We start from the raw sequence: 55,411 nt of genomic DNA, 5'->3' as shown, positions 1-55,411 counted from the left end.
GGTCGGCACGAAGGGCCGCAGCGCCATCGCCTGGGCGATCTCCGGGCTGATGTAGCGCTGCCCGGTGCTCACCACCTTGATCGCGCGCACCATCTCTTCCAGGTCGGCGCCCTTGCTCAGGTAGCCGGCGGCGCCGGCGTGCAGCAGCCGCGACGGGAACGGCTCGTCCTCGCAGACGGTCACGGCGATCACGCGCAGGCCGTCGTCCTGGCGCAGCATCCGCCGGGTCGCTTCGAGGCCACCTATGCCGGGCATTTTAATGTCCATCAGCACCACGTCCGGGCTCAGCTCGCGGGCCAGGCGTACCGCTTCTTCCCCACAGTCGGCCTGGCCAACCACACGAATCCCTTCCTGATCGCCGAGCATGCGGGTGATGCCGGTTCTAACCAGATCGTGGTCGTCGACCACCAGTACTTTTATCATTTTATCCTCCCCACTTAGCGTCCTTGATAGTGGATGTGTTTTGAACCCATCAAGCCTAGCGCGCCGGGGCCTGGATGCCTAGTGGCCGGCGTCACGATTCGACCAGGGTCGCATTGACGCGCCAGGGTGTGACGGGTAATTCTGAAACCCGGCCAATCTCACAACAAGGACAAGACCGATGAGCGCGATTCTGCTTTTGGTTCTGGGCCTCGGCGGCATGGCCGCCGGCTACTTTGTCTACTCCCGCTTTATCGCGGAGAAAATTTACAAGCTTGATCCGGATTTCCGCACCCCGGCCCACGAGTTCGAGGACGGGGTCGACTTCGTGCCCACCAATCGCTTTGTGCTCTGGGGCCACCATTTCACCTCGGTGGCCGGCGCGGCGCCCATCGTCGGGCCCGCCATCGCGGTGATCTGGGGCTGGCTGCCCGCCTTTCTCTGGGTGGTGCTGGGGACCATCTTCTTCGCCGGCGTCCACGACAGCGGCGCGATCTGGGCCAGCGTGCGCAACCGGGCCAAGTCGGTGGGCGCGCTCACCGGCGAGGTGGTCGGCGGACGCGCCCGCAGCGTATTCATGATCGTCATCTTCCTGGTGCTGCTGATGGTCAACGCGGTGTTCGGGGTGGTGATCGCCAAGCTGCTGATCAACAACCCCGGCGCCGTGGTGCCGGTATGGGGCGCCATCGCCGTGGCCCTGGTGATCGGGCAACTGATCTACCGCCGCAAGATCGGCCTGGGCCTGGTCTCGGTGGTCGGCGTGGCGGCGCTCTACGCGCTGATCTACATCGGCCCCTCGGTGCCGGTGACGCTGCCGGAAAGCACCGCCGGCCTGTCGCCCAACGCGCTCTGGATTCTGATTCTGTTCGGTTACGCGGCGATCGCGTCGCTGCTGCCGGTGTGGGTGCTGCTGCAGCCCCGGGACTACATCAACGGCCTGCAATTGTTTGTCGGCCTGATCCTGCTGTACGGCGCGGTGATCATCGCCAGCCCCACGGTTGTCGCGCCGATGATCAACTTCGGCGTGCCCGAAGGCACCCCCTCGATGCTGCCGCTGCTGTTCGTGACCATCGCCTGCGGCGCGATTTCCGGCTTCCACGGCCTGGTGGCCTCGGGCACCACCTCCAAGCAGCTGAACAAGGAAACCGACGCCCGCTTCGTCGGCTACTTCGGCGCCGTGGGTGAAGGCGCCCTGGCGCTGGCCGCGATCATCGCCGCCACCGCCGGCTTCGCCTCGCTGGCCGACTGGCAGGCGGTCTACACCTCGTTCGGCCAGGGCAGCCTGACCGCCTTCGTGGACGGCGGCGCCTTTATTCTCGCCGCCGGCACCGGCATGGAAGTGACCGTGGCGGCCACCCTGCTCACGGTGATGGCGGCGCTGTTCGCCGGCACCACCATGGACACCGGCCTGCGTCTGCAGCGCTACATTTTCCAGGAATGGGGCGAGATCTATAACATCGGCTGGATGCGCAAGGCGCTGCCCGCCACCCTGCTCTCCGTGGCCAGCTGCCTGATTCTGGCGTTCGGCGCCGGCGGCGCGGACGGCTCCGGCGGGCTGCTGATCTGGCCGCTGTTCGGCACCACCAACCAGCTGCTGGCCGGCCTCACCCTGCTGGTGATCACCGTGATGCTGGTGCGCCGCGGCCGGCCCACCTTCTACACCCTGGGCCCGCTGGTGTTCCTGCTGGTGATGACCCTGGCCGCGCTGCTGATGCAGCTGCGCGACTTCTTCGAGAAGGAGAACTGGTTCCTGCTGGGTCTGGATCTGGTGGTGCTGGTGGCGGCGGTGCTGGTGACCCTGGAGTGCGTGGCCGCGCTGCGCCGCGCCAAGGGCGCCGCCAACGACGAGAGCGCCTCTTGAGCGGCACGCAACAGGCGGCGCGTCTGATCGGCCGGCTGCGCCGCTGGTCCCGGCGCGCCGGCGATCTGGGGGCGAGCTACTACAACGCCCCCTACCGGGCCGCGATCGCCCGGGCCCGGCGGGACGAGGAGGATCTGTTCATGCTGATGGTGTTCTCCGAAACCCTCGGCATCCCCAACCCGGCCACCTGGTACACCCTGGAGCTGCAGCCGCTGCTGCTGGACCGCTTCCACGACTGGCACAAACGCATGGGCATGCCCCATTCGCCCCTCGACCACTTCCGCTGCTGCTGATTCATGCCCGACCCGAACCGCCACACCGCTCTGGATATCGATACCCTGCTGCGCCGGCGCCGCCTGTTAATGGTGGGCGGCAAGGGCGGCGTGGGGAAAACCACGGTGGCCTCGGCCCTGGCATTGCGCGCCGCCAGCCTGGAACGCCGCGTACTGCTGGTGTCCACCGACCCGGCGCACAGCCTGGCGGACGCCTTCGACCGGGAGATCGGCGACCGGGAAACCGACCTGGCGGCCAACCTCACCGGCCTGGAAATCGATCCGGACAGCGAGGTGGACGCCCATCTGGAACGCGTGCGGGCGCAGATGGCCCGCTTCACCGGCGCCGACCAGCGCCCGGAACTGGAGCGCCAGCTGCGCCTCAGCCGCCAATCACCGGGGGCCCAGGAAGCGGCCCTGCTGGAGCGCATTACGACGATCATTGATCAGCAGGACCGCTTCGATCTGATTGTGTTCGACACCGCCCCCACCGGCCACACCCTGCGGCTGCTCAGCCTGCCGGAACTGATGGCGGCCTGGAGCGAAGGCCTGTTAAAGCAGAACCGGCGCACCGAACAGCTGGGCAAGGTGCTGGGCCATCTGACGCCGGGGCGGGACCTGGAGAGCCCGCTGGGGGAACCGGAGGACCGGGAACTGGAAGGGCTGGACCAGCGCGCCCGGGCGCTGGCGGCGCCACTGCTCGAGCGGCAGCGACGCTTCCACCGCGCGCGGCGGCGGCTGCAGGACACCGACCACACCGGCTTTGTGTTCGTGCTGACCCCGGAGCGGCTGCCGATCCTGGAAACCGAACGGGCCGTGGCCAGCCTCGGCGAGGCCCGGATCCCGGTGGCCGGAATGATCATCAACCGGGTGTTGCCGGACGAGGCGGAGGGCGCCTTCTTCCGCGCCCGCCGGGAGCGGGAGCAACGGCTGATGGCGGACATCGACCAGCGCCTGGGCGCCCTGCCCCGCCTCACTCTGCCGCTGCTGGCCGACGATATTCAGGGGGGCGACGCGCTGGAGGCGTTCGCCGGGCGCTTCAGCCAGCCACGTTGAACAATTTCACGTCGGGCCGGCCGGCCAGCAGGTCTTTCAAACCACCACCCAGGCCTTTCATGTTCTCGCGGTGGGCGTCCAGCGCCGCCTGATCGTTGTACTGCTCATAAATCATCACGGTGTCGCCGTCGTCCACGGACTGGTGGACGGTGTAACCGTGATTGCCCTCTTCCTTGCGGACTTCCACGGCGATGCGGCTCATCTCAGCGGCGAGCGCGTCGCCCTTGCCGGGTTGGGCGGTGAGGATAGCTACGATACCGAGCATGGTGATTCCTTTTTTGTTTGTGGAATAACTCTTTTGGAATGAGATTCCGAAATGGAGCAAGCATGCTGGCACAGCGGTGTGGGCGCGGCCATGGGGTTTTGCGTCGTGGATTGGGGTGGAAAGGACTTGGGAAAGGCAGGCAATCAGATATTCGCGTACAAAAATATTATAAACTGAATAATTCTAGTTTCGCCGTGAAACACAGGGCATGGATTCTCTTGTCATCAGGAGCCTTGCAGTTACTTGTTGTTCTGATTCTGCCCTTCAATACCAATAGCCTTTCTAATTTCCACCATTTCTTTGCCTCTTGTTCGGTAGCCTGGGCTAACCTGTCCCGCCGAGTACAAATGACCGATAAGTCGCTGGAAATAATCTCGAGTCTTAGCGTCAGATTTTTGGCTTTCATCTGAAAAATAGGAAAGACGTCTCAGCATAGAATCTATTTTTTGTCGATGCTTGTTTTTTACGTCAATGCCGCCTTGCTTTAATATTACCCCAGTAACTTCCTTTTCAGTAGTAGCGTGATATGTTCTATTCTTATGTACCTTGTACCCGCGATTTTTCTCTAAGTAACCGCTAATATATCGTAAGAAATTCTTTGGAATTTTTTGTCCAGAGAATGTGAGATCATCGACATAAAGAGTGAAACGAAGCCCTCTTGAGGAAGCGTACTGATTTATATGCTCAAAAACGCCGAAGTTGACGAAGAAGGCGAGGCTTTGGCTAATTGGAGAGCCGGTGGGGATATGGCCTTTAACCGTGCAGAGATCGGCAAGTGTCTGAGCTATATCGCTGGAGCAATGCAGCCGCTTTCTTAGACCGCGATAAACAATGTCCCTGGTCGTACTTTGGTAAAATCTTTGTATATCCTGTTTGGCAACAGCACGTTCACCGCGATGCTTAGCAGCATTGTCGACATAAGAGCGGCCCTTCACCCCGGACATTAGATAATCCGGAGGAGAGATTCTACATAGCAGTTTATTTATACGATTATGGTAGCGCAGAACTTGAGATTTAGGTATTTCTATCGCCCGGCCACTTTCAGTGGTACCAAATTTATAATTTTTATCGGCGCGCCTAACCACTGTTTTTAACGTCTTCGGCTTAGTGCCTAACACAGCGGCCAATTTACTATGGCTACGGAGTTTAAAAAGAGGACTCTGATGTACAGGGTATTGCTTTACCCTTTTATTATTATTTGCCAAAAGACTCCATCCATATCGCCAAAGTCAAGTAGGAATTAACAGACTTCTTCACTCCCGACCTCACCCCATCAAAAAACGGTACTTTTCGCGGAGTTCCGAGTAGAAAAATCTCAAAGATATGCTTATTGATACTCAAAGTATTCGCATAGAAATCAGACAAAGAACGAGAAGGTGAGAGACCACCCTCTTCCATTTTCTGAATAATCTTTTGGTCAAGGTGTGTAGCTTGAGCCACATCCTCAAGCGAAAAATCAAAAACCAATCTGAGATTTGCTACTAATGTTCTCATAGTCAACCCTTTAAAAGGTTGTTATGCCCGCGGGTGATGCCGGACAATAAAATAATCATCCTACGGGCAATGCCATACCTGCTGTGGAAAGCAGAGCAATGACCAAGAGCTTCAGCACCCACACCACGAACCAAGCCGCAATGCTAATGAGAACCCTGACCACGACCGGGTGCCCTAAAAGACCCCCAATCTTGCCTACACATCGTCTTCCAAATGTCTTCAAACGCTTACTTAGTGACATAGTACGTCTCCAATGGTGGTTACACCTAGCCGGATGACTAGGCTCACAGAGTAACCAGACCATAGCGTCGGGGAATATTCGGAAGACTTTACCCGCGAACCAACCTGCTCGTCTCACAGACGAGCGATCCGGGCGACGGAGTGCCTTTCAGCGCGAGCGCCTCACCGGAACGGGCAGAGCACCAATCGCTCCTCGAAGATTTCTCTTCTGATGTCAGTCCTAAAGCAGACTTATCTGTGATGTTTCCCCATAGAAGACCCGTGAAACGTATCACAGTTTTTTTCGATGTCCAATAGCGAGACAAGCCAACAACATGGCTCATCCCAGCGTCGGCAGAGCCACCTCAATTCGATAGTCAGAGTGCCTAACCATGAGCATGGGACGGGCGGCTTGGATCGACAGAGCAAACCAAGTTGGGTGGTAACTGAGAGGCTTGGGCGCGCTTTGCGCGCGCCGAGAGGGTGGGATGGGCTCGCTTCGCTCGGGGCTGCGCCCCGTCGCCTTTGGCGACGCCCCTTCGCGGCGCTTTGCGCCGCTCGGTCGAACCGGTGGGTTCGAATGAGACCGCCCTGTCCGCCAAAAAAAAGGGGCTGCCTTTTGGCAGCCCCTTTTGTTTGGCGGAGAGGGTGGGATTCGAACCCACGGAGGACGCAAATCCTCGGCGGTTTTCAAGACCGCTGCATTCGACCACTCTGCCACCTCTCCGATGGGCGCCAATCATACCTGAGACGCTTTCGCAGTCAACGGTCCCGGGTCAATAAGGCTGCCATAACCGTGTGATTCAAGAGGGAAATCTTGATTTTGGCGCGAGTGTCCCTATTATCCATGGGACACCCTCAAGCAATGAGTCCGAGTATGAGCAACCACCCGAACCCGTACACCGCCCCCCACCGTCAGCACACGGCAACGGCGGTCACCGGCGAGCGCGCCGCTCAGGTCCTGAAAAACACCTATATGCTGCTGGGGCTTTCCCTGATGGTCGCCACCGGCGCCGCGGTGTTCGCCATGGCATTGGGCATCGGCTACGTCAATGTGTTCGTGACACTGGGCGTCTACTTCGGCCTGCTGTTCGCCACCAATAAGCTGCGCAACAGTTCCTGGGGCATTCTCGCCGTGTTCGGCCTGACCGGCTGGCTGGGTTTCACCACCGGACCGATCATCAACATGTACGCCCAGATCAACGGCGGCATGGAAATCGTGTCCCTGGCCCTGGGCGGCACCGCCAGTATCTTCGTGGCCATGTCGGGTATCGCGCTGGTGACCCGCAAGGACTTCAGCTTCATGACCAACTTCATCATGGTTGGCATTCTGGTGGCCTTCCTGGCCGGCCTGGCGGCGGTGTTCTTCAACATCCCGGCGCTGTCACTGGCCGTGTCCGCCGCCTTCGTGCTGCTCTCGTCCCTGCTGATTCTGTGGCAGACCAGCGCCATCATTCACGGCGGCGAGACCAACTACATCATGGCCACGGTCACGCTGTTCGTGTCGATCTACAACCTGTTCCTGTCCCTGCTGCATATTCTCACCGCCCTCAGCGGGAATGATTAAAGTCAGTCTGCTCGTGACCGCCGGGCCGCAACGGCCCGGCGCCATCACCGCCCTTCACACCGCCCAGGCGGTGGCCCGTTCCTCCCACCAGCTCTATCGCATCTTCTTCTACGGCGACGGTGTCCATCTGGCCAACCGGCTCGCCCGCCGTGGCGATCTGGCCTGTGACGCCCAGCGCGGCTGGCAGACGCTGGTGGCCGAGCACGGCTGGCCGGCCTCGGTGTGCGTGGGCGCCGCGCTCAAGCGCGGTATCAGCGACAGCGAGGAGGCCCGCCGCGCCGGCCTGAACGACGTCAGCGGCACCCTGGCGGACGGCTTCACGCTGGTGGGGCTGGGCGACTGGGTGGACGCCCTGACGCAGAGCGACCGGGTGGTGCATTTTGGCTGATTCAGTGCTTTATCTGGTGCGCCATGCGCCGGGCCGCGGCGGCGGTTGGCGCGAAAGCGTGGACATGGCACTTACCGGCGCCGCCTTCGGCGTCGCCACCCTGGTCTGGTTCGAGGCGGCGCCCTTGAAAGTGCTGGCGCGGCGCGCCGACCATGGGGACCTGCTCGCCGAGCTCACCGGCTTCGGCGTGCGCTGCGTGGCCCGGCGCGACGATCTGCCCGCCGGGCTGGACGGCATCGAGGGGTTGGACGACAGCGCGCTTCACGGGCTGCGGCACAGCGCCGCGCAACTGGTCATCTTATAATGTTGCACCTGATCGGCTTTGACGACCTGGACAGCGAAACCGGCCGCGACTGCCTGGCGGTCTACGAAAGCGGCGATCTGTGCGTGTTCGTCGACCAGGGCCATCTGGTGGCCGCCGACTTTCCACTGCAAGGGCCGGGCTTTCTGCTCGCCGAGGGCCCGCCGGCGGCACGCCCGGCGGATCTGGAAACCATTGACTACGACCGGCTGGTGGCCCTGATCGCCGAACAGGGCCCGGTCACCGGCTGGTACGACACCGAGAGCTCATGAGCGAACATCCTTTCGCGCCCTATGTGCGCACCCTGGGCCGTGGCAAACGGGCACGGCGCAGCCTCACCCGGGAAGAAGCCGCCGACGCCATGGCGATGATCCTGCGCGGCGAAGCGGAACCGGCCCAGGTCGGCGCCTTCCTGATGCTGCTGCGCGTCAAGGAGGAAACCGCCGAGGAGCTGGCCGGCTTCCTGGACGCCTGCCGGCCGGTGTGCCGGGAGCATCTCGCCGCCCTGCCCGCCGTCGACGTGGACTGGCCCAGCTACGCGGGCAAGAAGAAACACCACCCCTGGTACCTGCTGGCCGCCCGCCTGCTGGCCGACAACGGCCTGCGCATTCTGATGCACGGCGGCCCGGCGCATACCCCCAACCGCCGCTACAGCGACGACATGCTGGCGGAGCTGGGCCTGGCGTTGCCGGCCTCGGTGGCCGAGGCCGGCGAGCAGCTGGACAGCGACGGCTTGACCTATCTGGATCTGGGACACTTCTGCCCCGCCCTGCCGGAGCTGCTGATGATGCGCTTCCAGCTGGGCCTGCGCTCGCCGATCAACACGCTGGCGCGCAGCCTCAACCCGGCGGCGGCGCCGCTGAGCATGCAGAGTGTGTTCCACCCCGCCTATCTGGAGCTGCATCTGGGCGCGGCGAGCGCCTGCGGCGACCGCAACCTGCTGCTGTTCAAGGGCGAAGGCGGCGAGCTGGAGATCCGCCCGGATGCACGCACCGCCCTCACCGGGCTGCGCCACGGCGAGCCGGCGGACGGCGTACTGAGCGCCGCCATGGGCCGCCAGACGCCGCCGGGCGAAGTGTCCGTGGCGCCCCTGCAGGCGCTGTGGCGCGGCCAGGCGGACGACGCCTATGGCCAGGCCGCGGTGATCAAAACCGTGGCGGCGGTGCTGTGGGGCCTGGAAAAAGTCACCAGCCTGGAGGAAGGCGAGAAGGCGGCCGCCGCCCTGTGGGAGGCGCGCCACCGGGACCGGCTCTAGGCGCCGTCGGCGGCACCGAACCAGCGGTAACGCGGATGCAGGCTGACCACGCTGCCGACGATGATCAGGGTGGGCGCGTGGATTTCACGGCCTTCGATGCGGTCGGCCAGGTCGGCCAGCGTGCCGGTGATCACTTCCTGGGCGTCGGTGGTACCGCGTGAGACCAGCGCCACCGGTGTGTCCGCCGCGCGCCCGTGCTCGATCAGCCGGGCGCAGATTTCGCGCAGCCCCACCAGCCCCATGTAGAACACCAGGGTTTCCTGCTCCGCCACCAGGCTGGCCCAGTTCAGGTCCACACTGCCGTCCTTGCGGTGGCCGGTGACAAAGCGCACCGACTGAGCGTGGTCCCGATGGGTCAGCGGAATACCGGCGTAGGCGGCGCAGCCGCTGGCGGCGGTGATGCCGGGGACCACCTGGAACGGGATGCCGGCGGCCACCACCTCTTCCAGCTCCTCGCCGCCACGGCCGAAAATAAAGGGATCCCCGCCTTTCAGCCGGCACACCTTCTTGCCCTCGCGGGCGTAATGCACCAGCAGATCGTTGATGTTGTCCTGCGGCAAGGTGTGCCGGTCGCGGGCCTTGCCCACGTAGATCAGCTCCGCGTCCTCGCGGGCCAGGGCGAGAATCTCCGGTGCCACCAGCCGGTCGTACAGCACCGTATCCGCCTTGCGCAGCAGATGCAGGCCACGGAAGGTGAGCAGGTCCGGGTCGCCGGGGCCGGCGCCCACCAGATAGACCTCACCGTCCACCGGCGGCGGACGCTCCTGGTCGGCGTGGGCCACGGCGGCGCGCAGCGCCGCCTCCGCTTCGGATTCATGCCCGGAGAGCACCTGCTCCACCAGCGGGCCGTCCAGCTGCCGCTCCCAGAAGGCTTCGCGGGCCTTGCGGTCCGGCAACGCCCGCGCCAGCGGCGCCCGGAAACGGCCCAGAATGCCGGCCAGGCGCCCCCAACGGCTGGGCAGCCAGGCTTCCAGCCGGGCCCGCAGCCGCCGGGTCAGCACCGGCGAGACGCCGGAAGAACTGATGGTGATGAACAAGGGATCGCGGTCGATCAGCGCGGGGAACACGAAACTGCTGATGTCCGGCCGGTCGACCACGTTGACCGGCACGCCCCGGGCGGCGCAGAGGGCCGCGACACGCTCGTTGAGCGCCCCGTCGTCGGTAGCCAGCACCACCAGCCGGGCACCGTCCAGGTCGTCGTCCTGGAAGGCGCGGCGGTGACACTCACCGCCGGCCCCTTCCCGCCCCACCAGGGCCTGAAGTTCGGCGCGCCATTGCGGCGCCACCAGACGCAGGCGGGCCCCGGCGCGGTGCAGCAAGCGCGCCTTGCGCAGCGCGGTGTCGCCGCCGCCCACCACAACCACGGTGTGGCCGGCGAGCTTGAGCCCCAGGGGCAGAAAATCCATGGCGTTGCGTCCTCCCGGCGTGCCTTCAGCTCAGCCGTTCCAGGCCTCTCATGTAGGGCCGCAGGGCCTCGGGCACGGTCACGGAACCGTCCTCGTTCTGGTAGTTCTCCAGGATCGCCACCAGGGTGCGGCCCACGGCCAGACCGGAACCATTCAAGGTATGTACCAATTCCGGCTTGCCGGTCTCCGGGTTGCGCCAGCGCGCCTGCATGCGGCGGGCCTGGTAATCCCGGAAGCTGGAGCACGAGGAGATTTCCCGGTAGCGGCCCTGGCTGGGCAACCACACTTCAATATCGTAGGTCTTGGCGGCGGAGAAGCCCAGGTCACCGCCGCACAGGATCACCACCCGGTAAGGCAGGCCCAGCTTCTGGAGAATCGCCTCGGCGTGACCGGTGAGGTCTTCCAGGGCCTGGTCGGACTGGTCGGCGGGCACCAGCTGCACCAGCTCCACTTTCTCGAACTGGTGCTGGCGAATCATGCCGCGGGTGTCCTTGCCGTGGCTGCCCGCTTCCGACCGGAAACAGGGCGTGTGGCAGACGTAACGGCGCGGCATGCTGTCCGCCTCGAGGATTTCATCGGCGGCCAGGTTGGTGACCGGCACCTCGGCGGTGGGGATCAGATAGAGCTCCCGCTCGCCTTCCATCTTGAACAGGTCTTCCTCGAATTTGGGCAGCTGGCCGGTGCCGCGCAGGGCCTCCGGGCCCACCAGATAGGGCACGTACAGTTCCTGGTAGCCGTGCTCCACGGCGTGGGTGTCGAGCATGAAATCGATCAACGCCCGGTGCAGGCGCGCGAGCTGGCCGCTCATCACCGCGAAACGGGCGCCGGACAGCTTGCTGGCGCGCTCGAAATCCAGATGGCCCTGGCTGAACGCCTCGCCCAGATCCACATGATCCTTGGCGGTGAACGACAGCTCGGTGGGGGTGCCCCACTGCCGCACTTCCACGTTGTCGTCTTCGTCGTTGCCGGCGGGCACTTCGTCCACCGGCACGTTGGGCACGCCCATGAGAAAGTCGCGAATCTCTTCCTGGACCGCCTTGGCGCGGGCCACTTCCTGGTCCAGCTCCGCGTCCAGGGTCTTCAGGGTTTCCGCCACCTTGGCCTTGGCGGCGTCCACGTCCATGCCGGACTTGATCAGCTCGCCGACTTCTTTGGAGGCTTTCTTGCGCTGCGCCTGAAGGTCCTGGGAGCGCATGTCCGCCTCTTTGCGCCGGGCGTCGAGGCTTTCGAAGCCGGCCAGGTCCAGGTCATAGCCCCGTTTTTTCAGCGCTTCACGGATGGCGTCGCCGTCCTGGCGCAGCGCACGGATATCAAGCATGGTCGGTCCCCTTGGGAATAAATCGTCGTTCGTCTCGCTGGCCAGCGGCCAGGGCCGCGAAGTTTAGCAAAATCGTAAGCCGCAAGCTTGTGGGAGACGGCGCCAACCAGGTCTCTGGTATCCCGCCGGGTGGCCGAGGCCACCCTTTCGCGGGCTGGGCCCGCTCCCACAAGGCCGTTCCTTAGCAGGCTAGCGGCTAATCGCCGTAGCGCTTCCAGTCGCTGTCCGCGTTTTTGCGGCGCAGGGTGCGCAGCTTGTCGGCGATGCGGATTTCCAGCCCCCGCTCCACCGGTTCGTAGAGGCGGGTGTCGCGCAGCTCCACGGGAAAATAGTTCTCGCCGTCGACGAAGGCGTCGGGGAAATCGTGGGCGTAGTGGTATTCGGCGCCGTAGCCTTCGTTCTTCATCAGCTTGGTGGGCGCATTACGCAGGTGCAGCGGCACGTCGTTGCTGGGGTTGGCGGCCACCAGGGCGCGCGCCGCGTTGTAGGCGTTGTAGACCGCGTTGCTCTTCGGCGCCACCGCCACATAGGCGATCGCCTGGGCCACCGCCAGCTCGCCTTCGGGGCTGCCGAGGCGCTCCTGAACGTCCCAGGCATTGAGGCACAGGGTGAGCGCGCGCGGGTCGGCGTTGCCGATCTCCTCGCTGGCCATGCGCACCACCCGCCGGGCGATGTAGAGCGGGTCGCAGCCGCCGTCGAGCATGCGCGCGAACCAGTACAGCGCGGCGTCCGGGTCGGAGCCGCGCACCGCCTTGTGCAGCGCGCTGATCTGGTCGTAGAAAACGTCGCCGCCCTTGTCGAAGCGCCGCACCGCGTCGCGCAGCACCTCTTCCATCAGCGGCCGGTCGATGCGCGGTTGCTCCCCGTCGGTGAGGTCCAGGGCGATCTCCAGCATATTCAGCAGCCGGCGGGCGTCACCGTCGGCGTAGCCGAGCAGCAGGTCGCGGGCGTCGTCCTCGATCACCGTGTCCGCCAGTTCCGGCTCCGCCAGGGCGCGGTTGAGCAGGCCGTCCAGGTCGGCCCGTTCCAGGCCGCGCAACCGGTACACCCGGGCCCGGGACAGCAGCGCGTTGTTCAATTCGAAGGAGGGGTTTTCCGTGGTGGCGCCGATGAAGATCACCGTGCCCTCCTCCACGTGCGGCAGGAAGGCGTCCTGCTGGGCCTTGTTGAAACGGTGCACCTCGTCGACGAACAGCACCGTGCGCCGGCCCTGCCCCAGCCGCGCCTTGGCCTGATCGACGGCGGCGCGGATGTCCTTGACCCCGGACAGCACCGCCGACAGCGTGATGAACTCGGCGTCCACGGAGCGGGCGAGAATCAACGCCAGGGTGGTCTTGCCGGTGCCCGGCGGGCCCCACAGGATCATCGAGTGCAGCTGACCGCGCTCGCTGGCCTGGCGCAGGGGTTTGCCGGGGCCCACCAGGTGTTTCTGGCCGACGTATTCGTCCAGATCGGCGGGACGCAACCGCGCCGCCAGCGGCTGGGCGGCGGCGCGGTTGTCGGTTTCGAACAGATCGTTCATTGCTGGTTGATGATGTCGGTGCCTTCCGGCGGCTGGAAGTCGAAGCGGTCCGCGGCGGGCGCCTTGTTGAGGGTGAGATCGCGGAAATCGATCACCGTTTTCTGGCCCAGGGCGTCTTCCAGGCGCATGGATACCGGGCGCTGCCCGTCGAAGGTCACGTCCAGGGTTTCAAACAGCGGGTCGCTGCCGCGCGGCTTCAGGCGGTAGGTGATGTTGTCGCCGTTGCGGTCCTGCTCTTCAACGCGGAACGCCTTGCCCACCGCCGACGGGTCGCCGCCGAACAGCAGCGCCGGGGTCTCGCTGAGGTTTTCGTTGAGCGGCCGCACCACCACCTGCTCAAGATCGGCGTCGTAGACCCAGACGGTTTCGCCGTCGGACACCGCCAGCTGCTCATAGGGCCGCTCGGTGTGCCAGTAAAAACGGTTGCCGCGCGCCACTTCCATGGTGCCGGAGGCTTCCTGGGCGCGGCGCCCGTCCTGGTCGAGCACGGTCTGCTCGAAGCCGCCGCGCAGGCTCTCCAGCCCCTGCAGCTTGGCGACCAGATCCTCGGCGGCGTTCGCCAGGGCCAGGGAGGGCAGCAGTGTTACCAACATCAAAAGCTTGTACATAGGGGTTCCTTGTCAGACCGGCGGCGGCGCGATCACTTCGCGCTGGCCATTGTGTCCGGCTTCGGACACCACACCGGCCATTTCCATGGCTTCCACCAGGCGGGCCGCCCGGTTGTAGCCGATCTTGAGTTTACGTTGCACCGAAGAGATGGAGGCGCGGCGGGACTGGGTGACATAGGCCACCGCCTCGTCGTAGAGCGGGTCGTCTTCCTCGCCGCCGTCGGCGCTTTCCATGCCCGGCAGGGGCGCCGACAAATCCGAGCCCCCTTCGAGAATCTCCTCGAGATAATCCGGCTCGCCGCGCTTGCGCCAGTCGTCGCAAACCCGGTGCACCTCTTCATCTGAGACAAAGGCGCCGTGCACCCGTTCCGGCATGCTGGTGCCGGCGGGCAAATAGAGCATGTCGCCGTGGCCGAGCAGCTGCTCCGCCCCGCCCTGGTCGAGCACCGTGCGCGAGTCGATCTTGGACGACACCTGGAAGCCGATCCGCGACGGCACATTGGCCTTGATCAGGCCGGTGATCACATCCACCGACGGGCGCTGGGTGGCGAGAATCAGGTGGATGCCGGCGGCCCGGGCCTTCTGGGCGATACGGGCGATCAGCTCTTCCACCTTCTTGCCGACGATCATCATCATGTCGGCGAACTCGTCGATCACGATCACGATGTACGGCAGCTTCACCGCCAGCGGCGCCTCTTCGTTCAGGTCCATGGGGTCGTTGGGCTTCCACAGAGGGTCCTTGAGCGGCTCGCCCTTCTTCTCCGCCTCGGCCAGCTTGCGGTTGTAGCCGGCGATATTACGCACGCCCACCGAGGCCATCAGCCGGTAGCGGCGCTCCATTTCACCCACGCCCCAGCGCAGCGCGCTGGCCGCCTCCTTCATGTCGGTGACCACCGGCGTGAGCAGATGGGGGATGCCGTCGTAGACCGCCAGTTCCAGCATCTTGGGGTCGATCAGGATCATCCGCACGTCTTCCGGATTGGCCTTGAACATCAGCGACAGCAGCATCGCGTTCAGGCCCACGGATTTACCGGAACCGGTGGTACCGGCCACCAGCAGGTGCGGCATCTTGCCGAGATCCGCCATCACCGGGTTGCCGGAAATGTCCTTGCCCAGCGCCAGGGTCAGCGGCGAAGCGGCGTCGTCGAACATCCGCGAGCCGACCACCTCGGTGAGGCGGATCATTTCGCGCTGCTCGTTGGGAATCTCGATGCCCACCGTGGTCTTGCCGGGGATCACTTCCACCACCCGCACACTGATCACCGCCAGGGAGCGGGCCAGGTCCTTGGCCAGGTTGCTGATCTTGGACACCTTGATGCCCGCCGCCGGCTGAATCTCGAAGCGGGTGATCACCGGGCCGGGCTGCACCGCCACCACTTCGGCGTCGACGTTGAAGTCCTTGAGCTTGATCTCCAGCAGCCGGGACATGGCGTCCAGCGCTTCCTCGGAGTAACCGCCCTTGCTGTGGTCGTCCACCGCGTCGAGCAGCTCCAGCGGCGGCAGATCGCCGCTCACCTGGGCGGTGAACAGGGCGCGCTGCTTCTCTTTCTGGACGCGCTCGCTCTTTTCCACCGGCTTGGCGGGCTGGGCGATCTTGGGCGGGGTGCGGTTTTCCTGTTTTTTCTTCGCTTCGGTGACCACCTGGGCGCGCTTGTGGCGCGCCTCGCGGGCGGCCTGACGCTCGGCGCGCTGCTCGCGGCGCTGGGCGAACCAGGCCGGCACTTTCTGGCCGATGCCCAGCACCAGCGCGCCCAGGCGTTCGGCGAGGACGATCCAGGACAGGTCGGTGAACACGGTGACGCCGATCAGGAACAGCGCCACCATCACCAGGGTGCCGCCCAGGGCGTTGAACGCCGCCAGCGACGCCTGCCCGACCACCTGCCCGAGGATGCCGCCGGCGTCCTCGGGCAGCGCCAGGCCGGCGCCGGAGAAATGCATGTAGGCCAGCGCGGTGCCGCTCATCATGGTCAGCACGAAGCCCACCAGCCGCAGGCTGAACAGCGGCCAGCTGCCGGCCAGCCCGGCGTGGCGCTCGCGCAGCACCTTGAAGGCCCAGAACGCCACCAGCACCGGGAATACGTAGGCCATGTAGCCGAACAGGCCGAGCAACAGATCGGCGCAGAAGGCGCCGGCGCGTCCGCCGGCGTTGCTCACCTGGCCGGCGTCGCCCACGTAGGACCAGCCCGGATCACCGCTGTCGTAGGTGATCAGAGCCAGCAGCAGATACAGCGACAGGGCGATCAGGGCGATCACCATGCCTTCCATCAGGCCTTTCTTGAGATGGCGGGAAAACCCGGACGGTTTCGCGCCGGCGGCTGCCTTGGTCACTCGAGGCCTCTTACGTTGGTCAAACCCATTTCTTAGGAATCCTTCCTAAAGAGCTGAAATTACAAGGATTGTAGTCAATCCGGGCGCCATGAACCAGCGGCGGCGCCACGCTTCGCGCGGCCCGCGGTCCGACCTTGGCGTTCCCTATCGAAGTCATAGAGTGTACGCCCTTCACGGCCGATAGGATTTATTGTAGTTTGCTTGCGCCTTGAAAGGTGGCGTGCATGCCACAACTATTGCCCAATCAGCCGGACGGGTCACGCGGCCCGCGGCAACAATTCTGAATTCGTGGTGGAGGAATCAATGAGCGACGCGCAGCACCATCGACTGATCATCCTGGGTTCCGGCCCGGCGGGCTACACCGCGGCGGTGTACGCCGCCCGCGCCAACCTGAAACCCGTGGTGATCACCGGCATCGAGCCTGGCGGCCAGCTCACCACCACCACCGAGGTGGATAACTGGCCCGGTGACGTGGAGGGTCTCCAGGGTCCGGACCTGATGGTGCGCATGCAGCAGCACGCCGAGCGGTTCGAGACCGAGATTGTCTACGACCACATCCACACCGTAAATATCAAGGACCGCCCCTTCGTGCTGGAAGGCGACTCCGGCACCTACACCTGTGACGCGCTTATCATCGCCACCGGCGCCTCCGCCATGTATCTGGGGCTGGAGTCCGAGCAGGCGTTCATGGGCAAGGGCGTGTCCGCCTGCGCCACCTGCGACGGCTTTTTCTATCGCGGCCAGAAAGTGGCGGTGATCGGCGGCGGCAACACCGCCGTGGAAGAAGCGCTGTATCTGTCCAACATCGCCGAGGAAGTGGTGCTGGTGCACCGCCGCGACAAGCTGCGCGCCGAGAAGATTTTGCAGGACAAGCTGCTCGCCAAGGACAACATCAAGGTGATGTGGGACCACACCCTGGACGAAGTGCTGGGCGACGACTCCGGCGTCACCGGCATGCGGGTCAAGTCCACCAAGGACGACACCACCGAGAACGTGGAGCTGCAGGGCGTGTTCATCGCCATCGGCCATAAGCCCAACACGGACATCTTCCAGGGCCAGCTGGACATGAACAACGGCTACATCAAGATCAAGAGCGGTCTGGAAGGCAACGCCACCGCCACCAGCGTGCCCGGTGTGTTCGCCGCCGGCGACGTGGCCGACCACGTCTACCGTCAGGCGGTCACCTCCGCGGGTGCCGGCTGCATGTCGGCCCTGGACGCGGAGAAGTACCTGGAAAGCCTGGAAGAGTGACCGGAGAGTGATTCCCTGGCTGCCGCCGGGAAGTGACTTCCCGCCGCTCGAGGAGGCCCTGGACGATCCCAACGGCCTGCTCGCCGCCGGCAATGATCTGGCGCCGGACACGCTGATCAGCGCGTACACCAGGGGTATCTTCCCCTGGTACGACCCCAGCCAGCCGGTCCTGTGGTGGACCCCCAATCCCCGGTGCGTTTTTCGCCCCGGGGATTTTCATATCAGCCGCCGGCTCGGCCGGCACCTTCGGAATGCCGACCTGACCTTCTACCTGGACCGTGATTTCGAGCGGGTGATCGACGTCTGCGCGGCGCCCCGCGATGACGACGGCGGCACCTGGATCACACCGGAAATGCGCGCCGCCTACCTGCGGCTGCACGCACTCGGCCACGCCCACTGCGTCACCGTGTTCGAGGACGGCGAGCTGGCCGGCGGGCTGTACGGCGTGCAGCTGGGCGGCGTGCTGTTCGGCGAATCCATGTTTTCGACCCGCACCAACGGCTCGAAAAGCGTGCTGGCGCTGCTGTGGCGGCTGGCGCCACGGCTCGGCATCCGCCTGCTGGACGCCCAGGTGGAGAGCGAGCATCTGATGCGCCTGGGCGCCTTCCTGATGCCGCGGGTGGATTTCCAGCGGCAACTGGACGCCCTGATCACCGACATTACTCCCCTGCCCTGGCCGAAGGCGCCGATCCGCTGGAACGACGCCACGCCCTGAGCCGGTTACCCGGCGGTGCCGCGCTGCTCCGCGTAATCCTGGTAGGTCCGGATACTCTCCGGGTTGGCCATGGCGTCCGGGTTGGCGACTTTCTCCAGACTCTGCCCGAGCAGCAGCTTCTTGATCGGCAGCTCCATTTTCTTACCGGTCAGGGTGCGTGGCACGTCCGGCACGGCAACGATGTCGTTGGGCACATGGCGGGCGGAGAGGTTGTCGCGAATGCCGGCCTTGATCCGCCCTTTCAGGTCCTCGTCCAGGGACACGCCCTCGCGCAGCACCACGAACAGCGGCATGAACGACTCCCGCCCCAGGTATTCCAGGTCCACCACCAGGCTGTCGAGCACCTCCGGCAGCTCCTCCACCACGCGGTAGATCTCGCTGGTGCCCATGCGAATGCCGTGGCGGTTGATGGTGGTGTCGGAACGGCCGTAGATCACCGCCCCGCCGCGCGGCGTGATGCGGATCCAGTCGCCGTGGCGCCAGATGCCGGGGAACACGTCGAAGTAGCTGTCGTGGTAGCGGTGGCCGCCCTCGTCGTTCCAGAAATACAGCGGCATGGAAGGCATCGGTTTGGTGACCACCAGTTCGCCCACTTCGTCGTCGAGAATGCGGCCGTCGTCGTCCATGGCGTAGACCGCCGTGCCCAGGTAGCGGCACTGCATCTCACCGGCGTACACCGGCTGGATCGGACAGGCGCCCACGTAAGAGGCGGCCACGTCGGTGCCACCGCTGATGGCGGCGATCAGCACATCGCCGAGCTGATCCATGATCCAGCGGTAGCCCTCCTCCGGCAGCGGTGACCCGGTGGAACCCACGGTGCGGATGCGTCCGGTATCCACCCATTGCGACGGCTCGATCTCCGCCTTCTTGCAGTTCAGGAAATAGGCGGCGCCGGCGCCGAACACGGTGATGCCGGTCTCCTCGGCGAAACGCCACAGGGTGCCCAGGTCCGGATAGCCCGGGTTGCCGTCGTAAAGACAGATGGTGGCACCGGTGAGCAGCCCGGACATCTGCGAATTCCACATGATCCAGCCGGTGGTGGTGAACCACATGAAGCGATCGTCCGGGCCCAGGTCCAGATGCAGGGCATGATTGAGCAGCCCGTTGATCAGGGCGCCGCCGTGGCCGTGCACGATCGGCTTGGGCATGCCGGTGGTGCCGGAGGAATAGACCACCCAGATCGGGTGGTCGAACGGCAGCTGCTCGAACGCCATGGGCGCGTCGCGCTGGATCATCGAGGCCCAGGAACGGGCGCCCGGCAGCTCCGCGCCGTCATCCAGATACGGCAGCAGCACCAGGTGCTCCAGGGTGGGCAGGTCGTCGCGCAAGCCGGCGACCACGTCCAGACGGTCGAAGTCCTTGCCGCCGTAGCGGTAGCCGTCCACCGCGATCATCACCTTCGGATCAATCTGCTGAAAGCGGTCGAGCACGCTGCGGGTGCCCATGTCCGGCGAACAGCTGGACCAGACCGCGCCGATGCTGGCGCAGGCCAGGAACGCCACCACCGTTTCCGGAATATTGGGCAGGTAGGCCACCACCCGGTCGCCGGGGCCCACACCCAGGCCGCGCAGGCTGGCGGCGGTGGCGGCGATCTGCCGGTGCAACTCGCCCCAGGTGAGGGTCTGGCGGCCGCGCAGCTCGGAGCGGGACTCAATGGCCGGGCGCCCCGGGTCGCCGATATGAAAGCGGAACACCTGTTCGGCCAGGTTCAGGCGGGCGCCCTCGAACCATTTGGCGCCGGGCATGGCGTGGCCGTCCAGCACCCGGGTATAGGGCTGCGAATGGCGGATATCGAAGTATTCCCAGAGCGACGCGTAGAAGCTCTCCAGCTGGTCCACCGACCAGTCCCAGAGTTGCGGGTAATCGCTGAAGCTCAGGCCTTTTTCGGCCTTCAGCCAGTCCATGTAATGGGTCAGGCGGCTGTTGGCCACGCGGTCGGCGTCCGGCGTCCAGAGCGGCGCCGGCGGGTTGGTATTGCTGTTCATGGGCTCTCCCGTGCCGGTGCCCGGCGGAGGCCAACACAGCCCCTAAACCGCCACCGACGTTGTTTTGATTGTCATTATGTGGATACAAACCGGCTACAGACTAGCCAAGGCGTGGCCGCGAGGAAAGCACCGAAGCGGTATTCCCGGAGGCCGCCGCTGAGCTAGAATGAAGCCATGAGCGATTTGTCCGAACTGCGTTTTTTCCGCACCCCCGCCCACCCCTGCAGTTATCTGGAGGGCCGGCAGGCGGCCACGCTTTTCGTCGACCCGCAAACGCCGCTGGACGCGCGCCTGTACAGCGAATTGTCGCGCCTCGGGTTCCGCCGCAGCGGTGACTATCTCTACCGGCCCCACTGCGAGGGCTGCCAGGCCTGCATTCCCGCCCGGGTGCGGGTGGCGGATTTCCGGCCCCGCCGCCGCCACCGCCGGCTGATCAAGCGCAACAGCGATCTTTCGGTCAGCGAGGAACCGGCGCGCTATACCCGGGAAATCTACCGCCTCTACGCCCGCTATATCGACCAGCGCCACGGCGACGGCGATATGTTCCCGCCCTCCGAGGAGCAGTTCACCGGCTTTCTCACCTGTGATTGGGCCGACACCCGCTTCCATTGTTTCCGTGACGCGGACGACACGCTGCTGGCGGTGGCGGTCACCGACCACCTGGACGACGGCCTGTCGGCGGTCTATACCTTCTTCGACCCGGACCAGGAAGCCCGCGGCCTGGGTGTCAACGCCCTGCTCTGGCAGATTCAGGCCAGCCACCGTCTGGGGCTGCCCTATCTCTATCTCGGCTACTGGATCCGGCAGTGCCAGAAGATGAGCTACAAGAGCCAGTACCAGCCGCTGGAGCTGCTGCGCGACGGACGCTGGCGGCTGCACACCTCGGACGGCGCGGGCGAGCGTCAATAGGCTTTGCACGATAAGTCCATTTACGGCACAATTGCGCTCCCTCTGAAGCCGAAGATCGGAATTTTACTGGATGGCGAAAGAAGAGCAGATTGAATTGGAAGGGGTGGTTCTGGAAACCCTTCCGAACACCATGTTCCGCGTGAAGCTGGACAATGACCACATTATCACCGCCCACATTTCCGGGAAGATGCGCAAGTTCTATATCCGCATCCTGACCGGTGACCGGGTCAAGGTGGAGATGTCGCCCTACGACCTGAGCAAGGGCCGCATCACGTTCCGGATGAAATAATCCGCCGCCGGCGCCAGCGACGCGCCCGCAAAAAAAAACCGGCCGAAGCCGGGTTTTTTACGTTCAGGGGCGACCTCAGCAGGTCGCCTCCGCCTCGGAAGCATCCACCGTCAGCACCAGTCCATCGTCGCCGGCGGTAATGCGTACCTGGCCGCCACGGTCCGCCAACTCGCCGAACAGCAGCTTCTCCGCCAGGGGCTTCTTGATCTGCTCCTGGATCAGGCGGGCCATGGGTCGGGCCCCCATATCCTTGTCGTAGCCCTTCTCCGCCAACCAGCGGCGCGCGCCGTCGTCCACGTCGAGCACCACCGCTTTCTCGTCCAGCTGCGCCTGCAGCTCCACCAGGAACTTGTCGACCACGCCCAGGATCACTTCCGGGGTGAGCGCGCTGAACTGGATGATGCCGTCCAGGCGGTTGCGGAACTCCGGCGAGAACACCTTCTTGAGCATTTCCATGCCGTCCGTGGACTGGTCCTGCTCGGTGAAGCCGATGGTGCGCTTGTTGAGCACCTCGGCGCCGGCGTTGGTGGTCATGATCACGATCACATTGCGGAAGTCCGCCTTGCGGCCGTTGTTGTCGGTGAGGCTGGCGTTATCCATCACCTGCAACAGGATGTTGAACACCTCCGGGTGCGCCTTCTCGATCTCATCCAGCAGCAACACGCAGTGCGGCGTCTTGGTGACCGCCTCGGTGAGCAGCCCGCCCTGATCGAACCCGACATAGCCCGGGGGCGCGCCGATCAGCCGGCTGACGGTGTGCCGCTCCATGTACTCGGACATGTCGAAGCGCACCAGTTCCACGCCCAGGGCGCGGGCCAGCTGACGGCTGACCTCGGTCTTGCCCACCCCGGTGGGGCCGGCGAACATAAAGGACCCGATCGGTTTGTGGTCGGCCTTGAGACCGGCACGGGACAGTTTGATCGCCGCCGAAATGGTGTCGATGGCGTCTTCCTGGCCGAACACGGTCATCTTCAGATCCCGCTCCAGGTTCTGCAGCACTTCCTTATCGGAAGAGGACACCTGCTTGGGCGGAATCCGGGCGATTTTCGCCACGATGGCTTCCACGTCCGCCTGATCGATGGTTTCCTTGCGCTCGCCTTCCGGGCGCAGACGCTGCCAGGCGCCGACCTCGTCGATCACGTCGATGGCCTTGTCCGGCAGGAAGCGATCGTTGATGTAACGCGCGCTCAGCTCCGCCGCCGTCTTCAGGGCCGCGTCGGTGTAGACCACGTTGTGGTGCGCCTCGAAACGGCTCTTGAGCCCCTTGAGGATGCCCACCGTGTCTTCCACGGAGGGTTCCACCACGTCGATCTTCTGGAAGCGGCGGGACAGCGCCCGGTCCTTCTCGAAGATGGTGCGGTACTCGGTGAAGGTGGTGGAGCCCATGCACTTGAGCTCGCCGGAGGCCAGCATTGGCTTGAGCAGGTTGGAGGCGTCCATGACGCCGCCGGACGCCGCGCCGGCACCGATGATGGTGTGGATCTCATCGATGAACAGAATGGCGTTGTCCTGCTTGCGCAGTTCCGAGAGCAGGTTCTTCAGGCGCTTCTCGAAATCACCCCGGTACTTGGTGCCCGCCAGCAGCGCGCCCAGATCCAGGGAGTAGACGGTGGCGTCGAGCAGCGGCTCGGGCACCTTCTCTTCCACGATCATCCGCGCCAGACCCTCGGCGATGGCGGTCTTGCCGACACCCGGCTCGCCCACCAGCAAGGGGTTGTTCTTGCGGCGGCGGCAGAGGATCTGCGCGGCGCGCTCGATCTCGAACGCGCGGCCCACCAGCGGGTCGATACGGTCCGCACGGGCCAGCTCGTTGAGGTTGCTGGCGTAGGATTCCAGCGCGCTGGCCGGAGCGCCTTCGGCGCCGCCGTCCATTTCCTCGCGCTGTTCCGCGGCCGGGTCGTTGTCCTCCACCTGGGAAATGCCGTGGGCGATGAAATTGACCACGTCCAGACGGTGCACGTCCTGGCTGTTGAGCAGGTAAACCGCCTGGCTCTCCTGTTCGTTGAAGATCGCCACCAACACGTTGGCGCCGGTGACTTCCTTATTGCCCGAGGACTGCACGCTGAATACGGCGCGCTGCAGCACCCGCTGGAAACCCAGGGTGGGCTGCGTGTCGCGTTCGCCGTCTTCCGGCAGTAACGGGGTGGAATCGTCGATGAACTGAGTCAGGGCCTCGCGCAGCTCTTCCATATCGGCGCCGCAGGCGCGCAACACTTCCACCGCCGCCTCGTTATCGAGCAGCGCCAGCAACAGGTGTTCCACGGTCATGAATTCATGCCGGTGGCTGCGTGCGTGGTGGAAAGCCTCGTTGAGAGTCAGTTCCAGTTCTTTGCTGAGCATAGGCTACCTCACTGCTTGTTGCCCGCTCCGTTGCCGGAGACTATCAGGCCTTTTCGACCTGGCACATCAGCGGATGCTGATTTTCACGGGCGTAGTCGACCACTTGCGCGGCCTTGGTTTCGGCGATGTCCTGGGGAAACACCCCGCACACCGCCTTCCCCCGGGTATGCACCGTCAGCATAACCCGGGTGGCTTGCTCGCGGTCCATGCGAAAGAAGGTTTCCAGCACCTCGACGACGAAATCCATGGGGGTGTAGTCGTCGTTCAACATCAATACTTTGTACATCGGCGGGCGCTTGAGTCGAGGCTTGGCTTCCTCAACGGTGGCCTCGCCATGACGATCGGGCTCATCCGGCTTGCCAGGGTCCGACGCCGGGCCCCAGATGTGGCCGGTAGAGCGCCTGTCGCTCATGTGAACAAATATCGGGTGTTGCTGCCTCTTCATAACCATCTCTAACGGTTGTATACCCACCGGCGTCAGCGGGCAATGAACAAATGAGGGGTGTCCGGGTATTTTTCAATCCCCACCGGGGGTTGACACCCTCGCGGCCTTAGGGAACAGTTGATCAAAAACCAGCCTATTCTATCGCAGCCGCGATAAATAAGAACAATCACAGCCAGCGGCCAGAGGGAAGGACCATGGCAACGGGAACAGTGAAATGGTTTAACAACGCCAAGGGCTACGGCTTCGTGCGGCCCGATGAAGGCGGTGACGACCTTTTCGTGCATTACTCCTACATTCAGGAGGAAGGGTACAAAACCCTGTACGCGGGCCAGAACGTGGAGTACGAGCTGCGCGAGGCCAGCAAAGGCTACCACGCGGTCAATCTTAAACCGGGTGAGGTCAAAAACGGGAAAGACGGCAAGGACGGAGAGTCCCCGACTTCCCGCCGCCAGAAACCACGACGACGGGACCGGGAAAACAGCGCCGTCTCCGGCTGACGCCGGGACCGCGCGAAGGCCGGGGCCGATCAGACCCCCATGTGCTCGATCACGGCGTCGCCGAACTGAGAACACTTGAGCAGGGTCGCGTCGGGCATCAAACGCTCGAAGTCGTAGGTCACGGTCTTCGCGGCGATCGCGCCTTCCATGCCGGTGATCACCAGATCGGCGGCATCGTTCCAGCCCATGTGACGCAGCATCATCTCCGCGGAGAGAATCAGCGAGCCCGGGTTCACCTTGTCCTGGCCGGCGTACTTCGGCGCGGTGCCGTGGGTGGCCTCGAACAGGGCCACCGAGCCGCCGATGTTGGCGCCCGGCGCGATGCCGATGCCGCCCACTTCCGCCGCCAGGGCGTCGGAAATGTAGTCGCCGTTCAGGTTCAGAGTGGCGATCACGCTGTAATCCGCGGGACGCATCAGAATCTGCTGCAGGAAGGCGTCGGCGATCACGTCCTTGATGACGATGTCCTTGCCGGTACGCGGGTTCTTCATCACGTGCCAGGGGCCGCCGTCCAGGGGCTCGGCGCCGTAGCGCTCCACCGCCAGCTCATAACCCCAGTTCTTAAACGAACCCTCGGTGTACTTCATGATGTTGCCTTTGTGCACCAGGGTGACCGAATCCTTGTCATTGTCGATGGCGAACTGGATCGCCTTGCGCACCAGGCGCTGGCTGCCCTCGCGGGAAACCGGCTTGATGCCGATGCCGCAGCCTTCCGGGAAGCGGATCTGGGTGACACCCATCTCCTCGCGCAGGAAGCGGATCAGCTTGGTGGCTTCGGGGCTGTCGGCCGCCCACTCGATGCCGGCGTAAATGTCCTCGGAGTTCTCGCGGAAGATCACCATGTCGGTGAGCTCCGGGTGACGTACCGGGCTGGGCACGCCCTCGAACCAGCGCACCGGACGCATGCAGGTGTACAGGTCCAGCTCCTGTCGCAGGGCCACGTTCAACGACCGGATGCCGCCGCTCACCGGGGTGGTCAGCGGGCCCTTGATGCCCACGGTGTATTCCCGCAGGGCCTCCAGGGTTTCTTCCGGCATCCAGGTGTCCGGGCCGTAAACCTTGGTGGCTTTTTCACCGGCGTAGACTTCCATCCAGGTGATGCCACGTTTGGTGCCGTAGGCTTTTTCTACAGCGGCGGTAACCACTTTCATCATCACCGGCGTGATATCGACGCCGATGCCGTCCCCTTCAATGTACGGAATAACCGGGTGGTTGGGGACATTCAGGGATAGGTCCGCATTAACGGTGATTTTGTCACCGTCCGCCGGAACCGTGATCTTTTGGTATCCCATCTACACTACTCCCTCTGAAAAAAACCGTCGGATTCGGTTGCCTGGCGAGTATAGCACTCAGCCGTTATTCTTGCTTGGCCTTGACGGGCCTACTAAGGCGTTTTTTGACATGGCCAGACTGATTTTGTTTAACAAACCCTTTCAGGTGCTCTCCCAGTTCACCGATCCACGGGGACGGCGCACGCTGAAGGATTTCATTCCGGTGCCGGGGGTCTACCCCGCCGGCCGGCTGGACTGGGACTCTGAGGGCCTGCTGTTACTGACCGATGACGGCGCCCTGCAGGCGCACATCGCCAGCCCCCGCTTCCACCAGGCCAAGACCTACCTGGTGCAGGTGGAGGGGGAGCCGTCGGAAGACGCCCTCCAGCGCCTGCGTCAGGGCATCACCCTGAAGGACGGCCCCTGCCGTCCGGCACCGGTGGAAGCGGTGCCGCCGCCGGCCCTGTGGCCACGGCACCCGCCGGTGCGCACGCGGCTCACGGTAGCCGACCAGTGGCTGGAACTCACCCTAGACGAAGGTCGCAACCGCCAGGTCCGGCGCATGACCGCCGCCATCGGCCACCCCACCCTGCGGCTGGTACGCTGGCGCATCGGTGACTGGGACCTGAGCGGCCTGGCCCCCGGCGAATGGCGTGAACTGCAAATCCACGCCCCCAAAAAGCCGCCCCGCCCGGCCGCGCGCAAAGGCCGGCGCCGGGCTCCGGCCCGGGGTACGCGCGGGCCTCGTGGCTGAGGCACCGCCCGCGGCTGTCGCGGCGCGCCCGGGTGCGCTACCATCGGCGCCCGCAGCAAACCACAGACGGATCAGGAACCGGATGAACAGCTTCCAAGCGCACATTACAGTCGCCACCGTGGTGGAACATGAAGGCCGCCTGTTGTTCGTGCGCGAAACCCAGAACGGCGAAGCGGTGATCAACCAGCCCGCCGGCCACGCCGAATTCGGCGAGGACCTGATGCAGGCCGCCTACCGGGAAACCCTGGAGGAGACCGCCTGGCGGGTGGAGATCACCGGCCTGCTCGGCTGGTACATTTTTCAGCCTTATAAAGGCGCCGGGGTATACTACCGCACCTGTTTCATCGCCGAGCCCCGGGGGCACGACCCGCACCAGAAACTGGACACCGGCATTCTGGAAGCGCTCTGGCTGACCCCCGAAGAGCTGGCGCAGCGCAGCGCCGAGCACCGCAGCCCGCTGGTGGCGCGCTGCGTGGAAGACTATCAAAGCGGCCGACGCCTGCCGCTGGACGCCATTTATCAGCACCCCTGGCCGCTGCAGCGCGGTTGATTCGCGTTAAAGCGCCCATATAGAGAGCCCCATGAACGCACAAGCGCCCGAAAACACCCGCGTCATCGTCGGCATGTCCGGCGGTGTCGATTCCTCCGTGGCCGCCGCCCGCCTGCTGGACGCCGGCTATCAGGTGGAAGGCCTGTTCATGAAGAACTGGGACGAGGACGACGGCACCGAGTACTGCACCGCCCGGGACGACCTGCTCGACGCCATGCAGGTGGCCGGGGTGCTGGGCATCGAGCTGCACACCGCCAACTTCGCCGCCGAGTACTGGGACCGGGTGTTCGAGCACTTCCTGGCCGAATACCGCGCCGGGCGCACCCCCAACCCGGACATCCTCTGCAATAAGGAAATCAAGTTCCGCGCCTTCCTGGACCACGCCCTGACCCTGGGCGCGGACTATATCGCCACCGGCCACTACGCCCGGGTCGATCACAGCCGTGAACACGCCCGGCTGCTGCGCGCGGTGGACGACAATAAAGACCAGACCTACTTCCTGCACGCCGTGGGCGGCGACAAGTTCGCCCGCACCTTGTTTCCGCTCGGCGACCTGGAGAAGCCGGAAGTACGCCGTCTGGCCGGCGAGCGCGGCTTCGCCAACCATAAAAAGAAAGACTCCACCGGCATCTGCTTTATCGGCGAGCGGCGCTTCAAGGATTTCCTGGAAACCTACCTGCCTGCCCAGCCCGGCGACATCGAGGACGACGCCGGGCACCGCATCGGCCGCCACGATGGCCTGATGTACTACACCCTGGGCCAGCGCCAGGGCCTCGGCATCGGCGGCCTGGCCGACGCCGGCGACGCGCCCTGGTACGTGGCCGGCAAGGACCTGGACCGCAACGTGCTGATCGCCGTGCAGGGCCAGGACCACCCGCTGCTTTACCGCGACGAGCTGACCAGCGGGCCGGTGGACTGGATCGCCGGCGCGCCGCCGGCGCTGCCCGCCCGGCTCACCGCCAAGACCCGCTACCGGCAGCCGGACCAGGCCTGCCGGGTGGAAGACGCCGGCGCGGGCCGCGTGCGGGTGGTGTTCGACCAGCCCCAGCGGGCCGTCACGCCGGGCCAGTCCGTGGTGTTCTACGACGCCGACGCCTGTCTGGGCGGCGCCGTCATCGAGGAGACGCGATGAATTCGCAGCAGCAACAAGCCCTGGCTCTGGCCGCGGTGTTCGAGGCCGCCACCCTGGCCGACCAGATCGCCACCAGCGGCGACTGCGACCACGCCGCCATGGAGGCCCTGCTCGACGGGGTGATGACCATGGAGGCCACCGACTTCGACACCATCTACCCGCGCCCCGCCCTGTTCCGGAACGGCCTGCGCCTGCTGCGCCAGAGCCTCAACCGGGAGCAGACCCGCCAGGCGGCGCGGCCGCTCAGCTACTCGCTGGCGTTGCTGCATTTGTCCTCCAAGCTGCGCAAGAACAGCGACGTGATCAGTATCCTGCGCCACCGGCTGATCGCCCTGGAGGGCCAGCGCCAGCATTTCCAGGGCGGCACCACCAATGTCACTTTTTGTCATCGCCTGGCGGGCATCTACCTGGATACCCTGGGCACCTTCCGGTTTCGCATCCGCGTGCAGGGCGAGCCGGCGCGCCTGCAGGACGAGGACAACGCCGCCCGCATTCGCGCCCTGTTCCTGGCCGGCGTGCGGGCCGCCTTCCTGTGGCACCACCTGGGCGGCCGCCGCTGGCGCTTGCTGTTCCAACGCAAGCAGCAACTGGAAATCCTGGAAAGCATAAAATTCAGTGAGTTATAGCTATAACCTTATAATCAACTTTAACTAAAATCCGCGCCTTTCCCGGGCGCCTTCCCGGCGCGCGCCGGCGCTACGCGAGCGGCGCCATTTTGCTGTATGATTGCGCCGCTATCGGATTCCCTTCAGGAGTTGCCCCATGTCCAGCTTTACTTCCCTTACCGCCATTTCCCCGGTGGACGGCCGCTACGCCGGCAAGTGTGAATCCCTCCGCGCGATCACCAGCGAATACGGCCTGATTCGCTATCGGGTCCATGTGGAAGTGAGCTGGCTGGAACAACTGGCCCATGACAAGGCGATCCCGGAAGTGCCGCTGATGAGCGGCAAGGCCGCCTGGCACCTGCGCGGCGTGACCCGCGACTTCGAAGAGAAGGACGCCGAGCGGATCAAGGAAATCGAAGCCACCACCAACCACGACGTCAAGGCGGTGGAATACTTCATCAAGGAGCGCATGGCCGAGCACGAAGAGCTGGACGCCATGAGCGAATTCGTGCACTTCGCCTGCACCAGCGAGGACATCAACAACCTGTCCTACGCGCTGATGATGCGCGAAGCCCGCGAGCAGTTGCTGCCCAAACTGGACCAGGTGATCGGCGGCATCCGCAAGCTGGCCCACGGCCTGGCCGACACCCCCATGCTGTCGCGCACCCACGGCCAGTCCGCCTCGCCCACCACCGTCGGCAAGGAAATGGCCAACGTGGTGGCACGCCTGAAACGCCAGCGCGACCAGTTCGCGGCGGTGGAGATCCTCGGCAAGATCAACGGCGCGGTGGGCAACTACAACGCCCACCTGGCCGCCTACCCGGAGGTGGACTGGCCGGCGTTCGCCCGCCGCTTCGTGGAAGGCCTGGGGCTGAGCTTCAACCCCTTCACCACCCAGATCGAGCCGCACGACTGGATAGCCGAATACTTCCACGCCCTGATGCGTTTCAACACCATCCTGCTGGATTTCGACCGGGATCTGTGGGGCTACATCTCCCTGGGCTATTTCAAGCAGCGCGCCGTGGAGGGCGAAGTGGGCTCCTCCACCATGCCGCACAAGGTCAACCCGATCGACTTCGAGAACTCCGAGGGCAACCTGGGCATCGCCAACGCGATCATGGACCACCTGGCCGGCAAGCTGCCGATCTCCCGCTGGCAGCGTGACCTCACCGATTCCACCGTGCTGCGCAACATGGGCGTGGGCCTGGCGCACAGCCTGATCGCCTACGAAGCCGCCCTGAAAGGCATCGGCAAGCTGGAAATCAACGCCGAACGGCTCGACCACGACCTGGACGCCGCCTGGGAAGTGCTGGCCGAGCCGATCCAGACCGTGATGCGCCGCTACGGCATCGAAAAGCCCTATGAAAAACTGAAGGCGCTGACCCGCGGCAAGGCGATCACCCAGGAGGCGCTCGCCGCCTTCATCGACGACCTGGCGATCCCCGAGGACGCCAAGGAGCGCCTCAAGGCGCTGACCCCGGCCACCTACGTGGGCAACGCCGGCCAGCAGGCGCGCGGCGTCCAGTAGGCGCCAGCGCGCCGCCGCCGGATACCATGTCTGCCGCCACCGCTCTGCCCCGCTTCAACCTGCCGATGGCGCCCCGGGACTTCCTGGCGCGCCACTGGCAGCGGGCGCCCCTGTTCATGCCCGGCGCCGCCGGCGGCCTGGACCACCCGGACGCCGATACCCTGGCCGGACTGGCGCTGGAGCCGGAGGTGGAATCGCGCCTGATCCGTGGCGCCGGCAACGGCCCCTGGCACCTGGAACAGGGCCCGCTGGACGAGCAGCGCTTCGCCGAACTGGGCGACCGGGACTGGACGCTGCTGGTGCAGTCGGTGGACCACTACCTCACCGAAGTGTCGCTATTGCTGGATGATTTCGGCTTCGTGCCCGGCTGGCGCCTGGACGACATCATGATCAGCTACGCCGCCGAAGGCGGCAGCGTCGGCCCCCATTTCGACCAGTACGACGTCTTCCTGATCCAGGCCGCCGGCCGGCGGCACTGGCAGCTGGGCCCGCAGTGCGACGAACAGAGCCGCCTGCGCGGCGACGTGCCCCTGAAAATGCTGGCCCACATGCCCGTGGAGCAGGAACACACCGCCGGCCCCGGCGATGTGCTCTACCTGCCGCCCGGCATGGCCCACCACGGCGTGGCGCTGGACAGCGACTGCATCACCTGGTCGGTGGGGTTCCGGGCCCCGGACTACCGGGACCTGCTGGCGGAAATGGTCGCCGAAACCCTCGCCGACACCGACGAGCAGCTGTATACCGACCCGGGCCGGGCGCCGGTGGACGACGCCGGCGAGCTGAGCGCCGCCGACCGCGACGCCATGCTCGACCGCGCCTTCGGGCTGCTGGATCGCGGCGCCGCCGGGCGCGCCCTGGCCCGCTGGCTGAGCACGCCGCGGCAGACAGGACTTGATTTTCTGATCGACCCGGCGCACATTCGCGCCGCCGACCCCGCCACGGCCCTGATCCGGCATGGCGGCGCGCGGCTTCTCTGCCACGGCGACACCGCCTGGCTCAACGGGGAACCCTGGCCTCTCAATCAGGGCCAGAAGCCGCTGGCGCGGCTGCTTGCACGCCAGCGCCGCTATCGACACGACGAGCTGGCTGAGGTGCTCAACGCCGACAGCCGCGACCTGCTTAACCACTGGATAGACCAGGGCTACTTTGCCGAGCTTTAACGAGAACGCCATGGCCTTTAGCATTATCGAAACCTCCTGGGACGAACACCGCGCCGAACTCAGCGCTCTGCGCGAGCGCATCTTCATCGGCGAACAGGGCGTCCCCGAAGAACTGGAATGGGACGGCGCCGACCCGGCCTCTCGTCATTTTCTGGCGCTCGACGACGACCAGCAGCCGATCGGCTGCATCCGGTTGCTGGGCAGCGGCCAGATCAGCCGGCTGTGCGTGTTGGAAACCCGCCGCAACAGCGGCATCGGCCGCGCCCTGCTGGTGGCCGCCGAGGAAGCCGCCCGCGCCGCCGGCATGCGGGAAATCTTCCTCTACGCCCAGACCCACGCCACCAGCTTCTACGAAGGCGCCGGGTTCTCCGCCTCCGGGGGGATTTTCATGGACGCCCACATCCCCCACCGCCAGATGTTCAAGCTGCTCACCTGAAGCGGCGCTGCCATGGACCTCCGGATCGGCGAAGACAGCACCCTTCACCATCCGTCTTCCGCGACGGCGGCCCTGGCGGCGCTGATCCGCGCCGGCGGGCGGCGCCTGTGGCTGCGCGTGCCTCAGCTGGACGCCCTCAGCAACGACGGCGACGTCCTGGACGCCCTCAAAAGCCTGGCTCTGTCATCGCCGCGCGCCGATCTGCGCGTGCTGTTCGACGACGCCGGGCATGCGGTGAAGACCGGCCACGGCCTGATCCACCTGGGCCGCCGCCTGCCGTCACGGCTTCAGTTGCGCCAGACACAAGCGGACGATGCGGATCCGCGCCTGTGCTTCGCGGTCGCCGATCGCACCGGCCTGTTCGAGGCCCACGGCTGGCCCCGCCCGGAGCGGCTGACCCTGTGTGCCCACGCCCTGCCCCTGGGCCCACGCCGGGCCGATGAGTTCGCCCACGTCTGGGAACGGGGCCGCGCCAACCGGGAGCTGCGCGAACTGCGGCTCTAACCGGCGCCGCCGGGATACCTCACGAACCTGAAATCCAGCCAGCGCGCCACTGAAGTCACCCTCCTCGCCGCCGGGATTGCCGTCGGTGCTACCATCGCGGTGGTGTCCTACGCCGGAGCGCTCAAACATGCACGATCCCGCCCTGTCGACCCGCCCAGCGAACCGCTGGCCGGCGCTGGCTTTGCTGGTGCTGCTGGGCCTGGCCGCCGCCCATTCGCGCTGGCCGACCGCCGATAGCGCGCGGGCCGGGCGCGCCACCCTGCCCGCCTGGCCCGAGGCCGGTAACCCTGGCCTGTGGCCGGCGCTCGACCGGATGCTGGAGCGCCTTCCTGCGGACCGTCACGGCCGCCTGCGCTACGACACCCGCACGCTGGCGGCGGTACGGCTTGCCGCGGACGCGGTTCAGGCCCCGCTCACCACGGCGGAGCGTGAACGTGTCCGGTTGCTGGCGCGGCGGGCCTTGCCGGCGGCGGGCGCCGACACCCTGCTGTTCGATTATCTGCGCTATCGCGACGCCATGACGGCATTGTCCGCCGGCGACCTGGCCGCCCGCCGGGAGCTGCAGAAGCGCTATTTCGGCGCCCACGGGGACACCCTTTTTAACGACGAGAACGCCATGCGGGAAGCCATGCAGGCGGAACAACGGACCGGCGGGGCGCCGCGCTGATGGCACGCCTGGCCGTGCCCCTGGCCGCCCTCTCCGGCGTGCTGCTGGCGCTGCCGTTTATTCACGGCGGCTTGTTTCCGCTGACCTGGGTGGCGTTCGTGCCCCTGTTGGCGGCGCTCCGCGGTGCCTCTCCCGGGCGCGCCTACCGGCTGGGCCTGATTTGCGGTCTGCTGTTCTACGGCCTGGGCGCGTTCTGGATCGTCGAGTTTCTACAGCACCTGTGGTCACCGGGGCCTGTGGTCACCGCCGGCCTGGCCCTGCTGTTCTGGCTGTACAGCGCCCAGCTGCCGGCGTTGCTGATGCTGACCTTTCAGTGGTTGCGGCGGCGCACCGGCTGGTCGGCGCTGCTGCTGTTCCCGGTGCTCACGTCACTGTTCTTCGCCCGCTTTCCGATGCTGTTCCAGGCCCAGCTCGGCGAGAGCCAGAGCCTGTTCCTCACCGCCCTGCAACCCCTGGCCTGGACCGGGGTGCACGCGCTGGACGCGGTGATCGCTCTGGTCAACGTGCTGCTCTACCGCTGGCTGTTCCGCCCGCCGCGCGGGCGGCTTATCAAGGACAGGGCCGGTCTGGCCGCTGCCGCCGTGCCCGTGCTGTGGCTGGGCCTGGGCAGCGTGCTGCTGCATCACTGGGACCATCACGGCGATGACAACGCCTCGCACCGCGTCGGCTTCGTCCAGGAAAACACCCCGCCCGGCGGCGCCTCACCGGCGCCGGGCCATGGCTTCGCCTACCCCCGTGCGCTGGCGTTGTCCGAGCCTCTGGCCCGCGCCGGCGCCGACCTGGTGGTGTGGCCGGAAACCGGTTTCGATGACTACTTCGCCCATCCCCGGGTGGCGGCCGCTTTGCGCCGCTCGGTGGCCGGACTGGACGCGGCGCTGATCTTCCAGGGCATGCAGGTGGAAAGCGGCGAACAGTTCAACAGTGCCGCGCTGATCGGCCGCGACGGGGAGGAACAGGGCCGTTATCGCAAGATCCAGCGCGTCGCCTTCGGGGAATACCTGCCGCTATTGGAAGCCTTTCCGCGCACCGGCAGCCGGGTGCGCGAGCAGCTTGGCGGCTTCTTCAGTAAGGTCAGCGCGGGCGAGCGGCCCGGCCGCTTCGCGGTCGCCGGCCTGGAAGCCCTGCCCCTGATCTGCTACGAGGCCCTGTTTCCCGAACTGGTGGCCGGCGCGGCCCGGGGCGGCGGCGCGGCGGAACTGCTGGTGGTGCTGTCCAACAACGCCTGGTTCGGCGCCTCCCGGCAACCCTACCAGCACCTCAACGCCTCGGTGCTGCGCGCGGTGGAGAACCGGCGGCCGCTGCTGCATGTGATCAACAACGGCCCCTCGGCGGTGGTACTGCCCAGCGGCCGCCGGCTGCTGCAGTCCGAATACGGCCAGGAGGCGGCCTACTGGGTGGACATTCCCGCACCGGGGTCGGCGGCGGACAGCTTCTTCACCCGTCACCCGACGCTGTTCCTCGATCTGATCTTGCTGCTGACCGCCCTCGCCCTGGCCCGGGCCATGATCGGCGTTATCGCTTTTCAGCGCTGGCCGGCGTTTCGCTGAGCGGCCGCTGACGCTCCCGCTTCTGCGCCTCGGTCAGCGCCGGATCGGACTGGATGCGCATGTTCTCCAGCGTTACGCGCATCATGCGCTCTTCCTCGCCGAACAGGGCCTCGGCCAGGTCCGCGCCGAGATAGTCACGCCGCAGGTTATGCAGTTGCCGCAGGCCCCGTGACATTTCCTCCTCGGTGCCCAGGTAGCGGAAGGTATCGCCCAGGTCCCGATAAACGTTGCTGTAGTGGTAGTAGCGCTCCACCACATCGAGCACCTGGCGGGCGCGGTCGTCCGGCAGCCCGGCGGTGATGCGCCGTCGCAGGGTCTCGAACTGTTGCCCGTCCAGGCGTGTGCCGCGCGCCATGAATAACGCATCCAGATCTTCCCGGACCCGGGCGTTCACCTGCAGACGCCCCTGCCCGTCCCACTGCAGACCGCTCAGCGCCTCGCTGATCACCGCCTGCTCCGGGAGCGGTTCCGGCTCGTCCGCCGCCCGGGCCGGGCCGGCGCCGCTGTCGGGCCCGCCGGCCGGCAAGTCCGCCACGGGCGCCCGTGCCACCGGGTCCGGCGCGGTGTCCGCCGGGCTCGGGGGCGGTTCCGCCACCCGCGGCGCCGGCGCCTCTCCACCGAGCCAGTACAGAGTCCCAGTCAACACCGCCAGCGCCACGGCCGCGCCAAGGATCCAGGGGCCCGCCGATGCCTTGTTGTCGAACATGGTTGCTCCTTAGTCGGTGTCCGTTATTCCATGACCGCGCGGATTTGCCCCACCGTGACGCCGGTCCAGCTTTTCACCGCGCGGCGCAGGCTGGAGGCGCAGGAAAACCCGGCCAGGGCCGCCACTTCCTCCACCGCCAGGCGCGAATTGCGCAGCTGATAGCTGGTGATTTCCATGCGCACGGCGTGCAACAGGTGGCGAAACGACGACCGTTCCCGGGCCAGACGACGGCTCAGGCTACGGGGCGTGAGATGCAACTGCCTGGCCACGGTTTCCAGGTTCAGGTCGGGCCGGAAGTGCGCGCGCATGTGCGAGCGCACCCGCTCGGTGAACGGCAAGCGCTCCGGCACCCGGCACAGCTCCCGCTCGCAGTCGTCGATGATCCGGTCGAAGGTGCGCTTGCGCAGGGGCCGGAAGCGCCGGAACACAAAATCCCGATGCGCGGATATGGAGAACTCATCGCAATCGAACGTGAGGCTTTCGCACGGCAGACTGCGGTAAGCGGTGGGCTCAGCGGGACGCGGCCGGTCCAGACGGACATGCACGGACGGATCGTCGACCTCTTTGTTGCCGCACAGGTCCCAAAGCCGCAGGGTCACCGCCAGGCGCCAGTCACGGATAAAATCGCGCAGCACGGTTTGCTGCTCACTGCCGGTGGCGTAATCGATCGGCTCAACCACACGGTTGTCGGCGTCCAGGTACGCATTGGGCCGCGCCGTGTGGGTGGCGTAATGCGGCTGCGACATGACCAGGTAGCGGCGGAACGCCTCACCGGCCAGCTTGAGGCTCGGACTGCAGTGCACCACGAAGCCCACCGGGCCCCAGTACGACCAGTCGAACCGCATGCCCACCGCCACGCCCAGCGCGGGTCGCGAGCAGGCCTCGATGCCGTTATAGAGAAGACGCTGGAATTGCTCGAAGCCGATATTGATTTCCTGCATTTCAAACATGGCCGGTGAAATGCCGGTGTCGCGGAGCAGCCGGTCCTGGCTGGCGCCGAGGCTGCAAAACGCTTCGATAAAACCCAGTGGGTGCCGATGAAGCGGTAGCGAACCGCCTATCAGTTTCGCGTTCATTGTTCGCTCCCAAACCTTGTTATTCTTTTGGCAGCGGCTTTCACGACTGCGCGGAATAGCTGATTCCGCCATGGGTCTGCCGTCAGGATGGGACCGGTCGATCAGAGCGGGCCCCATGCGCTTGCACACGGAGCCCGCCTTCCCTCACAGGCCCTTACGCTCCATGTCCCATCCACTTATATCACAAGCGGAACAGGCACCCGTGAACAGGCTCGCAGCATCGGAATTCCCTTCCAGCTGATACAACCACCAGGCGGTGGTGATGCCCTTGTAGTCGCCGAAATCACCGGTGGGCTCGAAATGGCTGGCGCCGTTCAGCGTGGCCCAGAACACCGGCACGTCCACGCGCCGGTACACCGGAGCCTGGTTCAGAGTGGGACCGGCCAGGGTGTCGGCGGAACCGGACAGCAGCAACATCGGCGCCTGCTGCTGATACTGAGACAGCGTTTCATGGCCGAGGCCGAGAATGTACGGCTGCATCGGCGCGGTAGCGGTGATGCGGTCATCGCGGGCCGCCATGATGGTGCCGCCGCCGCCCTGGGAGTGCCCGGACGCGCCGATATTGGCGAAATCCAGATCGTCGGCGTAGCTACGGCCTTCCAGATAATCGATACAGTCGAGCATGTCCTCGCCGGAACCGGCGTTGCTGGTGTTGGCGGCCGCCACCACGAACCCCCAGGACGCCCAGTGTTCCAGACCACCGCCGTAGACCGTCGGAGACGCGCCGGTGCCGTTGCCCCAGACGATCACCGGATGATCGCCGTCGAGGCTGATCGGCCGGTACACAGTGCAGCTGAAGCCGGTGTCCCGGGTGGTGGAGTAAGGGCCCTCTTCCTCGAACGGCGCGAGCGGGTTGTCGTCATCGCCGGCCAGGGCGGCGGGAGCCATGAGAACGCCGGCCAGTAAGGCGGCGGTGGTGGTCAGCCAGCGCGTATTGAGCGCCATGTGCGAGTTAGTTGTTTTCATTGCTGTGATCCTTTTTTTATCGGAATTAACGGTTCTCTTAACGGTTCTCTCCCTTGGCAACCGCGGAGACTCCGCGGCAACGACTTTGATTCTAGGAGGGCCGTTCCAAAGGCAGCTATCACAGCAATGGCCCGATTCACGGCGCGGAGGTAACTCACGTAGCCGGGCCTGACGGCGGTCACATAAAAACGGAGAAACAGCGCACAAAGCACACGCCGGGATTCGGAGGGGACAGGCTCAGCGGCCCGGCTTCGCCGTGAGACGCCAGAGCCGTTGACCACTGGCGGCGTACTTCTCCTCGAAGTCGGTTAACGCTCCCTGGTCCAGCGACAAGGGGGCGATATCCGAGGACGAGCCGGCCAGCGCCAGGGCGGCCCGGGCCTCCTGCAGATACAGGGGCCAGTTGCTGCGCATCTCCAGCGTGCCGCCCAGTTCGAGCAGCGCCGGGAACACCGGGTGCCCGTGCCAGCGGCGCTTCATATGCGCGCTCTTCGGCCAGGGGTTCGGGTAAAGAATATAATGGCGCCACGGCCGCCAGCCGGCCTGTGCCGCCAGCCGCCAGAAACCGGTGCAATCGGTCTGCAGCAACAGCAGGTTGTCCGGTAACGGGGCAAAACGGCGGGCGGCGCGCTGCAGGCGGTGTTGCGACTGATCCAATCCCAACACCAGCGCCTCCGGGTAGGCGCGCGCCAGGGCCACCGACGAACGCCCGGTGCCGCATCCGGAATCGAGGATCAACCGGTCCCCGGCCGTGCCGACCCAGTCGACGGCGCGGGCGAAGGCATCACGGTCATGGTCCGCCACCGGCGCCCGCCAGGGGTGCGCCAGATGGCGACGCACCGTCGCTTCCAGAGCGGGGTGCACCCCTTCCTGGTTGGTGGTCACCGCCCGGCTGTTAGCAAACATGCTGTGTCTCGAGAAGGGGCATTATTTAGGACAACTTAATTCACATTTCTGGCCCGCGGCCCACCCCGCGGCGCCGATTTTGGCTACAATTCCGCGCATTACGGAGTTTGCCATTATGCGTTTTTTGTTGGTTTTTTTCTGCCTTTTCCTGATCACCGCCTGCCAGGACAATCCGGCCCCCGACAGCGACTACGAAGACGATTTCCTGCTCGTCGCCCATCAGACCATGACGCCTCTGGACGACGACTACAGCCAGGACATGAACCTCAAGGCCCTGGTCCGCAACCGCATCGCGGACGGGCCCGATGACGGCCGCTGGATCCGCACCACCCTGCCCTGGCTGCGCCTGGGCAGCGGCGAGCTGGATACCCGCGACCTGGACCGGCTCGGCGAGCGCGCCGAACCGCTGATGAAATTTCTTTCCACCGGCACCCTGAGCCGCATCGAGGACGGTGAAATCACCGACACCCGGATCGCCGACCAGGCGCTCTACGAGACGCTGGTGGAGCGCTTCGGCGACAAGGTGCAGCAACTGCTGGATCAGGCCACCGCCACGGCGGTCCCCCTGCCCCGGGACCCGCGCCCCGGCGACACCTGGCACGCGGACGCCGCGCTGTGGGGCCTGCCCAGCGTCGCCGCCGACTATGAGGTGCTGGACCGGGACGGCGACCGGGTATTGATCGCCCTCACCCTGGACGGCGACGGCGTCACCGGCCAGGCGCGCATGGTCGCCCGCTGGCCCTCCGGCATGCCCGAAGCGCTGCGCCTGCACAGCACCGTGACCCTGCCGGAGCAGAACGCGCGGGTGGAGCAGCGTCTGCTGCTGATCAGCCAAAGCCATTACCCCTACCCGGTGAGGGACTGGGATGTGGATCCGACACAGGCGGAAATGCAGGCGGAGTACACCGAGCGCCGGCTGGCCGATCCGTTCTTCATGGAGGCCGGATCGCTGCAACCGCTGCGCGACGCCGGGCACGTTAATACCTTGCTCGACAGCCTGGAGGACAGCCTCTTCCATCACACCGACGAGCACCGCCTGGTGACCACCGGGGACTGGGCGCTCGCCGCCCCGCTGCAACAGCAAACCAGCTTCCACTTCACCGGCCTCGGCGACGACGCGCCGGCGGGCTTGGCCTTGAACCGCCTGGCGGAATCCGGCGGCTTCTACGGCCTGGCGGAACCGGGCCCGCAGGACCTGGGCCGCGACCTGCTGATTCCCACCCCGAACCACCCGATGCCCGGCGACGAGCCGATCACCGTGAACGGCCAGGCCAGTATCTGGGTGCCGGGAGAAGCCATCACCGTGAAACAGGGCGATGACCTGCCCGAAGGCACCCGGGTGCTGGACTGGGACGAACGGCGCGTGGACCTGCACCTGGAAAACGAGGGGCGGCTGAGCGCCCGCCCGCTGGACGCCGACGGCGAGCCGCTGGACTTCGCGGTGGTGTACCGGGCGCCCAAGCAGGGCGACACCTCCGCCGACACCTTTGTCGAACGCCTGACCCTGGGCGCGCCGCCGGCGGAGGTCAGCCTGCTGACCGAGGCCCCCATCGCGTCGCTCCGGCTGACGCCGCTGCAGCGGGAACAGCGGGCGCTGACCTTCACCGTGCGGCCACCGGCACGAAGCGTCACCGCTGCCGCCGGTCCCGGAGCGGCTCGACGGCCTGCTTAAAGGGATGGAACTGAGCGGCCAGGACCAAAACCGGCTGCGCGTCACCGGCCCGGCGGGCCTGCGCCTGTGCACGCTGACGCCGGAAGACGGCGCCGCCCACCACGGCACGCCCTTGCGCTTCACCTGGGCCGGCGGCGACCGGGACCGGGGCACCCGGCCCGGCTTCGAGCTGCGCACCGAGGACGATCAGATCCGCTATTTCTACGACCGCAGGATCACCGTCGAGGCGCGCTGCCCTACCCGGGTGGAGACCGTCACCCTGACCCCGGACGCCCCCGGCTGCGCCCGCTTCGAGGGGGACAACGGCGTGGTGCTGGGCGACGACTGCGGCGGTATCGCGCACCTGGACTTCGCCGCCGTCGACGACACCAGCCTGGCGCTGCAGCCGCTTGGCGAGGACGAGAACGGCGTGCACCGCTTCTGGGGCCCGGTTAAGGAAGTCCGCTTCCTGCGTGGCCGGGACCCGCAAAGCCGCACCCTGACCGCGGAACTGCCGGAGTTGCCACAATGAAACACCGCTGTTTGCTGGCGCTGGCGCCCCTGCTGCTGATGCTGGCCGCCACCGGCCACGCCGAGCGCCGCTATTTCACCCAGTACGACTCCCCGGCGAAAGCGCCGGAACAGGCGCTCTACTACGTGGATCTGCCGTTACCGGAAAACCCCGACGGCCCCGGTTATCTGTACCGCGCCTATTACCGGGAAAACGACGCGCTCTACGCGGAAGGCGCCCGCGCCGGCGCGGGCCCGGACGCGGACTGGTTCGGCGACTGGCGCTACCTGTATCCCGACGGCGACATCAAACAGCGCGGCCACAGTGACGACCAGGGCCGCCTCGACGGCGATGTTATCTCATACTTCGAGAACGGCCGGATCGAAAAGCTCCAGCCCTACACCGCCGGCAAACTGGACGGCACCGAAAAGCGCTACGACGAAGACGGCGACCTGCTGCTTGAGCTGCCCTATAAGGACGGCGCCCGCCACGGCATGCGGATCAATTATTACGGCGAAGGCGGCGGCCCGGAAGGCGGCCAGATCTACGAGGAACGTCGCTATAAAAACGGCGATTACGACCACTTCTACAATCGCTATGACCGCGACGGCCAGCGCATCGGCCACGCCGGCTATACCGCCCCCGGCGTGTTCATGGCCTGGAGCAAGGACCGCGAAGGGCGCTACAGCCGGCGCGAAGCCAGCTTCCAGCGCGACGCCCAGGGCCGCTACCGCAACGATGCGCCGGTATGGCTGCGGGTGATCGCCGATCACGACGGCGGCGGCCCGCCCGAACGCGTGGTTTTGAGCTATCCCCGGGAAAAGAGCGAATGGACCACCGGTTTCAGGAACGGCAAGGTGGTACGCCTGGAGCATGACGTGGACGGTATCCCCCAGGGGCACCGAATCGTCAGCCAATACGGTGGCGGCCGCGAAGAAGGCCGCATGGTCGACGGCCTGCGCACCGGCACCTGGCGCGGCTACGACGACCAGGACCGTCTGATCTCGGTGTCGCATTTCAAACAGGGCCGATTGGACGGCGAGGTCCGCGAGCGCAGCGGCCCGAAAGGGGAGCGCTGGACCTATAAGCACTACCGGCAAGACAAACAGCATGGTCCCTGGCGCACTGAAAACGCCGACGGCGAAGTGCTCGAATCCGGCCGCTATCGCGATGGCGTGCCGGTCGGTGAATGGCACACCCTGCGCGACACCGGCGAGCAGGAAACCGCCACCTACGTGGACGGCGAACTGCACGGCGAGTGGCGCCTGCGTTCCGCCTCCGGGGCGCTGATCGCCGAGCGGCACTACGACCATGGCGACGCCACCGGCACCTGGAAGCGCTTCCAGGACGGCGAACTGAGCTACCGCGCCACCTTCAAGAACGGTAAGCGCCAGGGCAAAGTGTTCGAGATCAGCCTCAACGGCAACCACACCTTTGCCCATTTCCAGGCCGGCCGGCTGGACGGCCCTTACCGGGAGACCACGCCGCAGGGCTACCCGCTTCTGCAAGGCCACTACCGGGACGGCCAGCGTCATGGCCGTTTCGTCGAATACAACGCCCAGGGCCGCGTGGAGCGCATTACCCCCTACCGGAACGGCCAGCGCCAGGGCGAGGGCTGGCTGCGGGACCGCGACGGCGAGCTGGTGAAAGCGCGTTGGGAGGACGGACGCCGGGTGACGCCCTAGAGCGCGCCCTGTCCGACCGGTATTCAGCGACGGCGGCTTATGGCTATGATGCGGGTTCCAGCCGAACAGGGACTTTCGTGATGCCGTTACTGCCACCACCACCGCTACCCGGCGGCTCCCGGGCCCGACGTCTTGCTCTGGCCCTGCTGGTGCTGCTGTCGCTGTCCGGCGCCGCCCGCGCCGACGAGATGTCGATCCATGTGATCCAGCGCGCCGACGCCGAAACGGTGCTGCCGGTGATCCGCCCGCTGCTGCCCGAAGGCGGCTACGCCAACGCCTACCAGGGCAAGCTGGTGATCCGCACCAACGACCGCAACTTCGATGAGATTCTCGGCGCCCTCGGCGACATGCCCGAGGTGCCGCGCACCGTCACCGTGCAGTTGCGCCGCCAGGGCGACAGCAGCGGCGCCGGCGGCGACATCCGCATCAACGGCCAGAGCGTGCACGCCGGCGCCAACACCGTCACCACCCGCCGCCAGGACCGCTACAGCATCAACACCCTGTCCGGCCACCCGGCGGGCATTAGCCAGGGCAGCCTGGTGGCCCTCACCGGCACCCAGTTCCCGGCGCTGCTGGCGCTCAAACAGGGCATCGACATCACCCCGGTGGTCACCAGCGACGGCCGGGTGCGCCTGACCATCGAACAGCGTTTCGACGAACCCGCCGGCCGACGGAGCGCCCGCACCCAGGAAGCCAGCAGCACCCTGGTGGTGACGCCGGGGCAGTGGCAGCCGCTCGGGCAGATCACCGTCAGCGAAAGCCAGTCCGCCACCGGCCTGGGCGGCGCCAGCACGCGCAGCGACCGCTTTTCCCTGCCCCTGGAAGTCAAAGTGGAGATCGGCGGCGAATAAAGCGAATTGTGGGAGCGGGCCCCGCCCGCTTCCACAAACAACAAAGCCCGGCTCAAGGCCGGGCTTTTTCATGGTGCTGCAAGCGTCGCGAAGGCTTAGCCGCGCTTGGCTTTCAGCTCCAGGCGACGGCGGTGCAGAACCGGCTCGGTGTAGCCGCTGGGCTGCTCGGCGCCCTCGAACACCAGGTCGCAGGAGGCCTTGAAGGCCAGGCTGCCGTCGAAGTCATCCGACATGTTGGTGTAGGTCGGGTCGCCGGCGTTTTGCTCGTCCACCACCTTGGCCATGCGCTTCATGGTTTCCATCACCTGGTCCTTGCTGACCACGTCATGCATCAACCAGTTGGCGATGTGCTGGCTGGAGATCCGGCAGGTGGCGCGGTCTTCCATCAGGCCCACGTTGTTGATGTCGGGCACCTTGGAGCAGCCCACGCCCTGGTCGATCCAGCGCACCACGTAACCGAGGATGCCCTGGGCGTTGTTGTCCAGCTCCTGCTGGATTTCCTCGGCGCTGAGCTCGCGGTCGAGCAGCGGGATGGTGAGGATGTCGTCCAGGGACGCGCGCTCGCGCTTGGCGATCTGATCCTGCACGTCCTGCACGTTGATCTCGTGGTAGTGGGTGGCGTGCAGGGTAGCGGCGGTCGGTGACGGCACCCAGGCGCAGTTGGCGCCGGCTTTCGGGTGGCCGGCCTTGGTGGCCATCATTTCCGCCATTTCATCGGGCTTGGGCCACATGCCCTTGCCGATCTGCGCCACGCCCTTGAGGCCGCACTCCAGACCGATGTCCACGTTCCAGTTCTCGTAGGCGTTGATCCAGGGCAGACCTTTCATGTCGCCCTTGCGCGCCATCGGACCGGCCTGCATGGAGGTGTGGATCTCGTCGCCGGTGCGGTCCAGGAAGCCGGTGTTGATGAAGATCACGCGGTCCTTGGCTTCGCGGATGCACTCCTTCAGGTTGACGGTGGTGCGGCGCTCTTCATCCATGATGCCGATCTTCAGGGTGTTCTCGGGCAAGCCGAGGGCGTCCTCGACGCGCTCGAACAGCTCCACCGCGAAGGCCACTTCCTCGGGGCCGTGCATTTTCGGCTTCACGATGTACACGGAGCCGGTGCGGCTGTTGCGCGGACCTTCGGTCTTCTTCAGGTCGTGCATGGCCGCCAGCACGGTGATCATGGCGTCCATGATGCCCTCGGGGATTTCCTCGCCGTTGTAGAGGATCGCCGGGTTGGTCATCAGGTGGCCCACGTTGCGCACCAGCTGCAGGGAGCGGCCCTGCAGGGTCAGGGTGGAGCCGTCCAGGGCGGTGTATTCGCGGTCCGGGTTGAGATCACGGGTGACGCGCTGGCCGCCTTTCTCGAAGCTCTCGCTCAGGTCGCCTTTCATCAGGCCCAGCCAGTTGCGGTACACCTCGACCTTCTCTTCGGCGTCCACCGCGGCCACGGAATCCTCGCAGTCCTGAATCGTGGTGATGGCGGACTCCATCAGCACGTCCTTCACGTGGGCCGGGTCCTCGGCGCCGATCGGGTGCTGATCGTCGATCTGGATTTCCGCGTGCAGGTTGTTGTGCTTGAGCAGCACGCCGTCCGGCTTGCCCGCGTCGCCGCGGTAGCCTTGCAGCTGGCTTTCGTCCTTCAGGCCGCTCTCGCCGTCCTTCAGGCGCACCACCAGCTTGCCGTCAACAATGGCGTAGCCGGTGCTGTCCTTGTGCGAGCCGTCGGCCAGCGGGAAATACTGGTCCAGGAAATCGCGGGCCCAGGCGATCACTTTGTCGCCGCGCTTGGGATTGTAGGCGCCGCCCTTCTCGGCCCCGCCTTCGTCGGAAATCATGTCGGTGCCGTAGAGGGCGTCATAGAGACTGCCCCAGCGGGCGTTGGCCGCGTTCAGGGCGAAGCGCGCGTTGCGCACCGGCACCACCAGCTGGGGACCGGCGATATGGGCGATTTCCTCGTCCACATTGGCGGTACCCACTTTGAAATCCTCGCCTTCGGGCAGCAGATAGCCGATCTCTTCGAGGAGTTCCTTGTACTCCTGAAAGTCGATCTTGGCGCCCTTCTTCTCCATGTGAAAGACGTCGATCACTTCCTGCATCTGGTCGCGCTTGGTGAGCAGCATCTCGTTGCGCGGCACCAGGTCCGCCAGGATGGTCTCCATCTGCGTCCAGAAATGATCCGCCTCCACACCGGTGCCGGGAGCGATCTCGTTGGCTACCAGGTCATGGAGTTCGGCGGCAATCTCAAGGCCACCTTTTTTGATTCGATCGGTCATGTGCTCCTACCTTTCAGGTCGAGAGTGCAAAGAGAGAGGGCCGGGGCGGCGGGCGGCCACCCTGCCGGCCACAGGGCGGTGCGTATTTTAGCGGAAACGGCGGCGCGAATCATGTGGCACGCGCGGCTGGCCGGTCACCTGGTGGTCCAGCCGCATGGACCACTAGCCGAACAGGTTCACCACGTCCAGCCGGTGGGCGCCGGCGCCGCCCTGGTTCTGGCCTTGTTCCAGGTGCTCGAAGTCGAACAGGCTGGTGTCGGCCAGCTGCGAGGGGGCGATGTTCTGGATCGAGGAAAAGATGCTCTCCACCCGGCCCGGGTGCTCCTTGTCCCAGCGCCGCAGCATGTCCTTCACCGCCTGGCGCTGCAGGTTCTCCTGGGAGCCGCACAGGTTGCAGGGAATAATCGGATACTGCTTGTAGCGCGCGAATTCGATGATGTCCTTTTCCCGGCAGTAGGCCAGCGGGCGGATCACCACGTTGCGGTTGTCGTCGCTGCGCAGCTTGGGCGGCATGGCTTTCATCTTGCCGCCGAAAAACATGTTCAGGAACAGGGTTTCCACGATGTCGTCACGGTGGTGGCCGAGGGCGATCTTGTTGGCGCCGATCTCCTCGGCGAAGCCGTACAGGCTGCCGCGCCGCAGGCGCGAGCACAGGCCGCAGGTGGTTTTCCCCTCCGGCACCTTCTCCTTGACGATGGAATAGGTGTCCTTTTCCAGGATATGGTAGTTCACCCCTTCTTTTTCCAGGTATTCGGGCAGCACATGCTCCGGGAAGCCGGGCTGCTTCTGGTCCAGGTTCACCGCCACCAGCTCGAAATCCACCGGCGCGGAGTGCTGCAGATTGCGCAGAATCTCCAGCATGGTGTAGGAATCCTTGCCGCCGGACAGGCACACCATCACCTTGTCGCCGTCCTGGATCATGTTGAAGTCGGCGATCGCCCGGCCGGTCTCGCGGCGCAGCTTCTTCTGCAGCTTGTTGAGACGGGTGCGGTGCTTGGCGTCCATTTGGGTGTCGGCGAAGGTATCGGCGGTGCTCATAGTCGGCTGTCGGATAGCGGAGAACGAATGGTGGAAAAGGCTCAGGTCACCTTGACCTTGCGAATCACGCGACGATACAGGGCCGGTGACCAGCGTTTCAAATAGAGCCCGGCCCCCTCGCGGCCGGCGATGATAACCTGATCGCGGCCGCGCTGCACGGCCTCCACCAGGCGCCGGGCGCACAGCGCCGGGTCCATGCCGTTGGCCTGCAGGTCGTCCATGCGGCCCTGGGCGCTGCCGTCGGCGGTGAGCGCGTTGACCGACACCTGGGTGCGGATAAAGCCCGGCAGCACCAGGGTCACGCGCACGCCGTTGTCGAATTCCTCGGCGCGCAGGGCCTCGAAGAAGCCGTGCAGGGCGTGCTTGCTGGCGCTGTAGGCGGAGCGTTTGGGGGTGGGCAGCTCGCCCACCAGCGAAGTGACCACCACGAAGCGGCCGCCGCCCTGGCGGATGAACGCCGGCAGCACCGCCTTGGTGAGCGCCACGGCGCCGAAGTAGTTCACCTCCATAATGCGCCGGTCCACGGCCATGTCGGTGTCGCGCACCAGCGAGCGCTGGGAAATGCCGCCGTTATGCACCACCTGGTCGAGCCGGCCGAAATGCCGCAGCACCGTTTCCGTGGCCGGCGCCATGGCGTCCTGGTCGGTCAGGTCCAGCGGCAGCACCAGGTGCTCGTCGGCGTTGACCAGCCCGGCGCGCACCCGCTCCAGCTCTTCGCGGCGGCGCGCCGAGAGCACCAGTTTGGCGCCGTAGCGGGCGTATTCGGAAGCCACCGCTTCACCGATGCCGGAAGAGGCACCGGTGATCCAGATCACCTGATCGGCCAGTGATGACGACATGCCGGTCTCCTGCAATGGGACATTGAATGCGTATCAATGTCCCGCATGCTAGCAGATCGGCCGGCCGCCGCGACTCATTTCAGTTCCCGGGAGGACAGCCCCAGCAGATGGCGGGCGACGATCAGTTGCTGGATTTGCTGGGTGCCTTCGAAGATGTCGATGATCTTGGAATCCCGCGCCAGCTTCTCCAACAGGTAACGCTCGGAGTAGCCCAGCTCGCCGCACAGCGCCACGCACTTGAGCGTCACGTCGTTGCCCATGCGGCCGGCCTTGGCCTTGCACATGGAGGCTTCCTTGGAATTGGCCTGGCCGTTGTCCGCCATCCAGGCCGCCTTGTAGGTCATCAGACGGGCCGCGTCCAGGTCCGCCTCCAGGCGGTAGAGCTCCAGTTCAATCGCACTGGAGTTATAAGGTGATTTCGAGAAATCCGCCTTAACCCCTTCTTTTTCCAGGATTTCCGTGGTGATTTCCAGCGCGGCGCGGGCCACGCCAAGGGCCATGGCGGCGACCATCGGCCGGGTATTGTCGAAGGTCTGCATGACCCCGCCGAAGGCCTTCTTGCGCGCCGCCTCGGTGTCGGCGATCTCCGCCGAGCCGAGCACATGGTCCAGGGGAATCCGGCACTCGGTGAAGGAGAGCGCGGCGGTATCGGAGATGCGCAGGCCCATCTTGTCCTCGACCCGCGCCAGCTGCATTCCGGGGTTGTCCCGGGGCACGATGAACGACTTGATCGCCGCCTTGCCCAGTGACTTGTCCAGGGTCGCCCACACCACCACGGCGTCACAGCGCTGGCCGCCGGTGCAGTAGATTTTCTCGCCGTTGAGCACCCACTCGTCGCCGTCGCGGCGGGCGGTGGTGCTGATCGCCGCCGAATCGGAGCCGGCGCCCGGCTCGGTGATCGCCATGGCGCAGTAGAGCTTGCCGTACTGCTCTTTCTGCTCCGCCGTGCCGACCGCCTGGATCGCCGCGTTACCCAGCCCGGAGGCCGGCAGGGACAGCATCAGGCCGGTGTCGCCCCAGCACATCTCCTCGACGCTGACGATGCCCATCAGGTTGCTGCCGTTCTTGACCGCCTCCGGATCGGCGTCCGCCTTGTCGCTTTTGCCACCGCCACGGGGGCGGCCGGCGGCGATCATCTGCGCCAGCGGCTTGAGCTCCGCCGGGGTGTCGCCATGCTCGATGCGGTCGTATTTGCGCGAGATCGGCCGGAACCCCTGCTCGGCGAGCTGGTGGGTCATGTTCTGAAGATTTTTCAGGGACTTGGGCAGTTCGAAATTGATCATGGCAACTCTCCTCACACCATCAGCGCGCCGTGCAGGGCCGACAGGCCACGCAGGTTCCGGTAGTACATTTCCAGCGGGTAGTCGCGCACGAAGCCGGCGCCGCCGAACACCTGCACGCCGTCGGTGGCGATGCGCATGGCTTTTTCCATGCTCTGCAGAAACGCCAGGTAGGCTTCGCGCTGGAACGGCAGGCCCTGTTCCGCGCGGCTGGCGGCCCGCCAGGTGAGAAGGCGCATGCCTTCGATCTCGATGCCCATGTCGGCGATCATGAAGGCCACCGACTGGCGCCGGGCGATCGCTTCACCGAACGCCTTGCGCTCCAGGGCGTAGGGCACGCACTGCTCCAGCACCGCCTGGCAGCACCCGGTGGCCAGCGCCGCCAGACCGATCCGCGACAGGCTCACCAGCCGCTCCAGATCGAAGTTGGCGAGACGCTGGGACGCCGGCACCCGCACCCCTTCCAGGGTCAGGGTGCCCGGCTCGGCGCTGCGCAGGCCCATGTAATCCTGCCGCGCCCGGCTCAGGCCGGGGCTGTCCGCCTCGACGATAAACGCCGCCGGGCCGTCGTCGGTGACGGCCACCACCAGGAACAGCTGACATTGTTCGACCAGCGGGATCAGGCATTTTTCGCCATCCAGGATATAATCGTCACCGTCGCGGCGGGCGCGGGTGTGCGGGTCGCCGGGCTCAAAGGTGGCGCGCGGCTCCGCCAGCGCCACCGCCGCCGGCACCGGCGCTTCGCTGGCGAAACGGGGCAGCCAGGCCTCGTGCTGGGCCTCGTCGCCGAAGTCCAGCAGCGCGTTAACCACGCCCAGCGGCGCCAGCGCCGCCAGGCTCTGGCTCAGGTCGCCCTCCCCCAGGTCCTCGCAGGCGAGCACATTGCCCATCGGCGAGCGCGGCAGGCCGGCACCGCCCAGGGCTTCGGGCAGGCTCATCAGGGTCAGGCCGAAGCCGGCGATGCCCGCCAGCACCCCGGGGTCGGCGGCGGCCGCTTCATCGGCGGCACGGGCGCCGGGCGCCATTGTTTGGGAGGCAAAGCGGCGCATGCCTTCGCGGCTGATGCGCTGCTCCTCGGACAATCTCAGGTCGATAGGCAAATCGGTGGACATGGCATCCTCATAAACCAATCAAACGTTTGTTTAACTCGACGAGTCTGGCACTATTTCGGTGTGACCGGCAAGTCATACCCTTGCTTTGGTACCAGCAAAGACTAAAGTGTGAACTATGACACAATGATAAAGTATGAGATGCAGCGTTCATCTCAGGGGCCGGACACCTTGAGAAGCAGCCAGGGGTGGCAAAAACCAGGCGGGCCTTTGCATTGAATAACAACATAAAGCTGGTTCTTTCCCACCGTCCCGAGCGCGCCCTGCGGCTGCGCCGGCAACTCATGGCCATCTATTCCTATCTGCTGCTTTGGGCCGGCACCGTGGTGGGCGTGGAAATCGCCGCCTTCGATCCGCGCACGCCCCACCTGCTGATCTTCGGCAGCCTGTTCGCCGCCAACCTGGTGGTGTTCGCACTGGTGCGCAGCGGCTTCACCGAGCGCTTCAAGGACCCCAGCCTGACCATGGTGCAGATGTTCGCCGGTATCGTGGTGATCACCCTGCTGCTCTATTACGCCCGCGAGCTGCGCGGCGCCCTGCTCAGTCTCTACCTGATCATGATGACGTTCGGGGTATTTTCCCTGGACCGCCGCCAGCAAATCGTGATGGCGGCGAGCGCCCAGCTGTCGTTCACGGTGCTGCTGGTCTATGAGTGGGTGCAGTTGCCGCTGACCCAGATTCTCGCCCTGTCGTTGAGCCAGTGGGGCGTGCTGGCGCTGATCCTCGCCTGGTTCGTCTACATGGGCGGCTATATCCACAATCTGCAGCAGCGCTTCCGCGCCCAGCGTGAATCCCTGCGCCAGGCCCACGACCGGCTGGCCAGCATCGCCATCCGCGACGAACTCACCGACCTGTTCAACCGCCGCCACTTCCTCGAGCGGCTGGAAGAGGAGCTGTCCCGCACCGACCGCGAACACATTCCCCTGCACATCGCGGTGGTGGACCTGGACCATTTCAAGAGCATCAACGACACCTACGGCCACCCCGCCGGGGACGAGGTGCTGAAACGCTTCGCCGCGCTCGCCAGCCAGTGCCTGCGGCGCTCCGACGTGCTCGCCCGCTACGGCGGCGAGGAGTTCGTGGTGCTGTTCCCGCAATCCGACCACGCGGATTGCGAGGCGGCCATGACCCGCCTGAAGGAAAAGTTCGCCGAGCAGCGCTATGACTTCGACCCGTCCCTGCGGATCACCCTGTCCTGCGGGCTGGCCGGCCATCACTGGGGCGAGTCCGCGCTGGCGTTCATCGAACGGGCCGACCAGGCGCTTTATCAGGCCAAAGCCGCCGGCCGCGACACCCTGCGCACCAGTTGCTAGCGGGCGCCGGTTTCAGGGGCGTCGGCAAGCGGGTATCCTTGCCGTCCCAATTAACGGCAGCGGCGACAGTATGAGCGGAATTTCCAACCCCCACCTGAAACACACCGTGGAAACCTACTTCGCCGGCCAGGGCGAGGAGGCCCCCTCCTGGGTGGAAACCCACGGCCTGATTTGCGCCTTCACCGTGGGGCCCTACGACGGCCCGGCGGATTTCGGTCTGGCGCTGGAGATGTCCTTGCCGGAGGCGGTGGCCGGGGCGCTGGACGAATTGCGCGGTCGGCTGCTCACCGACACCCTGGGCGGCGAGCGCATCAACCTGCCCTGTCTGCTCGACCCTTATCGCGAGGACGACGGCGCCGACCTGGCGTCCTGGTGCGCCGGTTTCCTGAGCGGCATGCTGCTGCATGAAGAACGCTGGCACAGCGACGAGGATGACGACCCCATGGCCACCTGGTTGCTGCCGATGCTGCTGATTTCCGGCGTCGACGATGACCCGGCGCTGGACGAAGTCTGGAACGACAGCCAGCTGGTACGGCAGATGGCCAACGGCATCCCCGACGTGCTGGAAGAAATGATGCTGCACTTCCAGGGGCCGGACGGCCCCCAGGGCTAATCCGGCTTGATCGACAGGTGGCTGATATCCGGCACCACCACTGCCTGCTCCTGTTTGAGCGGCTCCAAATCAGCGCCCGGTTCAGCCATGGACAGATGACTGATATCCGGCGCCGCCGCCGGCTGACCACGCTCTGAAGTGTCCAGGTCAGCCCCCACCGGCGCGACCTCGAAGGCACCACTGAAACCGGTGCCGCCGGTACGAATCGTGCCCACCGTTTCAATATCACCGCTGCGCTGATCGGCGCTCGCCGCCGGGGCTACAGCGGCCTCTGAGCCCTCCGCTTGCGGGGCGGCCGGGGCGGCAGCGGTGGGTTGCGACGCGGCTGTCGCGGCTCCACCGTCCACCGGCAGCAGCTCGCAGCGGGCGCCGGCCTGCCGCAGGGCCACCTGGAATTTGCGCGCCGTGGCTTCGTCCGCGTCCTTCTTGACCACCCGTGGTTTACCGCTGACCAGCAAGGCGGCCTTCTCTTCCGGCATCTTGAACAGGCGCGCCAGGTTCGCCGCCACCCGGTCGGCGTCGGCGCCGCCCATCAGCTCGCCGGTCAGGCGTACATGGTATCGGTTGTCGTCACTCATAAGGTCTCGCTTGCTGCCGGATAGGGTTCAGCGCCATTGCGCGGCGGCGTGCTCCGCCAGCGCGGCGATGGTCCGCGACGGGTTCAGCCCCAGGGAGCCGGGCACCGTGGCGCCGTCGACCACGAACAACTGAGGATAATTGAACACCTCACCGGCGTGGTTGACCACACCCTGTTTCACGGTATCGGCCATATTGCAGCCGCCCAGCGGGTGCGGCGTGATCAGGTTCTTGAACCAGCGCCAGGTGGCCGGCGTGTTGGCGCGCCCGCCGGTGACCTCGGTGAGCGCCAGATGGCGGTCCGCCAGCCCCTGCACCGCCTGCTCCGCCTTGCGGCAATCCCAGCTCAGACGCAGGCGGTCGCGCTTCCAGGGCGCGTACCAGCGGCGTCCCAGGTAGAAGCGGCCGCCCGGCTCGTCCCGGGCCTGCCCGAACCAGGGCATCATGTTCTCGAACGGGGTGTTGTCGCGGCGGTATTCCAGCAGCGCCGCCGCCAGCCGGGTGCGCGCCAGCTTGGGGTGTTTGCCGGCGTGGCGCAGCAGGTTGCCGAGCAGATCCGGAATGCCGCCGTCCTCGACGAAATAGCGCGCCCCGCCATCGCTGCCGTCCAGATAATCAATGGCGGAGGTAATCGTCGGTCCCCGGCTCGGCGCCAGATCGCGGTCGGGATAAAACGCCGGGGTGAAAAAGTCGCCGTTGCTGGTCCAGCCCCGCCCCAGCGCCCGGCTCAGCTTGGGCAGCGTCTTGTACTGATCGCGGCAGCGCAGCAGCAACTCGGTGGAGCCGACACTGCCGGCGGCGACGATCACCTTGTCGGCGCGGATCAGCCGCCAGGCGCGCGCGTCCAGGTCGTTGACGCCGACCTCGTAACCGCCGCCCTGCAGCGGCCGGATCCAGCGCACGTGGTGCAGCGGGCGGATCTCCGCGCCCTTCTGCTCGGCCCGCGCCAGATAGTTGAGGTCCAGGGTGTTCTTGGCCTGCACCGGGCAGCCCAGGTCGCAGTTGCCGCAGTGCACGCAGGTGCCCTGCGTGCGCCCCTGGGCGTTGGTCCAGGTCTTGCTGCGCGCATAGCTGTAGGCGTTGTCCAGGCCGTCGTGCCAGTCCGGATCGAAGCTGATCGCCTGGGGCACCACGCGAAAGCGGTGCCGCTGGCCGAGCTTGTCGGCGGCTTCGTGCATCAGGCGGGTACGCGGAGTCCATTGATGGTCCGGCAGGGTCTGCACATTGAGCATTTCGCCGCTGACCCGGAAATGCTCGCGCAGGGTGTCGAAGCGGATCGCCTCCGGCCAGCCGTGCTCGAACACTTCCGGCGGCGGCGCCACGCTGACATTGGCGTAGATCAGCGAGCCGCCGCCGACCCCCGCGCCCAGCGCCACGCTCATGTCGCCGAAATAGCGGAAATCCAGCCAGCCGTTCTGCTGCTCCGGCTGATCCTCGTCCCACAACCAGTCGCGCTGGCTGACGCTGGGGTAGTCCTCCGGCAGCCAGCGCCGTCCGCGTTCCAGCACCACCACCTTGTCCCCTTTTTCCGCCAGCCGGCAGGCCATCACGGCACCGCCGAAGCCGCTGCCGATAATCAGCGTGCTTACCCTTTCCATGGTTTATCCCCCGTGTGCCCGTGCGGGCACCAGTGCTTTTTTATGCACCATAATTCGGTCACCGCGCCTTGTCCACGCGGCGGCGGTCACCGAACCGTCACTCCGCTGTCACCGGCGCGTCCCGACGCCGACCTAGCCTGCCGGTACCGATCAAGGGACAACGTTCACGGGAGAAAACCATGCACGCGGATCTGTTGATACTGGCCCTGGCCGTGGTGTTCGCCGTCGTCTACCGGGTGCTGTTCCGGGAGCTGCCCCGCGAGCGCTGGCAATTCGTCGCTTCCCTGCCCCTGGCGAAAAACAGCGACGGCTCCTGGCGCGGCCTCAACCTCACCTTCTACGGCCTGTTCACCGGCCTCGCCGGCGGCCTGGGGGTGGCCACCTTCATCGTGCTCACCGGCGCCTCGCGGGTGCCGCTGGCCATCGCCCTGGGGCTCACCGCCGGGGTGCTCGCCATCTGCCTGCCGGCGGCCAAGATCATCGCCAGCGTGGTGGAGAAGAACCGCCACGGCTTCACCGTCGGCGGCGCCAGCTTCATCGGTATCCTGCTGGCGCCCCTGCTTCTATGGGGCGCGGACGCCATCGCCCGCGCCACCTGGCAGACCGCCCTGCCGATCATGCCGCTGCTCGCCGCCATGGCGATCGCCTATGTGCTCGGCGAAGGCGTCGGCCGCCTGGCCTGCATCAGCTTCGGCTGTTGCTACGGCAAGCCGGTGCACCTGGCGCCACGCTGGGCCAAGCGCTGCTTCGGCCGGCTGAACCACGTGTTCCTGGGCAAAACCAAGAAGATCGCCTTCGCCGGCGACATGGAAGCGGTCAGCGTGGTGCCGATCCAGGCGGTCACCTGCGTGCTGCACACCGCCCTGGCGCTGCTCTGCACCAGCCTGTTCTTCCACGGCCTGTACGCGGCGGCGTTCGCCCTCGCCCTGGTGGGCAGCCAGCTGTGGCGGGTCTACTCGGAATTCCTGCGCGCCGACTACCGCGGCGGCAGCCGCCGCTTCTCCGCCTACCAGAGCATGGCGCTGCTGGCCGCCGGCTACGGCGTATTGATCAGCCTGCTGCTGCCGGCCACCACGGCGGCCGCGCCCTCCCTCGGCGCCGGCCTGGAAGCGCTGTGGCGCCCGGGCGTGATCCTCAGCCTGCAGCTGATCACCCTGGGCATGTTCTTCTTCTCCGGCACCAGCACCATCACCACCGGCGAACTGCGCTTCGGCCTGGCCCCCGACTGGCGCGGCCAGGCCGGCTGCCACCCCGAACCCTCCAAAGACCCCGCCCCGGCCACCGAATCGAGCGTGTAGGAACGGACCTGTGGGAGCGGGCCCAGCCCGCGAAAGGGTGGCGCCAGCCACCCGGCGGGATTCCAGAGACCTTGTTTGTGCTGCCGTTAGAGGTCTCTCTGGGATCCTGCCGGGAGCTTCGCTCCCTTTCGCGGGCAAGCCCGCTCCCACAAACCTTGCTTCGTAGCGGCCGTGGCGGCTGGCGCCATTCAGGAGGTTCGGTCTCGGTGCTTGGGTCCAGGACTGTGTGAGGCAGGGAGCCGAACACAAGCCTCCAGGGATGGATTCAC

At 65.8% G+C, this 55,411-nt stretch carries 54 protein-coding genes and 1 tRNA gene (1 of these 55 cut by a window edge); 30 read left to right on the top strand and 25 right to left on the bottom strand.

Annotation, left to right across the window (positions count from 1 at the left end; all coding sequences use genetic code 11):
- Window positions 1-423, bottom strand: partial view of a UvrY/SirA/GacA family response regulator transcription factor gene (gene uvrY, locus ACEQZD_RS01100; protein ID WP_067607693.1) — the 5' portion only. It extends 231 nt beyond the left edge of the window; the window shows 423 of its 654 coding nt (coding positions 1-423); its start codon is at window positions 421-423; the stop codon falls past the left edge of the window.
- A gap of 178 nt (window positions 424-601) precedes the next feature.
- Here uvrY and ACEQZD_RS01095 point away from each other — a divergent pair, with 178 nt between their 5' ends.
- From ACEQZD_RS01095 to ACEQZD_RS01085, 3 genes are read left to right on the top strand one after another with little or no spacing between them, the layout of a single operon-like run.
- Window positions 602-2,281: a carbon starvation protein A gene (locus tag ACEQZD_RS01095; RefSeq protein WP_335628896.1), complete on the top strand. Its 1,680-nt coding sequence runs from the start codon at window positions 602-604 to the stop codon at window positions 2,279-2,281.
- Between the two features lie 26 nt (window positions 2,282-2,307).
- The gene (locus tag ACEQZD_RS01090; RefSeq protein WP_370183477.1) at window positions 2,308-2,574 is read left to right on the top strand and encodes a cory-CC-star protein; all 267 of its coding nucleotides are present in this window, start codon (window positions 2,308-2,310) and stop codon (window positions 2,572-2,574) included.
- 3 nt (window positions 2,575-2,577) lie between these two features.
- A complete protein-coding gene (locus ACEQZD_RS01085) occupies window positions 2,578-3,609 on the top strand; it encodes an ArsA family ATPase (RefSeq protein ID WP_335628897.1) in 1,032 nt (343 codons plus the stop codon).
- On the opposite strand, the gene ACEQZD_RS01080 is transcribed toward ACEQZD_RS01085, so the two are convergent.
- The 4 genes from ACEQZD_RS01080 to ACEQZD_RS01065 all read right to left on the bottom strand — a co-directional run bounded on the left by ACEQZD_RS01080 (window position 3,593) and on the right by ACEQZD_RS01065 (window position 6,314).
- Window positions 3,593-3,874 carry a putative quinol monooxygenase gene (locus tag ACEQZD_RS01080; protein WP_067612904.1) on the bottom strand — a complete coding sequence of 94 codons (282 nt, stop codon included), beginning with the start codon at window positions 3,872-3,874 and terminating at the stop codon, window positions 3,593-3,595. The two genes, ACEQZD_RS01085 and ACEQZD_RS01080, sit on opposite strands and share 17 nt — an antisense overlap.
- A gap of 239 nt (window positions 3,875-4,113) precedes the next feature.
- Entirely contained in the window at window positions 4,114-4,959 is an 846-nt protein-coding gene (locus tag ACEQZD_RS01075; RefSeq protein WP_370183476.1) for a reverse transcriptase family protein, read from the bottom strand.
- Between the two features lie 109 nt (window positions 4,960-5,068).
- The gene (locus ACEQZD_RS01070; protein ID WP_370183457.1) at window positions 5,069-5,368 is read right to left on the bottom strand and encodes a hypothetical protein; all 300 of its coding nucleotides are present in this window, start codon (window positions 5,366-5,368) and stop codon (window positions 5,069-5,071) included.
- An 856-nt stretch (window positions 5,369-6,224) separates the two neighbouring features.
- Window positions 6,225-6,314: transfer RNA gene (locus ACEQZD_RS01065), tRNA-Ser, on the bottom strand.
- Between the two features lie 150 nt (window positions 6,315-6,464).
- Between ACEQZD_RS01065 and ACEQZD_RS01060 the strand changes: the two genes are divergently transcribed.
- Genes ACEQZD_RS01060 through ACEQZD_RS01040 form a run of 5 tightly spaced genes read left to right on the top strand, consistent with a single transcriptional unit; the run spans window position 6,465 to window position 9,098 of the window.
- Window positions 6,465-7,154 (top strand): Bax inhibitor-1/YccA family protein, encoded by a 690-nt coding sequence (locus tag ACEQZD_RS01060; protein ID WP_370183455.1) that lies wholly within the window; start codon window positions 6,465-6,467, stop codon window positions 7,152-7,154.
- The gene (gene tusD / locus ACEQZD_RS01055; RefSeq protein WP_335628898.1) at window positions 7,147-7,542 is read left to right on the top strand and encodes a sulfurtransferase complex subunit TusD; all 396 of its coding nucleotides are present in this window, start codon (window positions 7,147-7,149) and stop codon (window positions 7,540-7,542) included. Before ACEQZD_RS01060 ends, tusD begins: the two co-directional genes overlap by 8 nt.
- Window positions 7,535-7,846: a hypothetical protein gene (locus ACEQZD_RS01050; protein WP_370183453.1), complete on the top strand. Its 312-nt coding sequence runs from the start codon at window positions 7,535-7,537 to the stop codon at window positions 7,844-7,846. The genes tusD and ACEQZD_RS01050 overlap by 8 nt, the downstream gene beginning before the upstream one ends.
- On the top strand, window positions 7,846-8,115 hold the full coding sequence (locus ACEQZD_RS01045; RefSeq protein WP_142948780.1) for a hypothetical protein: 270 nt from the start codon (window positions 7,846-7,848) through the stop codon (window positions 8,113-8,115). Before ACEQZD_RS01050 ends, ACEQZD_RS01045 begins: the two co-directional genes overlap by 1 nt.
- Window positions 8,112-9,098, top strand: a complete 987-nt coding sequence (locus tag ACEQZD_RS01040) for a glycosyl transferase family protein (protein WP_370183451.1) — start codon at window positions 8,112-8,114, stop codon at window positions 9,096-9,098. Before ACEQZD_RS01045 ends, ACEQZD_RS01040 begins: the two co-directional genes overlap by 4 nt.
- Here the strand turns inward: ACEQZD_RS01040 and cysG are convergent.
- From cysG to ACEQZD_RS01015, 5 genes are all read right to left on the bottom strand, one after another.
- The gene (cysG, locus tag ACEQZD_RS01035) at window positions 9,095-10,504 is read right to left on the bottom strand and encodes a siroheme synthase CysG (RefSeq protein ID WP_370183450.1); all 1,410 of its coding nucleotides are present in this window, start codon (window positions 10,502-10,504) and stop codon (window positions 9,095-9,097) included. The two genes, ACEQZD_RS01040 and cysG, sit on opposite strands and share 4 nt — an antisense overlap.
- 25 nt (window positions 10,505-10,529) lie before the next feature.
- Window positions 10,530-11,822: a serine--tRNA ligase gene (gene serS / locus ACEQZD_RS01030; protein WP_142948783.1), complete on the bottom strand. Its 1,293-nt coding sequence runs from the start codon at window positions 11,820-11,822 to the stop codon at window positions 10,530-10,532.
- Between the two features lie 196 nt (window positions 11,823-12,018).
- Complete coding sequence (locus ACEQZD_RS01025; protein ID WP_370183448.1) at window positions 12,019-13,344, bottom strand: replication-associated recombination protein A; 1,326 nt, start codon at window positions 13,342-13,344, stop codon at window positions 12,019-12,021.
- A complete protein-coding gene (gene lolA, locus ACEQZD_RS01020; protein WP_142948785.1) occupies window positions 13,341-13,952 on the bottom strand; it encodes an outer membrane lipoprotein chaperone LolA in 612 nt (203 codons plus the stop codon). Before lolA ends, ACEQZD_RS01025 begins: the two co-directional genes overlap by 4 nt.
- A 12-nt stretch (window positions 13,953-13,964) precedes the next feature.
- Window positions 13,965-16,280 (bottom strand): DNA translocase FtsK, encoded by a 2,316-nt coding sequence (locus tag ACEQZD_RS01015; protein ID WP_370183445.1) that lies wholly within the window; start codon window positions 16,278-16,280, stop codon window positions 13,965-13,967.
- Between the two features lie 303 nt (window positions 16,281-16,583).
- On the opposite strand from ACEQZD_RS01015, the gene trxB reads away from it, so the two are divergent.
- Both trxB and aat read left to right on the top strand, forming a co-directional pair.
- Window positions 16,584-17,531 (top strand): thioredoxin-disulfide reductase, encoded by a 948-nt coding sequence (gene trxB / locus ACEQZD_RS01010; protein ID WP_142948787.1) that lies wholly within the window; start codon window positions 16,584-16,586, stop codon window positions 17,529-17,531.
- A gap of 7 nt (window positions 17,532-17,538) precedes the next feature.
- Window positions 17,539-18,246, top strand: coding sequence for a leucyl/phenylalanyl-tRNA--protein transferase (aat, locus tag ACEQZD_RS01005; protein ID WP_142948788.1), 708 nt, complete (start codon window positions 17,539-17,541; stop codon window positions 18,244-18,246).
- Between the two features lie 5 nt (window positions 18,247-18,251).
- Here the strand turns inward: aat and ACEQZD_RS01000 are convergent, their stop codons facing one another.
- Window positions 18,252-20,231, bottom strand: a complete 1,980-nt coding sequence (locus ACEQZD_RS01000; protein WP_370183442.1) for an acetoacetate--CoA ligase — start codon at window positions 20,229-20,231, stop codon at window positions 18,252-18,254.
- A gap of 174 nt (window positions 20,232-20,405) precedes the next feature.
- On the opposite strand from ACEQZD_RS01000, the gene ACEQZD_RS00995 reads away from it, so the two are divergent.
- Window positions 20,406-21,140, top strand: coding sequence for an arginyltransferase (locus ACEQZD_RS00995; RefSeq protein ID WP_214011662.1), 735 nt, complete (start codon window positions 20,406-20,408; stop codon window positions 21,138-21,140).
- A 70-nt stretch (window positions 21,141-21,210) separates the two neighbouring features.
- Entirely contained in the window at window positions 21,211-21,429 is a 219-nt protein-coding gene (infA, locus tag ACEQZD_RS00990) for a translation initiation factor IF-1 (protein ID WP_067606353.1), read from the top strand.
- A gap of 75 nt (window positions 21,430-21,504) precedes the next feature.
- Here the strand turns inward: infA and clpA are convergent, their stop codons facing one another.
- Together clpA and clpS are read right to left on the bottom strand one after the other, a co-directional pair.
- On the bottom strand, window positions 21,505-23,769 hold the full coding sequence (gene clpA, locus ACEQZD_RS00985; protein WP_214011663.1) for an ATP-dependent Clp protease ATP-binding subunit ClpA: 2,265 nt from the start codon (window positions 23,767-23,769) through the stop codon (window positions 21,505-21,507).
- Window positions 23,770-23,812: 43 nt separating this feature from the next.
- Window positions 23,813-24,181, bottom strand: a complete 369-nt coding sequence (clpS, locus tag ACEQZD_RS00980; RefSeq protein ID WP_142948792.1) for an ATP-dependent Clp protease adapter ClpS — start codon at window positions 24,179-24,181, stop codon at window positions 23,813-23,815.
- 227 nt (window positions 24,182-24,408) lie between these two features.
- On the opposite strand from clpS, the gene ACEQZD_RS00975 reads away from it, so the two are divergent.
- Window positions 24,409-24,711 (top strand): cold-shock protein, encoded by a 303-nt coding sequence (locus tag ACEQZD_RS00975; RefSeq protein ID WP_067610712.1) that lies wholly within the window; start codon window positions 24,409-24,411, stop codon window positions 24,709-24,711.
- Window positions 24,712-24,740: 29 nt separating this feature from the next.
- Here the strand turns inward: ACEQZD_RS00975 and icd are convergent, their stop codons facing one another.
- The gene (icd, locus tag ACEQZD_RS00970) at window positions 24,741-26,003 is read right to left on the bottom strand and encodes an NADP-dependent isocitrate dehydrogenase (RefSeq protein WP_142948794.1); all 1,263 of its coding nucleotides are present in this window, start codon (window positions 26,001-26,003) and stop codon (window positions 24,741-24,743) included.
- Between the two features lie 109 nt (window positions 26,004-26,112).
- Here icd and ACEQZD_RS00965 point away from each other — a divergent pair, with 109 nt between their 5' ends.
- From ACEQZD_RS00965 to lnt, 10 genes are all read left to right on the top strand, one after another.
- Window positions 26,113-26,736, top strand: a complete 624-nt coding sequence (locus ACEQZD_RS00965; protein WP_194856035.1) for a pseudouridine synthase — start codon at window positions 26,113-26,115, stop codon at window positions 26,734-26,736.
- Window positions 26,737-26,818: 82 nt separating this feature from the next.
- Window positions 26,819-27,286 carry an NUDIX hydrolase gene (locus ACEQZD_RS00960; RefSeq protein ID WP_370183437.1) on the top strand — a complete coding sequence of 156 codons (468 nt, stop codon included), beginning with the start codon at window positions 26,819-26,821 and terminating at the stop codon, window positions 27,284-27,286.
- Between the two features lie 31 nt (window positions 27,287-27,317).
- Window positions 27,318-28,418 carry a tRNA 2-thiouridine(34) synthase MnmA gene (gene mnmA / locus ACEQZD_RS00955; RefSeq protein ID WP_335628904.1) on the top strand — a complete coding sequence of 367 codons (1,101 nt, stop codon included), beginning with the start codon at window positions 27,318-27,320 and terminating at the stop codon, window positions 28,416-28,418.
- Window positions 28,415-29,044 carry a high frequency lysogenization protein HflD gene (gene hflD, locus ACEQZD_RS00950; RefSeq protein WP_335628905.1) on the top strand — a complete coding sequence of 210 codons (630 nt, stop codon included), beginning with the start codon at window positions 28,415-28,417 and terminating at the stop codon, window positions 29,042-29,044. Before mnmA ends, hflD begins: the two co-directional genes overlap by 4 nt.
- Before the next feature lie 136 nt (window positions 29,045-29,180).
- Window positions 29,181-30,551 (top strand): adenylosuccinate lyase, encoded by a 1,371-nt coding sequence (purB, locus tag ACEQZD_RS00945; RefSeq protein ID WP_335628906.1) that lies wholly within the window; start codon window positions 29,181-29,183, stop codon window positions 30,549-30,551.
- 26 nt (window positions 30,552-30,577) lie between these two features.
- A complete protein-coding gene (locus ACEQZD_RS00940) occupies window positions 30,578-31,711 on the top strand; it encodes a JmjC domain-containing protein (RefSeq protein WP_370183435.1) in 1,134 nt (377 codons plus the stop codon).
- 10 nt (window positions 31,712-31,721) lie between these two features.
- Window positions 31,722-32,147 (top strand): GNAT family N-acetyltransferase, encoded by a 426-nt coding sequence (locus tag ACEQZD_RS00935; protein ID WP_142948800.1) that lies wholly within the window; start codon window positions 31,722-31,724, stop codon window positions 32,145-32,147.
- 12 nt (window positions 32,148-32,159) lie between these two features.
- Entirely contained in the window at window positions 32,160-32,651 is a 492-nt protein-coding gene (locus ACEQZD_RS00930; protein WP_370183433.1) for a hypothetical protein, read from the top strand.
- 127 nt (window positions 32,652-32,778) lie between these two features.
- On the top strand, window positions 32,779-33,318 hold the full coding sequence (locus tag ACEQZD_RS00925; protein ID WP_370183430.1) for a hypothetical protein: 540 nt from the start codon (window positions 32,779-32,781) through the stop codon (window positions 33,316-33,318).
- A complete protein-coding gene (gene lnt / locus ACEQZD_RS00920; protein ID WP_370183429.1) occupies window positions 33,318-34,865 on the top strand; it encodes an apolipoprotein N-acyltransferase in 1,548 nt (515 codons plus the stop codon). The genes ACEQZD_RS00925 and lnt overlap by 1 nt, the downstream gene beginning before the upstream one ends.
- Here the strand turns inward: lnt and ACEQZD_RS00915 are convergent.
- From ACEQZD_RS00915 to ACEQZD_RS00900, 4 genes are all read right to left on the bottom strand, one after another.
- Entirely contained in the window at window positions 34,831-35,571 is a 741-nt protein-coding gene (locus tag ACEQZD_RS00915) for a lipase secretion chaperone (protein ID WP_370183427.1), read from the bottom strand. The genes lnt and ACEQZD_RS00915 overlap by 35 nt on opposite strands.
- A gap of 23 nt (window positions 35,572-35,594) precedes the next feature.
- Window positions 35,595-36,647 (bottom strand): AraC family transcriptional regulator ligand-binding domain-containing protein, encoded by a 1,053-nt coding sequence (locus ACEQZD_RS00910; protein WP_335628911.1) that lies wholly within the window; start codon window positions 36,645-36,647, stop codon window positions 35,595-35,597.
- Between the two features lie 144 nt (window positions 36,648-36,791).
- Window positions 36,792-37,613: a hypothetical protein gene (locus ACEQZD_RS00905; RefSeq protein ID WP_335628912.1), complete on the bottom strand. Its 822-nt coding sequence runs from the start codon at window positions 37,611-37,613 to the stop codon at window positions 36,792-36,794.
- Between the two features lie 237 nt (window positions 37,614-37,850).
- Window positions 37,851-38,519: a methyltransferase domain-containing protein gene (locus ACEQZD_RS00900; RefSeq protein WP_335628913.1), complete on the bottom strand. Its 669-nt coding sequence runs from the start codon at window positions 38,517-38,519 to the stop codon at window positions 37,851-37,853.
- 115 nt (window positions 38,520-38,634) lie between these two features.
- Here ACEQZD_RS00900 and ACEQZD_RS00895 point away from each other — a divergent pair, with 115 nt between their 5' ends.
- From ACEQZD_RS00895 to ACEQZD_RS00880, 4 genes are all read left to right on the top strand, one after another.
- Entirely contained in the window at window positions 38,635-40,191 is a 1,557-nt protein-coding gene (locus ACEQZD_RS00895) for a hypothetical protein (protein WP_370183425.1), read from the top strand.
- A 4-nt stretch (window positions 40,192-40,195) separates the two neighbouring features.
- Window positions 40,196-40,702, top strand: coding sequence for a hypothetical protein (locus ACEQZD_RS00890; RefSeq protein ID WP_370183423.1), 507 nt, complete (start codon window positions 40,196-40,198; stop codon window positions 40,700-40,702).
- Entirely contained in the window at window positions 40,699-42,366 is a 1,668-nt protein-coding gene (locus ACEQZD_RS00885; RefSeq protein ID WP_370183421.1) for a toxin-antitoxin system YwqK family antitoxin, read from the top strand. Before ACEQZD_RS00890 ends, ACEQZD_RS00885 begins: the two co-directional genes overlap by 4 nt.
- 80 nt (window positions 42,367-42,446) lie before the next feature.
- Window positions 42,447-43,217, top strand: a complete 771-nt coding sequence (locus ACEQZD_RS00880; protein ID WP_370183475.1) for a hypothetical protein — start codon at window positions 42,447-42,449, stop codon at window positions 43,215-43,217.
- Between the two features lie 95 nt (window positions 43,218-43,312).
- On the opposite strand, the gene ACEQZD_RS00875 is transcribed toward ACEQZD_RS00880, so the two are convergent.
- The 5 genes from ACEQZD_RS00875 to ACEQZD_RS00855 all read right to left on the bottom strand — a co-directional run bounded on the left by ACEQZD_RS00875 (window position 43,313) and on the right by ACEQZD_RS00855 (window position 49,747).
- Complete coding sequence (locus tag ACEQZD_RS00875; RefSeq protein WP_335628916.1) at window positions 43,313-45,478, bottom strand: malate synthase G; 2,166 nt, start codon at window positions 45,476-45,478, stop codon at window positions 43,313-43,315.
- Window positions 45,479-45,640: 162 nt separating this feature from the next.
- Window positions 45,641-46,516 (bottom strand): tRNA 2-thiocytidine(32) synthetase TtcA, encoded by an 876-nt coding sequence (ttcA, locus tag ACEQZD_RS00870; RefSeq protein ID WP_228548032.1) that lies wholly within the window; start codon window positions 46,514-46,516, stop codon window positions 45,641-45,643.
- 41 nt (window positions 46,517-46,557) lie between these two features.
- Window positions 46,558-47,355 (bottom strand): SDR family oxidoreductase, encoded by a 798-nt coding sequence (locus ACEQZD_RS00865; RefSeq protein ID WP_142948806.1) that lies wholly within the window; start codon window positions 47,353-47,355, stop codon window positions 46,558-46,560.
- A gap of 74 nt (window positions 47,356-47,429) precedes the next feature.
- Window positions 47,430-48,638 (bottom strand): acyl-CoA dehydrogenase family protein, encoded by a 1,209-nt coding sequence (locus tag ACEQZD_RS00860; protein ID WP_370183418.1) that lies wholly within the window; start codon window positions 48,636-48,638, stop codon window positions 47,430-47,432.
- Between the two features lie 11 nt (window positions 48,639-48,649).
- Window positions 48,650-49,747 (bottom strand): acyl-CoA dehydrogenase family protein, encoded by a 1,098-nt coding sequence (locus ACEQZD_RS00855; RefSeq protein ID WP_370183415.1) that lies wholly within the window; start codon window positions 49,745-49,747, stop codon window positions 48,650-48,652.
- Between the two features lie 212 nt (window positions 49,748-49,959).
- On the opposite strand from ACEQZD_RS00855, the gene ACEQZD_RS00850 reads away from it, so the two are divergent.
- Both ACEQZD_RS00850 and ACEQZD_RS00845 read left to right on the top strand, forming a co-directional pair.
- Window positions 49,960-51,057 (top strand): diguanylate cyclase, encoded by a 1,098-nt coding sequence (locus tag ACEQZD_RS00850; RefSeq protein ID WP_370183412.1) that lies wholly within the window; start codon window positions 49,960-49,962, stop codon window positions 51,055-51,057.
- 70 nt (window positions 51,058-51,127) lie between these two features.
- A complete protein-coding gene (locus ACEQZD_RS00845) occupies window positions 51,128-51,670 on the top strand; it encodes a YecA family protein (RefSeq protein ID WP_370183410.1) in 543 nt (180 codons plus the stop codon).
- Here the strand turns inward: ACEQZD_RS00845 and ACEQZD_RS00840 are convergent.
- Together ACEQZD_RS00840 and ACEQZD_RS00835 are read right to left on the bottom strand one after the other, a co-directional pair.
- The gene (locus ACEQZD_RS00840; protein WP_335628919.1) at window positions 51,667-52,248 is read right to left on the bottom strand and encodes a hypothetical protein; all 582 of its coding nucleotides are present in this window, start codon (window positions 52,246-52,248) and stop codon (window positions 51,667-51,669) included. The genes ACEQZD_RS00845 and ACEQZD_RS00840 overlap by 4 nt on opposite strands.
- Before the next feature lie 27 nt (window positions 52,249-52,275).
- Window positions 52,276-53,844 (bottom strand): GMC family oxidoreductase N-terminal domain-containing protein, encoded by a 1,569-nt coding sequence (locus ACEQZD_RS00835; RefSeq protein WP_335628920.1) that lies wholly within the window; start codon window positions 53,842-53,844, stop codon window positions 52,276-52,278.
- 179 nt (window positions 53,845-54,023) lie between these two features.
- On the opposite strand from ACEQZD_RS00835, the gene ACEQZD_RS00830 reads away from it, so the two are divergent.
- Complete coding sequence (locus ACEQZD_RS00830) at window positions 54,024-55,142, top strand: prolipoprotein diacylglyceryl transferase family protein (RefSeq protein ID WP_370183409.1); 1,119 nt, start codon at window positions 54,024-54,026, stop codon at window positions 55,140-55,142.
- Window positions 55,143-55,411 lie beyond the last annotated feature (269 nt).

Origin of the sequence: Alloalcanivorax sp., assembly GCF_964221125.1 — a bacterium.
Taxonomy (GTDB): Bacteria; Pseudomonadota; Gammaproteobacteria; order Pseudomonadales; family Alcanivoracaceae; genus Alloalcanivorax; species Alloalcanivorax venustensis.
The sequence above is the reverse complement of the archived record's forward strand: the minus strand, read 5'-3'. Positions and strand labels throughout refer to the sequence as shown.

Coding starts and splice junctions, on each gene's coding strand:
- ACEQZD_RS00935 (WP_142948800.1), top strand. CDS start 31,722: ATGGCCTTTAGCATTATCGAAACCTCCTGGGACGAACACCGCGCCGAA.
- ACEQZD_RS00975 (WP_067610712.1), top strand. CDS start 24,409: ATGGCAACGGGAACAGTGAAATGGTTTAACAACGCCAAGGGCTACGGC.
- ACEQZD_RS01070 (WP_370183457.1), bottom strand. CDS start 5,368: ATGAGAACATTAGTAGCAAATCTCAGATTGGTTTTTGATTTTTCGCTT.
- ACEQZD_RS00940 (WP_370183435.1), top strand. CDS start 30,578: ATGTCTGCCGCCACCGCTCTGCCCCGCTTCAACCTGCCGATGGCGCCC.
- clpS (WP_142948792.1), bottom strand. CDS start 24,181: ATGAGCGACAGGCGCTCTACCGGCCACATCTGGGGCCCGGCGTCGGAC.
- ACEQZD_RS00880 (WP_370183475.1), top strand. CDS start 42,447: ATGCCGTTACTGCCACCACCACCGCTACCCGGCGGCTCCCGGGCCCGA.
- cysG (WP_370183450.1), bottom strand. CDS start 10,504: ATGGATTTTCTGCCCCTGGGGCTCAAGCTCGCCGGCCACACCGTGGTT.
- ACEQZD_RS00840 (WP_335628919.1), bottom strand. CDS start 52,248: ATGAGTGACGACAACCGATACCATGTACGCCTGACCGGCGAGCTGATG.
- ACEQZD_RS01060 (WP_370183455.1), top strand. CDS start 6,465: ATGAGCAACCACCCGAACCCGTACACCGCCCCCCACCGTCAGCACACG.
- ACEQZD_RS01085 (WP_335628897.1), top strand. CDS start 2,578: ATGCCCGACCCGAACCGCCACACCGCTCTGGATATCGATACCCTGCTG.
- ACEQZD_RS00925 (WP_370183430.1), top strand. CDS start 32,779: ATGCACGATCCCGCCCTGTCGACCCGCCCAGCGAACCGCTGGCCGGCG.
- ACEQZD_RS01095 (WP_335628896.1), top strand. CDS start 602: ATGAGCGCGATTCTGCTTTTGGTTCTGGGCCTCGGCGGCATGGCCGCC.
- ACEQZD_RS00930 (WP_370183433.1), top strand. CDS start 32,160: ATGGACCTCCGGATCGGCGAAGACAGCACCCTTCACCATCCGTCTTCC.
- tusD (WP_335628898.1), top strand. CDS start 7,147: ATGATTAAAGTCAGTCTGCTCGTGACCGCCGGGCCGCAACGGCCCGGC.
- infA (WP_067606353.1), top strand. CDS start 21,211: ATGGCGAAAGAAGAGCAGATTGAATTGGAAGGGGTGGTTCTGGAAACC.
- ACEQZD_RS00885 (WP_370183421.1), top strand. CDS start 40,699: ATGAAACACCGCTGTTTGCTGGCGCTGGCGCCCCTGCTGCTGATGCTG.
- trxB (WP_142948787.1), top strand. CDS start 16,584: ATGAGCGACGCGCAGCACCATCGACTGATCATCCTGGGTTCCGGCCCG.
- clpA (WP_214011663.1), bottom strand. CDS start 23,769: ATGCTCAGCAAAGAACTGGAACTGACTCTCAACGAGGCTTTCCACCAC.
- ACEQZD_RS01000 (WP_370183442.1), bottom strand. CDS start 20,231: ATGAACAGCAATACCAACCCGCCGGCGCCGCTCTGGACGCCGGACGCC.
- ACEQZD_RS00910 (WP_335628911.1), bottom strand. CDS start 36,647: ATGAACGCGAAACTGATAGGCGGTTCGCTACCGCTTCATCGGCACCCA.
- ACEQZD_RS01045 (WP_142948780.1), top strand. CDS start 7,846: ATGTTGCACCTGATCGGCTTTGACGACCTGGACAGCGAAACCGGCCGC.
- ACEQZD_RS00900 (WP_335628913.1), bottom strand. CDS start 38,519: ATGTTTGCTAACAGCCGGGCGGTGACCACCAACCAGGAAGGGGTGCAC.
- ACEQZD_RS00960 (WP_370183437.1), top strand. CDS start 26,819: ATGAACAGCTTCCAAGCGCACATTACAGTCGCCACCGTGGTGGAACAT.
- ACEQZD_RS00890 (WP_370183423.1), top strand. CDS start 40,196: ATGGAACTGAGCGGCCAGGACCAAAACCGGCTGCGCGTCACCGGCCCG.
- ACEQZD_RS00915 (WP_370183427.1), bottom strand. CDS start 35,571: ATGTTCGACAACAAGGCATCGGCGGGCCCCTGGATCCTTGGCGCGGCC.
- ACEQZD_RS00965 (WP_194856035.1), top strand. CDS start 26,113: ATGGCCAGACTGATTTTGTTTAACAAACCCTTTCAGGTGCTCTCCCAG.
- ACEQZD_RS01040 (WP_370183451.1), top strand. CDS start 8,112: ATGAGCGAACATCCTTTCGCGCCCTATGTGCGCACCCTGGGCCGTGGC.
- ACEQZD_RS00830 (WP_370183409.1), top strand. CDS start 54,024: ATGCACGCGGATCTGTTGATACTGGCCCTGGCCGTGGTGTTCGCCGTC.
- ACEQZD_RS00875 (WP_335628916.1), bottom strand. CDS start 45,478: ATGACCGATCGAATCAAAAAAGGTGGCCTTGAGATTGCCGCCGAACTC.
- serS (WP_142948783.1), bottom strand. CDS start 11,822: ATGCTTGATATCCGTGCGCTGCGCCAGGACGGCGACGCCATCCGTGAA.
- mnmA (WP_335628904.1), top strand. CDS start 27,318: ATGAACGCACAAGCGCCCGAAAACACCCGCGTCATCGTCGGCATGTCC.
- ACEQZD_RS00860 (WP_370183418.1), bottom strand. CDS start 48,638: ATGATCAATTTCGAACTGCCCAAGTCCCTGAAAAATCTTCAGAACATG.
- icd (WP_142948794.1), bottom strand. CDS start 26,003: ATGGGATACCAAAAGATCACGGTTCCGGCGGACGGTGACAAAATCACC.
- ACEQZD_RS00835 (WP_335628920.1), bottom strand. CDS start 53,844: ATGGAAAGGGTAAGCACGCTGATTATCGGCAGCGGCTTCGGCGGTGCC.
- ACEQZD_RS01025 (WP_370183448.1), bottom strand. CDS start 13,344: ATGAACGATCTGTTCGAAACCGACAACCGCGCCGCCGCCCAGCCGCTG.
- lnt (WP_370183429.1), top strand. CDS start 33,318: ATGGCACGCCTGGCCGTGCCCCTGGCCGCCCTCTCCGGCGTGCTGCTG.
- ACEQZD_RS00895 (WP_370183425.1), top strand. CDS start 38,635: ATGCGTTTTTTGTTGGTTTTTTTCTGCCTTTTCCTGATCACCGCCTGC.
- ACEQZD_RS00845 (WP_370183410.1), top strand. CDS start 51,128: ATGAGCGGAATTTCCAACCCCCACCTGAAACACACCGTGGAAACCTAC.
- ttcA (WP_228548032.1), bottom strand. CDS start 46,516: ATGAGCACCGCCGATACCTTCGCCGACACCCAAATGGACGCCAAGCAC.
- ACEQZD_RS00995 (WP_214011662.1), top strand. CDS start 20,406: ATGAGCGATTTGTCCGAACTGCGTTTTTTCCGCACCCCCGCCCACCCC.
- ACEQZD_RS00905 (WP_335628912.1), bottom strand. CDS start 37,613: ATGAAAACAACTAACTCGCACATGGCGCTCAATACGCGCTGGCTGACC.
- ACEQZD_RS00855 (WP_370183415.1), bottom strand. CDS start 49,747: ATGTCCACCGATTTGCCTATCGACCTGAGATTGTCCGAGGAGCAGCGC.
- hflD (WP_335628905.1), top strand. CDS start 28,415: ATGAATTCGCAGCAGCAACAAGCCCTGGCTCTGGCCGCGGTGTTCGAG.
- ACEQZD_RS01080 (WP_067612904.1), bottom strand. CDS start 3,874: ATGCTCGGTATCGTAGCTATCCTCACCGCCCAACCCGGCAAGGGCGAC.
- ACEQZD_RS00865 (WP_142948806.1), bottom strand. CDS start 47,355: ATGTCGTCATCACTGGCCGATCAGGTGATCTGGATCACCGGTGCCTCT.
- purB (WP_335628906.1), top strand. CDS start 29,181: ATGTCCAGCTTTACTTCCCTTACCGCCATTTCCCCGGTGGACGGCCGC.
- lolA (WP_142948785.1), bottom strand. CDS start 13,952: ATGTACAAGCTTTTGATGTTGGTAACACTGCTGCCCTCCCTGGCCCTG.